This is a genomic window from Amphritea sp. (assembly GCF_050300915.1).
Lineage (GTDB): Bacteria > Pseudomonadota > Gammaproteobacteria > Pseudomonadales > Balneatricaceae > Amphritea.
In genome coordinates this window covers 1-45,870 of the sequence record NZ_JBNKYN010000030.1, presented here as the reverse complement: position 1 = coordinate 45,870, position 45,870 = coordinate 1, and the positions used below count along the sequence as shown (strand labels likewise).

Below are 45,870 nucleotides of genomic sequence, written 5' to 3'. Positions count from 1 at the left end.
GAGGGAAACAACCGATGTTTATAATAAAAAAAGTAAAGTCTCTGACACTGATCGCTGTGCTGATGGGCCTCACCAATATCGCTGCCGCTGAAACCATTATGCGCGTTGCCAGCTGGCTGCCCCCCACTCATGTGCAGAATGCGGTGGTATGGCCAACCTGGGGTAAATGGATTGAGGAAGCCACTGAAGGCCGGGTTAAAATTGAGATTGAGTATGGTTTAGGCCACCCTAAAACCCTGTTTGAACTGGTGGAAGACGGTGTTGCCGATGCCAGCTTCAGTTACCATGGTTATGTTCCGGGTCGTTTTAAACTGGCACTGGGGGTTGAAGAGCCATTAATGGGAGCCTCCGCCGAAGCAGCTTCTGTTGCCTACTGGCGCGTGCATCAGAAATACTTTGCTGCCGCCAATGAACATGATGGCCTGACCGTGGCTGGGGTGTTTGTACATGGACCCGGCCAGATTCAGACGATAGAGCCTATCAGCTCACTGGCTGACCTTAACGGTAAGAAGATCCGTATCGGCGGTGGTGTGCCTGCTGAAATTGGCAGCCGTCTTGGGGTAACCCCGGTGGGTGCTCCGGCCCCAAAAGTTTATGAATTGCTGCAACAGGGTATCGTTGACGGTGTTTTCCTGCCGATCGCAGAACAGAAAACCCTGCGTCTGAGCGAAGTGGCCCGCAATGTGGTCGCTCTGCCTGGCGGTATGTATCTGGGTAGTTTCTCCATCTTTATCAACCCTGACTTTCTCGACAGCCTGAGTGACAAAGACCGTGAGGCGATCATGAGTGTTTCCGGTGAAAAACTGTCGGCAATGGCGGGTAAAGCCTGGGATAGCGCTGATAAAGAAGGTCTTAAAGCCGCTGAAGAAGCCGGTGTTAACATCGTCAACGTAACGGCAGACGATGCCTTTGCCAAAGACTTCAACAAGCTGGTTGAAGGTATGGACCAGATCTGGCTGGAGTCCGTAGCTGACCGAGGTGTCGACGCTGAATCTGCGCTGGCAGAGCTTCGTTCTATCGCCCACAGCTACCACGAGTAAAGGCTAACCATGTCATTTTCCGCCTGGATATCAGCGCATTATGAGGAGCAGGGGCCAGTAAAATGGCTGGCCTTTGCCCTTGAAATGATCGCTGCAACCACACTGTTTTTGCTGATGCTGCTAACCTGCTCTGATGTGGTTGGTCGCTACTTTCTATCGAACTCGATCGATGGCACAACCGAGCTGACCGAAATCGCGCTGGCGATTCTGATTTTTGCCGAGATGCCGGTGATTACCTGGCGGGGCGGACATGTTGTCGTCGATATCCTTGACCGGATGATGGGCCCCACAGTGATTAAACTGCTGGGACTATTTTCGGTATTCCTGATCGCTTCATCGCTCTATTTTATCGCCACACAGATTTACTTTCTGGCTGAGCGTTCATTTCGACGCAATGAGGTTACTGAATTTTTGCAATTGCCGGTCGGCTTAATCGTTGAATATATCGCCTTTATGAGCTGGATAACCGCAGCCACCCTGCTGAGCTACGGTGTTTACCGGCTGCTGTGGCTCTCCCGTGATTAACCGACACCACCTTAAACAGGTATATTTAGCATGACTGTTGCCCTGATTGGCTTTGCCATCCTTCTTATTCTGATTGTTATCCTCCGTATCCCTATCGCCTTTTCCATGGCGATCGTGGGATTCTTTGGCTTTGCCTATGTGCAGGGCCTGAATTTCGACACCTATGCAGATTTCAACTGGAACAGCGCCCTGTCAATGGCCGCCAAGCGGGTTATAAATACCGCTCAGGAATACAGTTTATCGGTTATTCCCCTGTTTATTCTGATGGGTAATCTGGTCACCAAATCAGGCTTATCCCATCAGTTATACCGGGCTTCGAACGCCTTTTTCGGCCATATGCAGGGAGGTTTGTCGATGGCCACGGTGGTTGCTTGTGGCGGTTTCTCTGCCATCTGTGGGTCCAGCCTGGCCACCTCGGCAACCATGGCTAAAGTCGCCATGCCACCGATGCGTAAATACGGTTATGCCGACTCACTTGCAACCGCCTCGATTGCGGCAGGCGGTACACTGGGTATTCTGATCCCCCCCAGCGTTATCCTGGTAATTTATGGTCTGCTCACTGAAACCAGCATCCGCGAGCTGTTTGCAGCAGGCTTTATCCCCGGATTTATCGGCATTCTGCTCTACCTTTGCGCAGTGCGGTTCGCCGTTTGGCGCAACCCGGAGGACGGCCCCTGTGGCGAGCGTCTCAGCTGGCCGGAACGTATTCAGGCACTGCAGGGTGTCTGGGGAGTGCTGATTCTGTTCAGTGTAGTAATGGGAGGCATCTACCTCGGGGTGTTTACCCCGACTGAAGCGGCAGGCATCGGTGCTGGCGGCGCGTTTATCATTGCGTTGTACCGACGCTCGCTAACACTGGCCAGTCTGTTTGATATTCTCACAGATACTGCCCGCACTTCAGCCATGCTGTTCGGTGTTTTGATTGGTGCGCTGATCTTTTCAAATTTCATCAATCGTGCAGGTCTGCCGGGTGACCTGCTGACACTGGTACAAAGTGTCGATGTATCGCCGATGGCGATCATTTTTATCATCCTGGGCATCTACATTGTGCTGGGCATGGTGTTTGAAAGCCTCTCTATGATGTTGCTGACCGTACCAATCTTTTTCCCACTGGTACAAAGCCTTGGATTTGATCTTGTCTGGTTCGGCATTGTCGTGGTAGTTGTCACCGAGATCAGTCTGATTACCCCACCCGTCGGGATGAATGTGTTTGTCCTCAGCGCGGTACTCAGAGATGTCAAAGCCAGCACCATCTTCAAAGGCGTAACGCCGTTCTGGTGCGCGGATATTGTCCGGCTTATATTGATCACACTTATTGCACCGATATCACTGTTTCTTCCTGAACTGCTTTATCGCTGAGCCGGAAATCAGCAAGAGAGTTATATTACCGCTGATTCAAACAAGTCCGGCATGTTGCAGATGAGATCGACGCAGATGCCATGGTGATATGATTGCAGTACTCACAGCAGTGTTGTTCAGTTTTTACTGGATTCAATAACGCATAACGTGATCCACAATTCAAAGCTTCCCGTGCCTATCCTGCCGGGATAAACCAACCTGATCTCTACAGCACTATTCCGCGACGATATAACCGGAATAGTGCTGCTTTCTTATCCAACCAGAGAATCTGTATCTCCTTGTTTCCATGTTCATTTAATCATCAGATTAGCGCCAGAAAAAATAGAAATAAAACCCCTGCCAATAACGCCGGAATGTGTTGACCACACATACCACAGTTGCTACTTTACCACTGTCTTTGACCTTCCATGCGAGCTGCAATAAATAGATGACTACACAGAAATTATCCCGCGAAGAATGGATAAATGCCGCCACTCAGGTACTCGCCACCAGCGGTATTGATCAGGTTCGTGTTGATAAACTTGCCAAGCAACTGAAAATAACCCGTGGGAGTTTTTATCATCACTTTAGCAGCCGCAATGATCTGTTAACCTCCATACTGGACAAATGGCGTTTACGGGCCACCGAATCGGTTATTGCGCGAATTCAAAGTGCCAGCAACGACCCGGTTGAACAGATCACCACTCTGATGAATCTGCCAATTACAGGCAAACGCTCTTTTGATGGTGCGTCGGTAGAGATCTCTATCAGAGCCTGGGCCCGGCGGGACAAACTGGCACGCTCAGCCGTGGAAGAGGTGGACAAATATCGTCTGTCTTTTATTAACAGTATTTTTAAGAATCTTGGCCACACCTCAGACCGGGCCGATGATCTGGCAAACCTGGTTTATTCCTATATTGTGGCGATGTCGCTGATACACTTTGATAATAAATTTGAGGAGCGCCGGGAGATGTCCCGGCGTCTGGCAGAGTTTTTATCTGATAATTGTCCCGTAAGCAAATGCCCTAAACGGAAAAACCAACCGGCTTAACTCAGACTACAGGCAGAATAAACCATTCTGCCGGTCATCTCCTGCTCGTTTGCGAAGGCGACTCACCAAAGTAATCACGATATACCTTTGCGAACCGGCCAAGATTATTAAAGCCGTATTCCAATGCTACCTGTGTAATATTTTTCATACTCTTCAGGTCAACCAACTCTCTATAAATACATTCAAGTTTTATATGACAGATGTATACCCGGGGACTCAAACCAAATTCATTTTTGAAAAGATGATACAGCGATCTCTCACTGACATTAATATAGGCAGCCAGATCCAAAGGCTTATACTCTTTACGCGGATCAGAGATTACCCAGCGACGAATCTTCTCAATCTTCGGGTTTTCGCAGTAGCTGACTTTATAAAATGGGTCAGCGTTATTCTCGAACCGCTGCAACAACAAGCATGAAAAGAAATGACGATACTGAACCTTCAGCTGTTCAGGCGTCTGACCCGGCTCAGCATCCAGCAGCGACAGGATCTGATGCTTCAGTACACCTAGCTGTTCCAGTTTAAATACATTCGGTTTAAACGCCAGACCGGATGCCCTCAGATGGTATCCCAGGTGAACCGCATCCTCTGTCAGGGTTTCAACAGGTATTCTGATTGTCACAATCTGACTGCCCGCATCCACTGCCGTATTCAGATTTTCTGAGGTGTTAACCAGGCAAAGATCACCACAGCCCAGAGATAATTCATCGCTCTTGAGCCAAAGGCGAGCTCCTCCTTGCTGAACAATTATCAACTGAAACCATCCGGGACTATCAGGTTCAGAAATATCGACAAACTGATCATAACTGCCCACACAAACCTGAATCATCCCCAGGGATTTCTTCATTATATAGTGTGGGGCCTGAGGAGGGTTACGGCGCTCTTTTTGAAGGACTGTTCCTAACGCGAACAGAGCATCCTGCTTCAAAAAGGTATCGTAAGAAAAGGCATTCACTACAGCCATGCTTACCTCCACAATTTATTATTGTTGTAAGAGTCATATTGAGCGTATGGATTAAGTTAACGAACAGATCTATCAATACTGAAAGCCTCTTGATCTGATTTAATCAAGGGCTTTCAATGACTATCTACTGAACCAGAATTAAAGAGATAGATGGCACTAATACAATCAGAGCTAAGCGAAACAGATCTGCAATAACAAAGGGGAAAACCCCTTTAAAAATGGTTTTCAGTTCGACTTGCGGTAATACCGATTTGAGTACAAAACAGTTCAAACCCACCGGTGGACTGATCAGACTGATCTCGGTGGCGACGACCACCACAATGCCAAACCAGATCAGATCCATTCCCATACTGGACACAATCGGATAAAACACCGGCACCGTCAGCAACAGCATCGAGATCGATTCGAGCACGGCCCCCAGCAACAGGTATATTGCAATAATGACGAACAGCACGCCTAACAAGCCGAACCCCAGACTATCGATCCAGTCGACCACGTCATAAGGGAAGTTAGACACATTCACCAGATTGGCAAAAATCAGCGAACCGATCAGAATCGCAATCAGTGATACGGATGTCACCGCACTATCTTCCAGTGCATCACGCATCCGCTGCCAGTCAAACTTGCCACGCAGGAACGTCAGAAAAATTGCGCCAACAACACCGACGGCTGCCGACTCCGTTGGGGAGAAAAATCCGAAGTAAATGCCGCCTAATACAATCGAAACCAGCATGGTAAACGCCCACAGCTGACGGATCGCAGCAAAGCGTTCTTTGAATGTCGCTTTTTCCCCTGAAGGACAGCTACCTGGTTTCAGATAAGAGATAACAATGATGGCGAGACAGTACATCACAATACCGATCAGGCCTGGAATAACACCGGCGACAAACAGCTGACCGATATCGGTCTCCGTTATAATGCCGTAAAACACCAGCGCGATAGAGGGGGGTATCAATATCCCCAGGGTTCCACCGGCGGCGATAACCCCTGTCGCAACCTCCTGACTATAGCCATAGCGAATCATCGAAGGGTAAGCAATTTTTGACATGGTTGCCGCGGTTGCAAAACTGGAGCCGCAGAAGGTGCTGAAACCACCGCAGGCGCCAATGGTGGTAATCGCAAGACCTCCACGCATATGCCCTATCAGTGCATAGGTCGCAGCATAAAGCTCTTCGGCCAATCCGGATTTTGCAACGATATTACCCATCAGAATAAACAGCGGGATAACGGCAAATTCGTAGGAGATAACCGTTTCAGACGCGATACTGCCCAGTTGACTCAGTGCAGCTCCCCAGCCCTGATAATAAGCCAGCCCCAAAACACCAACAGAGCCGGTAGCGACCGCGATAGGCACGCGTAAAAACAGCAGTGCAAACAGCACTACAAATGTGATCAGAATAATCATGACAGAATCCTAGAAACCAGAATTTCGTTTAGGCGCAGAAACAAACAGGCTGACCCAGGCAATAAGGGCAAAGACACTTACCACCAGTAACACCTTCCACTTCATCACACCCAGAAAAAGGAAAACATCACCAAATTTGTAGGACTCCTCCACCTGCATAAACAGTGTGATCACCAGCGTGGTGTAAAAGACGCATTCAATCAGATAGACAAACCAGAAAATAATTTTGCCAAAGGTACCTACATAAAACTTATCCAGCAGATCTATCGTGATATGACCTTTGGTTTTGTGCACATGGTAGAGGCCCGAATAAAACATGATAGCCAGCGAGATCGAGACCACCTCGTATGAAAACCCGAGAGGAGTATCAAAAACGGTGCGGCCAACCACGTCGACAAAAATAACTAACGCCATCAGCAACGCAGCCACAATCGCTATTTTCGAGCAAAGAACTTCCAACACTTTGAGAACGGATAAAGGCATAACAGCATACTCTTATGAAACCGCCTCCCGGACTGCCCGTTATCAGAGCCGATAAAGCACAGTCAGGAGGCGGTGAAACATCATTTCATCGCTTCAAGTTCAGACTTGTAGTAGTCCATTGCTTGCTGACCATCGACACCCTCTTTCTCCGCCTCTTTCAGCCAGTTTTCACGGGCTGGGGCAAATACCGTTGTCAGAGATGAGATCAGTTCAGGAGAGGCAACCCGGTATTCAGCCCCCAGACGAGCTTTCAGAGCAGCTCTTGCCTTGACGTCATTTTCATCCCAGAGTTTACCCATCAGAGCAGACAGCTTTTCACCCGCCAGATCCATAATCGCCGCCTGATCCGCCGGGCTGATCATCTCCCATTTATCTTTATTCATGATGATGAACGCGGAGTTTGAATACAGTCCACCGGGGATCTGCGTCACATGGTTGATATATTTGTCGACTTTAAAGCCGGTCAGCAGCTCATCCGACAATGCTGTGCCATCAATAACACCACGGGAGAGGAATTCACGCAGTTCCACCAGAGAACCGGAGATAGGGATAACATTCAGCTCTTTAAGCGCATTCGATACCACCGGGGTCTGAACCCGGATCTTCAGCCCATCCAGATCTTTAGCGGACACAATCGCGCTATCTTTGGTATGCAGGTTGCCGCCGGAAGTGACATGCACCGCCAGGGTAACGACATCATCATGCATCCCGCTTGGTTTGAAATATTTGTTGAAGGTACGCCAATACGCTTTAGAACTTTTCTCGGCATCGAGGTTATCAAATGGAAACTCAACCATCTCACTCAGCGGAAAGGCACCCGGTGTATATCCGTGAGGCCCCCAGGCAACATCCGCAACACCATTAACCACCGCCTGGTAGTTTCGGGTAGGCGGCGCAAGCGGTTTTGCAGAAGGACGAATTTTTACCCGACCTTCCGTGGCATCTTCAACCTGCTTAAAAAACTTTAACAGACCGTCAACCTGCGACCAGTGAGTGGGTGGAAACCACTGGTTGTAACGAAGCGTAAGGGTTTCACTTGCCTGAGCAATAGTAGCGGAACTCAGTGATGCACAGATCAGTGCTGCTCCGATAAAAGTTTTCTTAAGTAGCATAGCCGTTCCTCGGTTTTATTATGATTAAATGGAACACGAAAAAATTATTTCACAATACAGTAGTGTATGTCTATATTATTAAAAAATATTTATTATCTATAAATATATTATTTTTCAATAACTTGAATTAGTGCTATAGAATTAAAAATAAGTTCATAACCGTATGTTATGGATTATAACTCAGACAAAAGCATCGCTATAGAAGCGATCCGGATCCAGCCCACAGAGTTCAACGAAATCACGCCGGGCTGAGGAAACAACAATAGGCGCACCACAGGCATACACCTCATAAGCCGACATATCCGCAATATCATCGACAACCGCCTGATGAACAAAGCCCGTGCGGCCGTTCCAGCCTTCATCAACACTATCGGAGAGCACCGGAATATATGAAAACCAGCGATTCTGTTCTGCCCATTGCTGACAAAGCTGATCCATATAAAGGTCCTGCTGGCAGCGCCCCCCCCAATAAAGAGCAACCGGACGGGTATTACCACGGGCAACCAGATCCATCATCATCGACTTAACGGGCGCAAAACCGGTACCACTGGCAACCATAATGATCGGGCTCTCCGAATCCCTGACATAGAACGTGCCATAAGGCCCCTCGATGGTGACCATCGCTTTGGGTTTCAGCTCATCAACGATAAACGGGCTGACTGCGCCATCCGGCATCTTCCGCACGTGCAGCTCTATCAGCCCTTCGGCATCCGTACTGGCCATGGAATAGCTGCGGGTGTCATAACCTTTGACGGTCAGGTCGAGATACTGACCGGGTTTAAAGGCAAAATTGATCCCCGGTGCGGGCGCTATTTTAAGCACCGCAACATCATCAGATAACGCCTCTTTAGCCATGGTTCTGCCAGCACACTTTTGCACACTGATCCCTTCCAGCTCGGTGACCTCAGGCGCTTCAATCACCAGATCAGCGGTTGCATGTCCGACACACATCAACCCGGTTTTACCCTCAAGATCACTCTGCTCCAGCTTGATGTTGTCAGGATCAGCGTAGCTGACAGCGCCTGACAGAATCGGGGCCCGGCACTCGCCACACTGGCCATCGCGGCAGCTGTGTTTTAGCGTGATACCCGCTTCCAATGCCGCTTCCAGGATGGTTTGAGACGCCTCAACCGTGAAGGACTTATCCGCCGGTTCAATCTGTACTGTCATAGCCATCAGATTAACCCCTTCTCTTTTGCCATGGTCAGTGCCAGGTCTTCAATCATATCTTCCTGCCCGCCAACAGTGCCGCGACGGCCCAGCTCGACCAGAATGTCCCGGGCCTGAATGCCATACTTCGCTTCCGCCCGTTTCGCAAACAGCAGGAACGAGGAGTAAACACCGGCAAAGCCCAGTGTCAGCGCGTCACGATCCACCCGGATCGGCTGATCCATCATCGGTACGATCAGGTCTTCCGCGACATCCATAATCTTGTACAGATCGATGCCGTGCACCGCTTCCATCCGTACCAGTGTAGCGACCAGCACCTCCAGCGGGGTGTTACCGGCACCGGCACCTAACCCAGCCACCGAGCCATCGATACGCCCGGCACCGGCATCAATGGCCGCCAGGGAGTTGGCGACCGCCATCCCCATGTTGTGGTGGCCGTGGAAACCCACCTCAATAGAGGAATCCAGTTCAGCCCGTAACAGACCGATCTTCTCGGTCACTTCATCCGGCAGCATGTAACCGGCGGAGTCGGTGCAGTAGATGCAGTTAGCGCCGTAGGAAACCATCAGCCGCGCCTGTTCGAGAATCTTCTCCGGGCTGGCCATGTGCGCCATCATCAGGAAGCCCACCGTATCCATCTCCAGTTTGGCGGCCAGACCGATGTGCTGTTCGGTGACATCGGCTTCAGTGCAGTGACTGGCCACCCGGATAGTATTCACACCCAGATCTTTCGCCATGCGCAGGTGATCGACCGTGCCGATCCCGGGCAACAGCAGGGCGGAGACTTTGGCATTTTTCAGTTTCGGAATAACAGCACCGAGATACTCTTCATCGCTGTGCGCCGGGAAACCGTAGTTCACCGAGGTGCCGCCCAGGCCATCACCGTGGGTGACCTCGATCAGCGGCATACCCGCGTCATCCAGTGCCGTGGCCACATTCACCATCTGTTCCAGCGAGATCTGGTGACGTTTGGCGTGCATCCCATCCCGCAGACTCATGTCGTGGAGGACTACTTTTTTACCTTTCAGATTCATTGTTTTCTCCTCCACTTAGCCGCGTGCTGGCAGGGTAATGTTGCCGTTAGCGGCTTCTTCCGCAAACATCTCAGCGGTGCGCAGTCCTGCTGCGGTCATGATGTCCAGGTTGCCGGCATACTTCGGCAGATAATCACCCAGACCTTCCACTTCCATAAACATAGAGACGCGGTTGCCATCAAACACCGGGCCGTTAACCAGGTGATAACCGGGTACATATTTCTGCACCTCTTTCACCATGGCGTGAACGGAGGCGGTAATCGCCGCCTGATCCGGCTCGCCTTCGGTGAGACAGTGCACGGTGTCGCGCATCATCAACGGGGGCTCAGCGGGGTTGATAATGATGATCGCTTTACCTTTCTTCGCGCCGCCGACCTTCTCGACAGCACCGGCGGTGGTGCGGGTAAATTCATCGATATTTTTGCGGGTACCAGGGCCCGCAGACTTAGAAGAGACGGTGGCGATAATTTCACCGTACTCAACTGGCTGTACGCTGGATACAGCGGCGACCATCGGGATCGTTGCCTGGCCACCGCAGGTGACCATATTGACATTCATCTCCAGGTTTTGTGCGTGTGCCCGCAGGTTGACGGGTGGCACACAGAAGGGGCCAATCGCCGCCGGTGTCAGGTCGATCATGATGACGCCCAGTTCGTTCAGCTTACGGCTGTTCTCGGCATGAACATAGGCCGAGGTAGCATCAAAAGCGACGCGGATATCATCTTCGATGACGTGCGGCAGTACCCCATCAACGCCTTCAGCGGTGGTTTTAATACCCATCTCACGGGCGCGTTTCAGGCCATCGGATTCCGGGTCGATACCCACCATCCAGACCGGTTCGATCCACTCAGACCGTTTCATCTTCATCAGCAAATCAGTACCGATATTGCCCGGCCCGATAATCACTGCTTTCAGTTTCTTACTCATCGCTCACACCACCCACTAAATAATGCTAAGAACTAATTCAGACGAACTTTTTTTATAGATTTCATCAACCGAGTCACTTCGGTTCTCCAGCATTTTTCGCTGATTCAGACTGCCCTTATCGGTTATTTCACCCAGCTCCAGATGAGGCAACTCATCCAACACCAGTAACTTACACACCTTCTGAGAAGAGCCTTTAGCGGAGGATGACATCTGTTCAAGCGATGTTTGCAACGCCGCTCTGACGTCCGCGACGGCAAACAGCTCATGACCACTCATCCGTCCTTCGGTATCACCCGCCAGCTGACGCATTTTCGGTCCGGGAATCACCATCAGACTGATATAATCCTGGTTATGCCCGACCACGACACCATCTGAAACCAGATCGCCGAAGTTCTGATACATCCGTGAGCGGATAGACGCAACACACACCCAGGTGCCCGTACTGAGTTTGAAGTCTTCGGACACACGTCCATCAAACAGAATACCTTCGGATGGGTTGTCTCTGTTTTTCAATTTGCCGGCATCACCGATGCAGTAGAAACCCAGCTCATCAAAAGCAGCAGTGGTGGCTTCAGGGTCATTGAGGTACTGTTCAAACACAATCGGACCTTTAATGCGCATCTCCAGCTTGGAGCCATTCGGTACAAAACGAATCTGTACACCGGGGAAAGGCACACCGATGTTGCCCGGCTTATCCAGTCGCCAATGCACATTAGTAATCGCAGGAGCCGTTTCAGTCGCGCCCCACTCCGTGGTGAAGAACACATCGTGCCCCACCTCTTCCGCCATCCGCTTAAGATCATCCCAAACCGACGGCGCCAGCGCTGCCGCCGCGTAAAACAGCATGTTGATATTGGAAAAGAATGTCTTTTTCAGCTCTTCATCCTGCTGCAGATGCTCCACCAACACTTCATAGCCTTTAGGCACATTGAAGTAGAGATTCGGCTTAATCTCTTTGATATTTTTAAGCGTTTCACCAATCAGATTTGGCACCGGTTTGCCATTATCGATATACAGCGAACCACCGTTGCGCAGCACCAGGTTGAAGTTGTGGTTTGAACCAAAGGTATGACTCCAGGGAAGCCAGTCCAGAATCCGGGGAGCTTCCTGCTCAATAAACGGGTAATACTGCGCAATCATCTGCTGGTTGGAACACATCATTCGCTGGGTGACGACCGCAATTTTTGGCTTTCCGGTCGAACCCGATGTCAGCATATACTTGGCGTGGGTATCACCATCCAGTGTCTGAAACAGCGCTGACACCGCTTCCGTTGCCGGAGTCTCAATCAGTGACTGAAACGTAATGGCATCAGAGTCCACGTCTGACTTTTGCGAGGTAATGAAAAGACTGATCTGCTCACACCCCTGGATAGCCGCTGCAAACGCCGCCTCATTGTCGGCATACACCGCACAGGGTCTGAGTCGCTCAATCGTGCCGTGAAGCTGCTCATAGGTTTTCGCCACCAGCGAGTAGGCAACGGATATCGATGTCACAGGGATACCGATATGCATCGCAGCCATCATCATCAGCGCATGATCAACTGAGTTTCCAGACAGGATAACCAGCGGCCCTTTGCCAACCAGTCCCAGGTTAATCATCCCCTGTGCAATATTATGAACCTGATCGCGACACTGACGGTAGGTCAGTGTACGCCAGCCTTCGCCCTGCCGTTCTGCCAGGACAACCTGATCGGGCCGTTTCTCTGCCCAGGTTTCCAGCCAGTCGCCTGCGCAGCGCTCATAACTGTCTAACGGTGTTTTTGACTGAATGATAAATGAACCATCATCACTCAACAGCATATCAACAGATGTTTTCGGCATCTGCGAAAAAATATCGGCACCCATAACAAACCTTCTTTCATATTTTTTATAGTTATTCAGCTATTCTGCTTTCAGACTAATCTCATCCAGACCTTCAAAACGGAAAGAGTACTGCTGACCAGGTATCAGACTGACCATCGGCGCCAGAGCGCCCGACAGAACAATCTGACCTTTACGTATTGGTGTGCTGAGTTCTATCAGCTTTTTTGCCAGCCAATAAGCCGATAGCAGCGGACTCCCCAGGCAAGCAGATCCCCGCCCGCTGGCAACACATTCATTATTGGAATGAATCGCCACGGCCAGTGCTTCAAAATCCACACCCTGCGGTGAAAAGATCCGTTTGCCCGGCATATACAGGGCAGAAGAGGCATTGTCAGCAATGGTATCGACGATGCCGATCTTCCAGTCCGCAACCACCGAATCAACGATTTCGATGACCGGGAAGAAGTAGTCGATCGCGGATAACAGCTCCATAAAGGTCAGATTGTCTTTATCCAGATCCTCTTTAAAGCAGAAGCCAATTTCACCCTCGGCTTTGGGCGCAATCAGCCCACTACAATCAACCGATTCACCACTCAACACTTCCATATCAGCGAACAGCACACCGTAATCGGGTTGATCAACGCCCAGCTGTTGTTGCACCGCTTCAGAGGTGAGACCGATCTTATAACCGACCACTCTGCCACCTTCATCGAGTCTGCGCTGATTAACTATCGACTGAATCTGATAGGCATCATCGATGCTTAGCTGCGGAAAATCAGCGGATACTGGCGCGATAGCCGTTGCAGTTTTTCGCCCCTGAAGGATCGATTCCGCAATCTCTCTGTAGTGACTACTGCTCATGCCAGATACCCGGCGGCAATCGCCTGAGACCGTTTCAGCGCATCGGTAAACTCATTGTAAAAACGCTCGGTAATCCCGGTGGCGCTTTCAATAGCGGTGGTACTACCAACGCCCTGTCCCGCCGACCAGACATCCTTCCAGGCTTTATTGGCTGTCGAAATATTGCCGGAGAAATCGATTCTGGCATCGTTGCTGGCGTCAGGATCAATGCCCGCTTTATCCAGGCTGGCCTGCATCCAGTTTGCCAGCACACCGCTCACTGCTTTGGTTTCCACAACACCTTCAATATCGGTATCCACCAGCATCTGCTTGTATTCATCACTGGCAAAACTTTCAGTTGCGGCGATATAACGGGTACCACTGGCAACAAAGTCTGCGCCCGCCACCAGCATGGCCGCCACATCAGAGCCGTGAGAGATACAGCCGGCAATCCCCAGCGGACCATCCCAGAACTGACGTACTTCAGCGATAAAAGCGAGTGGGTTGTAACGCCCGGTGTGTCCCCCCGCCCCCTGAGTGACCAGAATCAGGCCATCCACTCCGGCATCGGCTGATTTCTTTGCCATACCCGGCGTAATAACATCGGCATAGACTTTACCGCCGTAGGATTTGACCACCTCCATCACCCGCTTCGGCGACCCCAGCGCCGTTGACACAATGGCGGGCTGATATTTGCGCACCAGCTCAATCTCAGCATCAAAACGATCGTAGGAGGAGTGCACAATCATATTGAACAACCAGGGCAGTGACTGGCTATTCAGCTCACCATGGACCTGAGCCATCCACTCATTCAGGGTTTCAACCGTCCGGGCATTGGCTGCAGGTAAGCTGCCAATCACACCACTCTTTGAGCTGGCAATCACCAGTTCCGGCGAAGAAACCAGAAACATCGGCGCCACAATCAGCGGTAGTTTAAGGCGACTAAACAGCGCTTTTTCTTGTTGTATACTCATCGGGCTATCCAACCTCCATCACTGTGGATAACAGTTCCTGTGGTCATCGGGGACTGTTCATTTGCAGCCAGAAGGACATAAAGGGCAGTATGGTCCTCAGGGCTTGCAATCTTTTTTAATGGCACGGCATTCGCCGCATTTTCATTAAAATCAGGGATATGATTCAGCGGCCGGGCCTTACTGGAGATACCCTCAACCGACTTCATCTCAGTATCGGTTGCCCCGGGAGAGACACCGTTTACACGGATCTCCGGCGCAAGTTCATAGGCAAGTTGTTTAATCAGGCCGACTACCGCGTGCTTGGATGTCACGTACAACACCCCACCGCCACCGGGGTAAAAGCCAGAATTAGAAACCGTCAGGACGATGCTGCCATGGTTCTGCTTAAGCTGATCCAGCGCCGCTTTCACCCCGTTCATATACCCCAGCACATTGACCTGAAACAGCTTGTTGAAACTGGCCTCAAGCTTCTCTGGCGCAATACGGGAAAGCGGCGCAAAAAAATCAAACAACGCCGCATTGCCAACAAAGATATCGAGTTTGCCAAAACGTTCAACCGCCAACTCCACCACTTTGTGGTTATCGCTGTAGTTGGTGACATCACCGCAGACAGAACAGATCTCATCCGGATAGCGCGCCTGCAGCTGAGCAAGCTTTTCCTGATTCAGGTCCAGCACCGCTACTTTAGCGCCCTCCTTTATGAACCGCTCAACCACGGCCCGGCCGATGCCCTCAGCACCACCGGAGATAAACGCGACTTTGTCTTTCAGAATCGTCATAAATCCCTCACAGGAAAGTATTGATATTCTTGCAACTCAGCGTCGCATTCGGCATCAGAATCAGACGCTTACGGATCTTGAAACTGTCTCCGCTTTTCACCAGCAGGTCACGGCGACGTCCAAAGATGACGTATTCCTCATCCTGTCCACGACTACGCACACTCTGGAATACTGAATAGACCAGCAGCTCTGATTCAGACTCGCCCTCAAACACTTCAACATTTGACAGGGTATGAACATTGCGGGTAGCCGGATTTTCAGCCCAGGCAGACGGTTGGGCAAAGCGGGCCACACGGCGACTCAGATCGGTCATGTTGTCATCAAAAAACGCCATATGATTGGGGTCATAAAAACCTTCGCTCAACAGGTTTTCTCGGCGACGGTTTTCAATTCCCGGCATCCAGTAATGAATATCATCGGCCATTAGTGTTAACCATTCGCTAAAGCGTTCTTCATCCAGTAAACGGTATTCCATATTCAGGAAACCGGTGACTTTGTAATGCATCTCCATTGAAACCGGAGTCAGCTGTTGATCTTTGCTGTTCATTTCTCCACCTCCGCTTTACCTTTATTACGATTCGGGACTTCGGCCCAACTCTTTGCTTGCAGCAGATCCTGCCAACGCTGATAAAACGCCCTTGAATTAGCTTCATTCAACTGGCCTTTATAGACATTGGCGGGAAGGTCTGTATCTTCCAGATAGGTATCCATCCCCAGACCGATAAAGAGATCCTGTTTCGCGGTCACTTTACCTTTCGCCGTCTTAGTGCAGTATTCCCAGTTTTCACCGTCATCCATCTCAAACACACCGGTAGGCGAGAAGGTCATCATTGCACCTTTACGCCATCTGTCTTTAATGTCCTGAGGTGCACTTTTATTCACCACCACCCAGGTAAAGAGTTCGATTTTGTTAGGCCCACGGGGCTGCCATATACGCACCGTGTTCTGTCCCGCGAGGAATGAGAAGTTAGGGAAGATGGTGCAGGAGGAAACCGAACCGATCATATTTGAACGGAATTCACCCAGTCGCTCAGCCACGGATGGCTTAATGGTATGCAGATACTTATTTAACTGAGAGTCCCCCAGTACGGCGACATTGCCGACGGTATCCAGCGCAAATTCATAACCGTGGCCGTTCCAGTTAACGGAGTAGGATTCGTCAAAATCACTCACTTTAGCAACCGAACCACCCAGCATAGCCCGCGCTGCAGAGTCATGTGTCCAGCCTGCGTGGAGGATATCGCCGACAAAGTTTTCCGCCGCGATTTTCCAGTTACACTCATAGGTAGAGCGGATACAACCACCGACAAACTCAGTGCCCCCCTCCTGATTATCAAACAGTGAATCGAGGTACCAGGTCATTGGCCCCAGATACTCTTCAAGGGTTGGGCTGTCCGGATCAAAGGTTGCAAAAATCAGCCCTTTGTATGAATCAACCTTAGCAACCTCTTTCAGACCCCACTTCGACTTATCAAAATTACTGTCTTCATAGATGCCTGATTCATGCTGACCAATCAGATTACCCTCAACATTGAAAGACCAGCCATGATAGTTACAGATAAAGCCACGGGTGGACCCTGACTCAGAGAAGCAGACTTTGTTACCTCGGTGTGGACAGGCATTCAACAGCACCTTAACGCCGCCACTTTTCTGCCGAATAACGATAACCTCATCTTCACCCATCGTGGTGGTGATATAGTCACCGGTTTTTTTAATCTGAGACTCGTGTCCGACAAACAGCCAGCAGCGGGCAAAGACTTTTTCCAGTTCCTGTTCATAGATCTTCTGATCGTAGAAAATTTCACCGGAAATACGGCCACCTTCAATATCACATACAGACTCTATGCCTTCCAAACAATCTGTCGTATCTATCGTTTTTATCAAGTTGCTCATATCAGGTACCTTTACGCTTTAGCAATAATGTTTTCATCGACTTCAATGACTGCAAAAACCTCATCACCCACAACTTCGACAGGATATGTTTGCAAATCAGTTTCACAGGGAAACCCCTGCGCCTCGCCGCTTGGAATATGGAACATTCCCCAGTGCACAGGACAGACAATCATGTCATCCTCAATATCGCCTTCCGCCAGGGAAGCGGTTGCATGGGTGCACAGATCAGCGGTCGCATAGAACTGGCCACCCAGGTTATACACAGCGATATCGCCAAACGTATTATTCTCAATTTTCTTAACCTGGTTTGCTTCCAGGTCAGTGGCTTTACACAGATAGACTTTTTCCATGGGACTCAACTCGCTCTCAGTTCCATAAATCCAAGTCCGGTTACCCATTCAGGCACCGGCTGGTACTCAATCAGTGATACTGTGCCAGCGCCAACGGCTGCCATGGCACACACGAAGTTACGCAACTCCATCGCGCCATTCCCCCCCTGCTCCAGAATCTGCTCATCAGAGAGCGCGATCATCTGATCCAGATCCTGGTTGCAACAGAGGTCGATAATCCGCTGATCAAACTCAGGGTTTACCTTGCCCGACTCTTTAACGCCGACCCAGTGACTGATACCGCCACTGCCTATCACCGCGACATTTTCATCACTGTCAAAACGACTAACAGACGCAGCAATCTGCTCGCCCAGTTCGCGGCAACGTTTCATCGAGATAAAGGGGTCAACCGCACTGCCCAGATAGACTGGAATCGCTTTGATTTCACGACCACTGATCGCTTCAGCGCGCTGAACAATCAACTGATAAGGAATAGAGAACGCATGATCGGTCGTAAATGAACGGGCCACGGCCCAGTCGAATCCCTGCTCTGCACCATCGCTGGCAATAAAGCTGGCCAGCGCTTCGTTGTTATTGACCAGTGCCTTGTTAAGTCCTGGCAGACGGTCAATCGGACCCTCAACATGGCCAGTACCAATACAGTATTTTGGCAAACAGGTTGTACCAAACAGCATGTAGTGATCGTTGCCCACAATAATCACCGTGGTGACATCCGTCGCTGCAAGATTCTGAGCGCAGGTTTCATATGCTTCCCAGGCCTTATCCGCGACAGTTTTGTCAGGGGCGTTGGGTGCAACAAACATGATAGGATCGTGCGGTACTAAAAAACCGCCTACAATTTTTGCCATCTTTATTACCCCTTTATCGATGCCGAGTAGCTGCTCTCAGACCCGAGCTTTTTGTTATAAGTCACCATGCTTTTATCGGGCGACATCTCAATCCAGTACCCCATGGTCAGCAGCGAGCTGACACCGACCTGCTGCAGTTTTTTCACATCAAAACTGAGAATCATCTCGACATCATCAGCATCCAGAGGAAAACGGCTGAGGTACTTTTCGGGATTTTCTTTAAATTTCTCTTTTGAAAATCTGTCCACTGACAGACTCCAGAGAACGCGTTCCAGCACATCTCTTTTCATTGTTATTCTGAGCCCCGCTGTTGCTTCTTAATATTCATTTGCTGACAAAGTTACGGATGCAGGCGAGGAATTTTTCCCGCTGCTCGGTCTGAACCCAGTGGCCGCATTGCCCAAAGACAAACAGATCGGCACCAGGAATGTTCTCCACCAGGGTATAGCCACACTGCAGAGGGACAACATGGTCTTCTCTGCCATGCAGAACCAGTGTCGGCGCAGTGATATGCTGAATAGCTTTAACCGGGAACGCTTTCACCATAGTGACGCCCTCCTCTGCCGGTTTTGGCAGAAGCTTACGCAACGCCCCCTGCGCACCAGGCCGGGCACTGGCTTCATAGCGGCTCTGGACAAGCTCGTCTGTAATCAGGGATTTGTTATAGGGAAACAGCTCCATCAGAGAGCGCATATTCTCGATAGATGGCTCATACAACCAGGCGCCAGCTAACCCTTTAGTCTGTTCAAAGGTTCCCGCTGGGGTTCCTAACAGAACCAGCTTATCCAGGCGTTCAGGATTAAACAGCGCCAGGCCGATACCCACAGCACCACCAAAAGAGTTGCCTACCAGCGAGACCTTATCGACACCGATAGCATCAAGGAATTTAACCAGATGGTTGGTCCAGAACTTAATATCGTACTGAGTTCCCTCTTTAAACTCGGTAAAACCAAAACCGGCAATATCAGGAACGATGACATCGTAATCAGCAGACAGCTCATCAATCAGCCCTCCCCAGTTAGTCCAGCCAGACACGCCCGGCCCGGAACCATGTAACAGAACCAATGGATTGCCCGATCCTGCCCGGTAGTAACCCGTCTTATGATCCGCCGCCTGGATAAACTTACGTTCGCTCTCTTTCACAATGCCGCACCTCTAAACATACATAACTGTATGCGTAATACTAACAACAGAATCCGGCTTGTCAACAAAAAAATACACAACTGTATCTTTTCTTGAGAAACGCATCACCTTCTAGAAATATAGCCATAACTTACTGTTAATAAAGGAATTAACTGCATATCGGCCAATAAAGGCAGCGTAAAGAAACCATAGAAAGACGGGTAAAAACTGCTTAAAAAACAAACATAAATACATATATGTATCTTTTTAATTAAGACACAGTCCTATCGCTAACCTGATGGATGAATCGACACCCAACAACCAGGAGCGACTGACAGACGCTCAAAAAAAGCCTGCCAGCCACATGCCCCGGATTTCATATTTTCATAGATAAAATCCGGCCGCTCTATCCCCCACAGGGCTCTTTGCGGCGGCCAGTTCAAACCAGCAATGAAGCAAGATAGGAAGGATTCATCGTCTTATATTCACTAAGAAACGATAAATATGAGATAAAACTAATTTGAACTTATAGATATGAAGTTGTCTGAGAATTAACCGAGTAGTGTCATTGATCTGACATAAGCCCCCAGCGGTCATTTAATAGATAAAAGCAGGCAGTCAAACTTAATATAACTAAAAAAAATACGACTCGTATTCTACCTACTAACACATTATTAGTAGGACATTCTTAATAACACAGTCATAAACGCTGAGCGATCTCTCTGCAGCAATTTTTGCAGTATCTGTACATAGATTTGCAGTATTCAAGTATTAGATTTCTATCGATATGCGATCATAAGACCTCACCTATATAATAATAATGAGGCTTCACTTAGATGAAAAAACTTAATAAGCTAAGTATTGCAATACTTGCCGCAACCGCATCCACTTTTGTTAGCGCAGTTGAGCTGGGCGAGTTTAAAGGCACTACTTTCAGCGTTGGCGGATACCTGAAAGCAGAGGCGATCTGGGGTATGCCCGATAGCGGCGAGAACACTCTGGAAACCACAACCCGTCAATCACGTTTTAACCTGAAGGCAAGCAAAAATATCAATGACCATAAAGTCACCGGCTTTATTGAGTCCGATTTCTGGGAATACCAAACCAGCTATAACACCAGTGCCGCACTGCGTCTGCGTCACGCTTACATCAGCATTGATAACCTGACCATTGGCCAGACCTGGAACGGCCAGTTCTTTGCCACTGCGCCATTCGATGCGCGGATGATCAACTTCTTCGGACCTGGATTTGGTACTATTGGCGGCAACGGCGGCACAGTTCGCCCTTCTACCGTTATTCACTATACCACTAACGGCTTCCGTTTTACTGCGCAGGATCCGCTGTACGATAATGCCTCCATGCCTGACCTGGTTGCATCCTATTCCAATCGCTTTCAATCCGGCAGCGCATATAATGTTGCCGTGACTGCCCGTGAAGTTCAGACAACCTCTGTTGACGATTCTGAAATTGGTGCAACGATTTCTCTACTGGGTAAACTGGCGGTAGGTAATGGAGCTCTGTTTGCCGGTGCATTCACCGGTAAAGGAACTGGCCCCTATACGGGCGTCTGTGTTGGCGGTATGTGGAACCCTACCAAAACCGCGACCTGTGATATCGATGCCTCTGGTAATCTCGTTTCTCAGACCGGTTTCAACCTGGGTGTGACTCAAAATCTGACCGAAAACCTCAACGGCACGCTGCGTTATGGCAAGGTAGAGGTCGATGACACAGCCAACACATCGGCTTACGAGACCACCGCAACCCTGATCTATACTTACCTGCCAGGTCTGGATTTTGGTATTGAATGGCGTGATCAGGATATGCAAAACCACCCTCTGCGTCCAGCCGGACAGCAGGTTGAAGTGATGGCGATGTATAAGTTCTAAGCTCATCAACTCTTAGAGCCGATACATCTGGATAGAGATACTGGCCCCCTTCACCGGTATCTCTATCCTCCTTTCATTGTCGTTAGTAAGCGTTAGTCTATCAATTAGACAGCCTCAGTCCGGATCGCAGACCTGCGATTAAGCTTAAAAACGCAGATTATGCCCTGAGCACCTGATCAGTCGCTCTGGATCGGGTCACCGATGGCAACTCTCCCACCTGCTCACGATAAAGCTGCGAAAAACGCCCCAGATTACTAAAGCCATAATCCATCGCAATTTGTGTGATGCTCCGCCGCGATTTTCTGTCGCATATTTCACTATGAACATGGGCAATTTTACGTTGCTGAATATAGGACAGCGGTGTTGTGGCTTCACTCTCGCGAAACAGATAGTAGAGGGATCGCTCACTCATATGGCACACATCTGTCAGGCTCTTCACCGAAAGATTACTCTTAACATTCCGGTCAATATGTGCCCGCAACCGCTCCATTAATACCTGTTTACTATTACCGGACTCTGAAAACGGCTGATCGAAGCCCACTTCTGACTCAATATAATGGAAGATAATATCGACGTAGTGACGCTGTAATTCAGGGGTGATTTTATCTTTGAGTTCAAGCAGATGAAGTATCAGCGCTTTCAATGGACTGGACTCAAGACAGACCATCGTGTGATCAGTTTTCAGAGGGATGACCGCCTGATCATCCTGATAATTATCAAATATAAAGTAACTTACATAAATTCGCAGGTGAACATTAATCCGGATAGTTCTATCCAGACTGTCTGGCTGCATATAAATAATAAGCTCATCATTATTGCCTGCCAGTGAATGAATAATCTCTGTCGATTTATTCAGAACAATATCCCTATCAACGCCCGTCATCCTTAGCTCGTAATTATTTTTCATAATTCTCTCATGCCAGGTATTTATTTTTATAATTATCGGCGGCTTATAATCCTGTTTAACCAAGCAGAATTACCGACCATCAGGAATATTAACATGACCACTAACTCATCAAGCCATAAGAAATCCGTACAGGCTATCTAAAAAAAAGATACCCGTTTGACAGATAAAAAAAGCCCCTTAAAAAAGGGGCACTGAGGAGAGTTAAAAAAACAACTCAAAATCGTTAGAATTTTTAAAGACTGAGGGCTATATCCGTCTTATAGAGATATAACCTGTGATGAAGGCGCGGCGCTGTATATGTCATCAATAATGTCAATACGATTACTGATCACAGCATTGGAGTTTAGTGAACCTTTATCGGTCATCTCATGGGCATCAATATCGGCTGGGCGACTTTGCAGCACCAAGCTCTTAATACGGGTAGAACTTCCGGTACTCTTCTCCGCCATACTGGAAAGGTGATCGCTGAAGACCTGACGCACAGCGTCATGATTAACAATCTGTTCCTGAGTCAACACGCCCTCTTCACTATCGATCAGATTACGGCAGTGCTCCACATCCGGGAATACCAGAGCGCTGATAAAACCACGGTCACGGCCGGCCAGAACGACATCCTGAATATAGGGGGCAAACTCATGAATCATATGAGCTTTAAGCGTACCTACGCTCACCCAGGTGCCGGTATCCAGTTTAAAATCTTCAGAAACCCGACCATCGAAGTAAAATCCACGGGATGGTTTGTTTTCATCAATAAATTTCAACGCATCGCCCAGGCAGTAATAACCCTCTTCATCAAAAGCCTTAGCGGTTTGTGCCTCATCGCGCCAGTATCCCGGCATGATGCTGACGCCTTTCACCCGCACCTCCAGCTTACCCTGGTTCGGCACCAGTTTAAGCTCGACACCGGGAACCGGTACCCCAACGACGCCGGAAGCCGCCTCTTCAATCGATGTAAACAATGCAGATGGCGCGGTTTCTGTCGCCCCCAGGCCGGTCAGAATCGGCACTTTACGACCGGTATACTGTACTGAAAGATCGAGCAGGTCATTCCAGACATGCTGGGCCAGGCCTGCACCGGCATAAAACAGCACCTGCAGATTGGAGAAAAACACCTTAGCCATATCCGGGTGCTGCTTCAACTCTTTAACCAGCAGTTCATACCCTTTAGGCACGTTAAAATAAACGGTTGGCGCAATCTCTCGCAGGTTGGCAACGGTTTCAGCTATCCCCTTGGGTACTGGTTTACCGCCATCAATATAGAGTGAACCACCATTATAGATCACCATGCCGGTATTCTTATTACCACCGAAGGTATGGTTCCATGGCAGCCAGTCGCACAATACCGGTGGTTGCTGGTGCACAAAATTCAGATAGGTCGCGATCATTTCCTGATTAGCGCAGATCATTCGCTGGGTGTTAATAACCCCCTTTGGCATCCCTGTTGAACCGGAAGTGAATAGCAACTTGCCGATAGTATCGCCGTTAACCGCGGCATTCGCCTGTGCAACTTGATCAGTCACAACCGTATTCACCGCATCAGCAAACAGTGCAAGATCAAAGCCTAAATCGTCAACACCGTGATCCGCTTCAACCGCCAGCACGCTGCAATCCGGTGACATTACCGCATCGATAGCGTCGCGGAATGGCCCCAAATTCTCGACAAACACCAACCCCGGTGTCAGCTTTTCAGTAATGTAGCGCAGCTTACCAAAGTCAGTTGAGATCAAGGAATAAGCCGTCGAAATCGGCGCATAAGGAATACCCACATACATCGCAGCCAGCCCCACCAGCAGATGAGAGATACTGTTACCCGAAAGGATAACAACAGGGCGCTCAGCCGATAGATTCTGATTTAACAGATACTGGGAGAGATGTTTTACTTTAACCAACGCCTCAGCATAGGTCACAGTTTCCCAATGATGCTTATCTTCTGTACGCTGGGCTACCAGCACGGCATCAGGTGTTTTAGCCGCCCAGTATTCAAGCTTATCGGTCAGTTTAGTGGCGTATGTGGGTAGTTCACCCGTGGAGCGAATCAGCATAGAAGCATCCTCGCGTGTCTCAACACTGACGTCATAGGTCACTACATTTACAGGAAGAAACTCTGCGTTCATTATTATTCTCGCTTTCAAATTTATTATTCTGTTTCAGTCAGCCAACGGAACTGACCTATCTTTCTATCTGGTAGTCCTGGATACCGGTTTCAGCACTGGTCAGCGTTGTATACAGCGCCAGTACTTTTGGTGTGAAATGCACAAAATAGAACCGACTAAGCGATATCAGATTGTTCAGATAGAGCGTATCGGTGCTCTGCTGTTTCTGCTCATGCGCTGCCACGGCGGTGCGCATCATCATCCAGCTGCAACACGCAATGCCCATCAGTTCGAGGAAGTTCACCGCCCCGCAGAGCAACGTTTCACGCCCCGCCTTACCCTGTTGCTGAATAAACTCTGCGCTCGCATGCAGCGCTGCAAGCATCTGCCTTAGTATCTCTTTTTCAGCGCCAGCTATATCCGCTGCGATATAGTTCGCAAAATCAGCCTCGATATCGACCAGCAGTTCTTTGAGCGCTTCACCCTGATCGCCCTGAACTTTGCGGAATACCAGGTCATTCGCCTGTATCCCTGTAGTCCCCTCATAGATAGTGGTTACCCGGATATCCCGCATCAATTGGGCAACACCGGTCTCTTCAACAAACCCCATGCCGCCAAATATCTGAATCGTTGTCCCCGCCATCAGGTTGCCACTCTCAGTCGAGAAGGCTTTAAAAATGGGGGTCATTAAGGCAACAAAACGCAGATGGGCGGCCCTGTCTTCTGACTCAACCTCTGCCAGATCCAGTCGGGAAGCGATCTGATAACTCAGCGCACGAAGTGCTGTCACCTGTGCCCGCAAGCCCATCAGCATCCGTTTAACATCAGGGTGACGCGCAATCAGCACATTAGTTTCACCCGTCAGGGCATCGCGCCCCTGAGTTCGCTCAAGACTATATTCCAGCGCCCGCTGATAACCCATTTCGCCGATTGCAACACCCTGCTGACCGGTGCTCAGGCGGGCCTCGTTCATCAGAATGAACATATACTCAAGACCACGATTTTCTTCACCAACCAGTTCGCCGATAGCGCCGCCATCATCGCCGTAACTAATGCTACAGGTAGGGCTGCCATGCAATCCGGTCTTATGCTCGATGGAGACACAACGGACATCGTTCAGTTCACCACACTGGCCTGACTCATCCACCTTATACTTCGGCACGATAAACAGCGAAACGCCCTTACCGCCCGGAGGTGCATCCGGCGTTTTAGCCAACACCAGGTGGACAATATTTTCAGTCAGATCATGCTCACCATAGGTGATATAGATCTTCTGGCCAGTGATCAGATAGGTGCCATCGTCCTGACGCACAGCGCGGGTGCGGGTATTACCCAGATCCGAACCTGCACCAGGCTCGGTCAGAGACATACAGGTCGCCCACTCTCCGGTGACCAGCTTTTCCAGATAACGCTGCTTCAGGCGATCATCTTCAGCCGCCAGCAGAATCTCTGCAGCCCCCTGAGTCAGCGCCTGAAACATGACAAAACTCAGATTGGAGCTTAGCCACATCTCATGTACAGCCGCGGCAATAAAGCGCGGCAGGGACTGTCCACCGAACGCTTCAGGCAGAGCCAGACCCAACCAGCCATTGTCACAGAACTGCTGATAGGCATCGCTCCAGCCTGCCGGTGTGGTCACCTTGCCATCATTAAAATGACAACCTTCAATATCTCCAGACTGATTCAGAGGAGAGAGCACCTGCCCTGCAAATTTTGATGCTTCGTCAAGCACTGCAGAGACCAGATCCGGGTCGTAATCAGCAAAATGCTCTATCTGACCAAACTGCCGACTATCTGCGACATGGTTTAGCAGAAAATCCATATCTTTAAGCGGCGCGACATAGTTAGCCATGATCGTTACCTACTTCGCCGCCATCCGGATAGCACCATCCAGACGGATGACTTCACCGTTCAGCATGCAGTTTTCAATAATCTGTTGCACCAGCTGAGCGTATTCAGACGGTTCACCCAGACGGGATGGGAATGGCACCGCCGCCCCAAGAGATTCCTGAACCTCTGCAGGAAGAACATCCATCATCGGGGTTTTGAAAATGCCGGGAGCGATGGTCATCACCCGAATACCAAAGCGCGCCAGCTCACGCGCCAGTGGCAGCGTCATCGCACACATGCCACCTTTGGATGCGGCATAGGCGGCCTGACCGATCTGTCCATCAAATGCAGCGACAGAGGCGGTATTGATAATTACGCCACGCTCTCCGGTGTCGAGTGCATCCTGTTCACTCATGACACTGGCAGCCAGGCGTACCATATTAAAGGTGCCCAGCAGATTAACCTGCAACGCACGGTTAAACGTTTCGAGACGGTGTACGCCACTCTTGCCTAACACCCGCTCTGCGCCAGGAATACCGGCACAGTTAACTAAGCCATTCAGGCAGCCAAACTGTTGTACTGCGGTATCAATACAGTTTTGAGCTGATTGCTCATCGGTAATATCGGTTTTGCAAAATACCGCATTCTCCAGCGAATCGGCGACCGCAACACCGCGCTCTTCGTTGATATCAGCCAGTACAACCGAGGCACCCTGATTAACCAGACGACGCGCAACCGCTTCGCCAAGGCCAGAACTTGCACCGGTAACGATAAAAACCCTTTGATTGATATCCATCTGACTGTCCTCAATTTTTCTTTTATTCTAAATCGACTGATTGTGCTGCTGTTGCAAGCGTCCGGCCTTATCTCATCAAAGATAAAAAGTGCAGTTAACTTTAAGCCGGGATAGCGCTGACTTACTTCTTTTTCCTGTTCAGAAACTGACCAATACGCTCCTGCACTTCAGGGCTGGTCTGCGTCATACCGGCCAGCAGAGACTCGGTAAATAAACCATCATCCATCGACATACTCTCAATACGGGCCAGACCAGTAACCATGGCAAAATTGGACAGTCTTGAGTTTTGTGCAATTGATTTAGCCAGTTCAGTCGCCTTTGCTAACGCAGTGCCCGGCTCGACACAGTAGTGAGCAAGCCCCAGACGTTCGCCATCAACCGCATTATAAGTACGCCCGGTGAGCATCATATCCATCATCCGACTGGCCCCCAGAATACGACCGACACGCACGGATGCTCCGCCACCGACGAAGATGCCGTGTCGTCCTTCCGGCAGACGAAAGTAAGTTGTTTCATCGGCAACACGTACATGAGCACTGGACGCCAGCTCCAGGCCCCCACCAATAACCGCACCATGCAGTGCCGCAACCACCGGGATAGTCGAGTTAGCAATACGACCAAATACCCGATGCCACATCCGAGAATGCTGTACAACACCATAAGGATCACGGGCTACATGCTCAGACAGATCAAGGCCTGAACAGAATTCAGGGCCGTTGCCCGACAAAATAACGACGGCAACCTCCTCTGGCATGTGCGTAAACACATCTTCTATCTCAAGCAGAAGCGCATCGTTAATTGCATTCTTTTTTTCAGGACGATTCAGTTGCAGATGGCCAATATCAGCTTCTACAGAAAATTTAATAAAATGGTATTCAGCCATTACACACCTCTGTTGCATACAGCGATTACTGCTGGTTTTCTTACCAGCTTCAAACATCATGTTTATGTTTATACGAAATATTGTTGTATTAATCAACAATATTATTATCAAATAATCAACATACCCATCAAGATTCACTACAGCTCTATCTGAAAAATCTATAAAAACAAACAGTTAAAGTCTCACCCTGCTGATGTAAAACAGATAACTCAGTATAGAAAGCTTTAGCTTCCACATATTCCTATATGCCGCGCACTTATTTTATAGCTGCAATTGTTGCGAAACTAAACAGTTTATGCATAAATACAAATACCAGCGTGCTGGCATCCTACAACAATAAAGAATCCAAAGGATCTGAAAATGGGCATTAAATCCACCCTGAAGCACTCATTCGTTGCGTGTGCGCTTTTACTCGGTTCCGGTAGTGCAATCTCTGCCGAAGCGGAATATACCTTCAAGCTGCACCATTTCCTGCCACCCCCTTCCATGGCACATTCCAAGTTCCTGCAGCCCTGGGCAGACAAGGTGATGGCTGAATCAGACGGCCGCATCAAGATCGATCTCTATCCGGCGATGCAGCTGGGCGGAAAACCACCCGCCCTGTTTGATCAGGTACGCAAAGGGATCGTTGATATCTCCTGGACCGTTACCGGTTACACACCGGGACGTTTTCCAAAATCAACCGTATTTGAGCTCCCCTTCATCGCCACTGACGCTAAACCCATGAGTATGGCGATGCAGGAGTATGCGGAAAAAGAGATGGCGGATGAGTTAAAAGATGTTCATCTGTTAGCTATGCATGTCCATGCACCGGGTTCACTGCACTCCCGTGAGAAACCGATTCATACCGCAGCAGACCTTGAGGGGATGAAACTGCGCGCCCCCAACAAAACCATGGCGGATGCATTCGCTAAACTGGGGGCGAACCCGGTATTCATGCCAGTACCACAGATGCCCAGCGCCCTGTCAAAAGGTGTACTGGACGTAGCCGTACTACCTTACGAAGTGGTTAAACCGTTGAAAATCCATCAACTGGTTAAACACCACACTGAAGTTCCGGGCCTCTACGCCAATACCTTCATTTTCAGCATGAATAAAAAAGCCTACGACTCACTGCCGGCTGACCTGAAACAGGTCATCGACAACAACTCCGGTATTGAGCTGGCGGGTCATATCGGCGCACTGTTCGATGAGTATGAGGCGGTTGGCAGACAAGCGGCCGTTGAGCAGGGTAACGAGATCTATCAGCTGCCGCCATCTGAAGTGGATATCTGGAAATCCAAACTGTCCTTTGTCACTGAAGACTGGCTGAAAGATATGCAAGCTGACGGCTATGATTCTCAGAAGCTGCTGGACGAAGCCCACGCGCTTATCGCTAAATATCAAACGGCCAACAAGTAAAAGGCCCCGCTATGTATACTCTTCTTACTCAGACTAAGAGAGGAATCGAGTTTATCTCCCGTCAGCTGGCGCTGATGGGAGGTTTTATTATGATTCTGCTCGCCCTGATGACCGTCATCAGTATTATCGGAAGAAGCCTGTTTGGCATCACCGTTGAGGGTGATTATGAACTGGTGGAGATGGGCCTGGCCATCTCAATCTTCCTGTTTCTCACAGAGTGTCAGATTAAAAAAGGACATGTCATTGTCGACTTCTTTACCATTAATCTGGCCAAGCGAAAGATCTACTTTCTCGATTCGCTGGGAAATCTGATTTTCACCATCATTGCTGCAACGCTAACCTGGCAGATGTATCTTGGCGGACTGGATTATCATGAGTATATGGAGCAATCGATGATTCTTGAGCTCCAGGTATGGATTGCTTATATACCCGCCGTTTTTTGTCTGGCACTTCTGACACTCTGCTGTTTCATTGATACCCTACTGGGCTTCAGGGAGTACCTAAGATCATGAGCAATATCGAACTGGCCCTGTCTATGCTGGCACTGCTACTGGTGCTGATGTCTATCAGAATACCGATTGCCATTGCTATGCTGGGATGCGGTGCTCTGGGTTATACCCTTCTGGCGGGTTTTCCCACCACCCTTAATTATTTAAGTACCGTACCCTACTCCAAATTTTCCACCTATGACCTCTCAGTGGTACCGCTGTTTCTGCTAATGGGTGAACTGGCGACCCGGGCAGGCATCACCACCGAACTGTTCCGCACCTGTAACACCTGGGTCGGTCAGTTTAAAGGCGGACTGGCGATGGCCGCGGTATCCGGTTGTGCGGCATTCGGCGCGATCTGCGGATCATCTCTGGCAACAGCGTCCACCATGGGCCAGGTTGCCCTGCCGGAGATGAAGAAAAATAATTATGCGGGCGGACTCGCCGCGGGTTGTCTTGCCGCAGGCGGAACGCTGGGGATTCTGATTCCACCGTCCATGGTGCTGATCATTTTTGCCGTACTGACGGAGCAAAATATCTCCAAGATGTTCATCGCCGCATTTGTACCGGGTATTCTCGCTGCCGGCGGTTATATTCTGGCTATTGCGATCTATGTGCGGATCTTTCCTAAAGCCGGTCCTAAAGGCGAAAAAACCACCTGGGGACAAAAGTTCAGATCCACCCGGGATGTCTGGCATATCACCATGATCTTTCTGATCGTACTGGGTGGTATCTACCTAGGCTTCTTCACCCCAACAGAAGCGGCAGCAGTTGGTGTTATTCTCACCGGTATACTGGCACTGACCCACGGCAAATTAACCTTTGGGCAGTTTAAAGACAGCATTATCAGAACAGCCGTTTCCAGTGCGATGATCTTTATGATCATTCTGGGTGCCGATCTTTTCAGTGTCTTTATCGCCCTGACAAACCTGCCAAACCTGGGTGCAGAGCTTTTATTGAATGCGGAGATGTCTCCCTATCTGATTCTTGCACTGATGCTGCTAAGCTACTTTATACTCGGTTGTTTTATGGACAGTCTGGCGATGATTCTGCTGACAATTCCAATCTACTTCCCGATTATTGTGGCAATGGATTTCGGTATGTCGGTAGAGGATACTGGCATCTGGTTTGGCATTCTCGCATTGGTCGTTGTCGAGGTTGGGCTGATCACGCCACCGGTCGGGATGAATGTATTTATCATTAACTCCTTTGATAAATCACTCTCCCTGAAAGAGAGTTTCAGAGGCGTTGTGCCATTTATTATGTCAGATTTTGCCCGGGTGATTCTGTTGGTTCTATTCCCCCCGATTACGCTGACAATGGTACATCTGCTGAGCTAAACGAACTATAGGTAAAACCGGGATGCCGCCTGACGATATACAGTTAAGCTAACCGCATCCCGGTTTAATTTTCACAAGAGATAGGGTGACACTATGAACATCGATGAGATCATCGCAATTGATTTCCACACACATGCCGAAGAACCCTGCACCTGTGCCCGGGATGATGGTTATTATGAGTTTCAGCAGGATTTTGCCAAATACTTTAAAAACCCTGCCGGGCATAACATGTTGCCGACAATTGAAGAAACTGCCGCCTACTATCGTGACCGGAAAATCGCCTGTGTACTGTTTCCGGTCGATGCCGAGCGTGAAACCGGCTTCCGCCGTTATGAGAATGAAGAGGTAGCACAGCTGGCGGCGGATAACAGCGACATTATTATTCCCTTTGCATCGATTGACCCGGCAAAAGGACGCATGGGCGCCCGCGAAGCGCGTCGTCTGGTGCGGGAATTCGGCGTTCGTGGCTTCAAGTTTCACCCCACCATGCAGGGCTTTTATCCCAATGATCGCTCGGCCTATGTACTCTATGAAGCGATCGCTGAAGAGGGCGCTATCGCCCTGTTTCACACGGGCCAGACCGGTGTTGGTGCAGGCAGCCACGGGGGGATGAATATGCGGCTGAAATACTCTAATCCGATGTACATTGACGATGTTGCAGCGGATTTCCCGGATATGCCAATTGTCATGGCCCACCCCTCCTTCCCCTGGCAGGAGGAAGCGCTCTCCGTGGCAACCCATAAACCCAACGTCTATATCGATATGTCAGGCTGGTCGCCGAAGTATTTCCCACAAATTCTGATTCAATATGCAAACTCCATCCTCAAGGATAAGATGCTGTTTGGTTCAGACTGGCCGGTGATTACACCAGACCGGTGGATGAAAGACTTTGAAACTATTGGCATTAAAGATGAAGTCAGACCCAAGATTCTGAAAGACAATGCGGTAAAACTATTGGGTCTTTAAACGAAGAAACGCACTGCTCATAAGCCCGGATAACGCTGTTACATGGTACTGTGTTATCCGGGCTTTTTTACGCCCTACACGACAGAGAACCAGCAAACCTGAGGGCCAGACACAATGAGGCCCCTGGCTGTTGCAGGGGTCTCCTGAAGCGCTCTGGAAACGACTTAAGATTCAGCTTTAGCAGGCTTATGTGATGCGAATCGTTCCAGTATATCGATAATGAGCTCTCTCTCGCCCTCTTTAAGCAGACTTAAGAAACTCGTCTCATGACGCAGCACCTCTTCAACCAGCTCTTTATAAAAAGTTTCTCCATGCTTGGTCAGAAACAGCGCATGTGAACGACGGTCAGAAGCTGAAGGCTTACGTTCAACAATCTTCATACCTTCCAGACGATCAACAACGCTTACCATTGCAGAGCGGTCATTCCCCAACGCATTGGCAATCGCCGTCTGCGTCAGGCCGGGATTACGTTCAACGATGGATAGCACGCCAAATAAGCCGGGGGTGATACCAAAGCGGGAGCAGTGTTCAGAGAAATCACTGAATAGATTGACCTGTGCCCGCCTCAGCTTGTACCCAACGAGGGTGTCCAGAATTCCGTAATCGATATCTTCCGATGAATTTAGATTGGCCATTAAATTATTTATATTCTTAACAATTTTGTTACACCGATTATATAGGATTATGTTATGTAAACAAACCTGTAGACTCATGCTTCAGGCAAAAGGCAAATTACAGAAAAACGCTATTGCTCCAGATTGAACGAATAATAAAAAAGGCATGGTCAGCCATGCCCTTCCTGCTTCACCGCTGTCACACACGCAGCAGTGCTTTCGCCAGTCTCTCTGATAACTGATCTTCTGTAAACTGCGGCTCATTTGGTGGATACAGTGAGTCTTCATCAAACTCAAAGCCATTTTCCCGCGCCAGAGAAAACATCTCTTTCATCTTGATACAGGCTTTCAGTTGTTCCGCCAGTTGGGCGTCGGCTTTAGCTTTGGCTGAGAAGCCAGCGATTTGTTCAACAGACATAGTACTTATCTCTCCGATCAGTTTGTATGATATTCAACACTCCTACAGCAAGAATCACGCCTGCATTTTAAGCGTTAGTTTTAATGTAACTATATGAAATGCAAAGAGGTTAAACCGCAAGAGTTTGTTACAAAGATAACAAGCCAGAATATTTTAGCGGACAACTGACATAACCTTGCAAGGCGCGATTGCCCCCCTGAGGTTGACAGATTTTAAATAGCTCATCGACAAAGCGACCGTTTCACAGCGGCCACCGGCCCCCGTTACACTCTACTGACCAGACATCTGGGGCCTGGTCATAGTCTCGATTCCTGTTATCCTGCATCCTGGATATTCATAGAGTTTGCTGATCAGTTCCATTACGCCACAAGTGAATGATCGTGAAAAACTTGACGGTTCTCAACGCAGTGTACTCGTAGCCGTGAACACAGGTCCGATACAGCTATCTTCGTGATGATGGTGATCGCTAACAGAGAGCGGGCACCGTACCGTAAACCGACAAAAGCGCTCCTTTGAGGTTCATCCGCCACCTTTCTTGCAGGCACCAGAACTGCTGCCAGAATAATTAAACGTTTCATTTTATAGCGCCCGGGCAGACGAAGCGTTATGAGTATAAAAAGTCTGTTCGGCCATCCAGCTCATTATTATCTCTTAAATAATCATCAGCTATTTACTCAAACATAAAGTGAACCCCAAAACTTGTGCCCCTTAATAAAAAAGCCCGTCATCTCTGACGGGCTTTTAATATGTATAGAGACAGTGTTATTTATAATTTACATCGTCCCATTGCCAAAGTGTTTGCGTGGTCATAGATTTCTCCCCGGCACTCATGGTTAACGGTGCGTGAGATCGTACCCCCTGTTCCGTCGATTCATGGATCAGCTCTCCATTTGCGCTGCGGGAGTAATCATAAATGCCTGCCTGTACCGGAATTGAAAGCGTCAAAGCTGACATTAAAACGGTGCTGGCTATCAGTAATTTTTTCATTGTCCCATCCTCAATCTGTTTCAAATGACTACAGGAACAACTTTATTCTGGCATGCTGAAATTACGCTGAAAAATATAATTAATATTAAAATATATTTTAGCCACAACAGGAAGAAAATAACCGGTAAACAGGCCATGTTGATCAACGCCTGAAGACCATCAATCAGCAGAGATGTCGTCTCATCTTATACTTGCCATTGGTAGCGCATGCTATGAATGAACGGCCGTAACCTTATTTCTTAACCAGAAACAGACCAGCAAGCCGAAACTAATCAATACAAGAAAACCAACGACTAATGGATAAACCGTATGGTTATAAAAGTGGCCGATAGCGAGACTGGAAAACACACCTAACAGCATCGCCAGAGAGCTGACCATACCGGCACCTATACCGGCTAAATGCCCCAATGGCTCCATCGCCAGTGCACTGAGATTACCAAAAAGCACGCCCACGGCAAAAAACACCAGAAAAAGATAACCGATGAAAGACCAGAGCACAGGCTGACCAGTATAGAAGAACACGACAGGCAGATAGACCAGTGACAGGATGAAAATACCCAATAGTGCGGCGACAACAAGTTTCCAGGTTCCCAACATACCGACTAACCGGACATTCAGCAGCGACGCCAGACCAATGCTGCCCGCCAGCGCCCCATAATAGATAGGAAACAGCTCTCCCAGGCCATAAAGATTCTGTAACATCGGCTGTGACAGGTTGAGGTAAACCAAGAATGCTCCCTGAACCAACCCGGTTACGACCGTGAACCCCATCGCTATCGGGTGGGATATAACCTCTTTAAACCCCTGCCACAACTTACCTAGTCTTAATGAGCGTTTATTTTCCTCAATCAGGGTTTCCTCTAGTCGTAATACAACCCAGCCGCTGAGAATAAGCCCGGCTGTCAACAGTGTGGTAAAGATCATCTGCCAGCCCGAAAAGCTTAACACCATCTGCCCCATGACTGGAGCCAGCATCGGCACCAGGATAAAAACCGTCATCACAAAGGACATTACCCGTGCCATCGCTTTGCCGGAATAGAGATCTCTTACCAGTGCAACGGCAACGACTCTGGGGCCCGCAAGTCCCAGTCCCTGGAGCAAGCGGCCCAGCAACATCTGCTCAAAACTTTCAGCAACAATGGAGAGTATCGCGCCAATAGCAAAGATAAGCAGTCCGAACAGGATAGCCGGCTTTCGCCCAATCGAGTCTGACAAGGGACCATAAAACAGTTGCCCTGTTGCCATGCCAATAAAGAAAACAGAAATAATCAACGGGTTATCATTGGGATTGAGAACCTGAAGATCACGACCGATCAACCCCAGAGCAGGCAACATCATATCGATCGACATCGCCGTTAGTGAGATCATCATCGCCACTAAAGCAACAAACTCCACAAACGAAATGGCTTTGCCCGAAGAGGCCTTAAGCTTTAGCAAACGGTTTTTCCTTTTTAATAAATGGCTAGAAATAGGCTGTTATTGCTCAAACGTGCATCATAACAGGTTAACGCGTTTCACAGTGGAGGCTGTGCACAACCAACAGGATTTACAGTCCGTAAAGATGAAGGATCAAACTCTAATCGCTGATAGTAAACCTATCTGCATCCATCCAGGCGGGAAACTTCTCTTTAAAGTCGTTCAGCATCTCGACAGAGAGCGTGTGGCTTTCACAGAAAGCGACTCCGGGTTCCCGATCAATCAGCAGATCACCCTTGAAATCCACCAGCATGCTGTCTCCACTATAATCATGCCCATTGGCATCGCTGCCCACCCGGTTAACTCCGGCGACATAGCACAGATTCTCTATCGCCCGGGCCTGTAACAGCTTGCGCCAGGGTTGGCGTCTGGGCGAAGGCCAGTTGGCCACATACAGCACCAGATCATAATCATTACGGTTGCGGGAGAACACCGGGAAACGCAGGTCATAACAGACCTGCAACAGAATCCGCCAGCCCTTATAGTCAACAATAACCCGCTTCTCTCCCGGCTGGTAACGCTCATGTTCACCGGCCATTCGGAACAGATGACGCTTGTCATAAAATGTCTGGCTGCCATCCGGGAAGGTAAAGATCATCCGGTTAACATAACCATTGCCCGCTTCGATCGCCAGGCTGCCGGCAATCGCAATGTCGCGCTCCACCGCCTGTTGTTGCAGCCACTGACAGGTTTCTCCCCCCATCGGCTCGGCAGCAGTGCGGCTATCCATAGTAAAACCGGTGGAAAACATCTCCGGTAGCAGCACCAGATCACTGCCTGCGGAATGCTCTTCCATCAGCCGTTCATACATCGCCCGGTTCTCAGCCGGGCTCTGCCACTGCATATCCGGCTGAATCAGCGTTATTGTCAGATCCTGCATAATTTCTCCGCCGCCTCTCTCAGCGTGTCATCACTTTTAGCAAAACAGAAACGCACTAAGCGTTGCTCCGGCGGTGACTGATAAAAAACCGATACCGGAATCGCGGCAACCCCCACCTCAGTGGTGAGCCAGCGGGCAAAGGTCAGGTCATCCATATCCGGCTGAATGGCAGAATAATCCATCAGCTGGAAATAGGTGCCATTTGCCGGGGTAAAACGAAATCGGCTGGGTGTCATCAACTGACAGAAAAGATCCCGTTTCTGCTGGTAAAAATCTGGCAGCCCAAGATAGTGCTCGGGAAAGTCATTGATAAAATCAGCCAACGCCAGTTGGATCGGATGCACCGTACAAAATGTCAGATACTGATGCAGTTTACGAAACTCGGTGGTGAGGGCCGCCGGTGCAACACAATACCCCACCTTCCAGCCTGTGGTGTGATAGGTTTTACCAAAAGATGACACAACAAAGGCCCGTTCAGCCAGAGCGGGTCTGCACAACAGACTCTGGTGTGGACCACTAAAGCAGATGTGCTCGTAAACCTCATCGCTGAGCAGCAAAATATCGCTACCTTTTACCAGTACTTCAAGCTGATCCAGATCCGCAGCCGATAGCACCGATCCGGTTGGGTTATGTGGGCTGTTCAGGATAATCATACGGGTCTTAGAATTGATCGCGGCCTTAACCTGAGACCAGTCAATGGCAAAATCAGGGGCATGCAATGCCAGATGCACGGCCCGTCCACCATTGAGCTCAATGGCGGGTTCGTAGCTGTCATAGGCAGGATCAAAGACGATCACCTCATCACCCGGACACACCACCGCACCGATAGCCGCAAACAGTGCCTCAGTGGCACCGGAAGTAACGGTCACCTCAGTGTCAGGGTTTACCTGGCAGCCGTAGAGCTTTTCTACTTTTACCGAGATAGCCGTGCGCAACGACAGCACCCCGGCCATCGGGGCATACTGATTAAGACCGTTTTCCAGGTAATAGGTTACCCGATCTAACAATGCCAGCGGCCCGTCAAAATCGGGAAAGCCCTGAGACAGGTTAATCGCCCCGTGCTCTGCTGCCAGCTGCGACATCTCAGTAAAAATAGTAGTGCCAACTTTAGGTAATTTAGTCGGTGGGTATTGCATGAATATGATTGTCCTTTCCCGGATTGCTGCCAATTACAGCGTAATGGGTCAACTCTATGTCTGCTCAGGCAAAGGGTCAAGCTGAACCCGTAGCCTCTTCAGAATATAATCAGGTGTAGTACACCGCGAACCAGCGTACCCACCAGGGCTCCCAGCACAGCAGCCCTGGCAACTGCAGAAACACGCCTGCCGGCAGCCATTAAGATAGCCACACCAGCAACATCAAACGGATTAATGATAAACCCGGCAATCCTGTTCAGATCGGTTGCGGTGATCGCCCCCTGATTTAACAGATCAATGGTCACCCCCATCATCGCCGTGCCACCCGCGATAAACTTGGTCACGATCGGCAAAACCGTTGACTCAGGCAGATCAACCAGTGCCAGCACCGGTGCCAGCAGAGCGGTTAACAAATCAATTGATCCGGTCACTTTCAGCAGATTAACAAAGCACAGCGCCAATATCAGCAACGGTATCGAGGCGATTACAATTTTAACCCCCTCCTGACCACCATCTGACAGAATCTGAATCACATTTTTCTTTTCATGCAGCTCAGGAGCCAGGTGTTGTGCATGGTTGTAATCATCATCCAGCAGCGGATCACGGGCAAACAGGTAGTAAGTCGCGGCCGCCGCAATCAGGCCACTGATCAACGAAGTGATCATAATCACCGGCACATTGAGACCAAACACCGCCATAGGAAAGACCACGTTGGCCTGTGACAAGGTCAGCACCATCGCCAGGGTAGCAGCAATTGAGCGCCGCGCGGTGCCGTCCCGATCCATAATCGCCAGTGTAGCAACCGGCGCATTGAAGCTGACAAACAGAATCTGCAGCATCGCAAAGATCCCCAGCCCCGGAACCCCAAACGGCTTCACCAGCGGCGACAGTCTGTTTGAGATCCAGCCAAGTACGCCTTTACTTTCCAGCAGTTTCATCAGTGCCAACATCACTACCATCACTGGCAGCAATACATACAACACCATATCCATAGCCGTTCGGCCAGAATCGAGAATCAGTGTAATAATCTGTTCCATTTAAATTTTGCTCGCTCCAGAAATAGCGCTGTTCATTTTACTCTGACGGAACTGTATTCTAACTCATCGTGCTTCAGCGCATATTTCTTCTTACTGGCCTGACCCGATCTGCCGCCATAAAAACATAAAATGAGTAACGAAACCAACGATAAAGAGATCCTGCTATGGTAAAGTCTGCAACTATACGGCTATGTATACAGGGATCTCAGGCCAATAACTGTTGAAATAACAATCTGATATTACGGCTCTGTTTTGAAAACAATCTCAGCAACACGCCTGTCCAACAACCGTAACGCTGAAGCCCAAAAGGCGAAGCGGTTAGCTAATCGACTGATACAACGGTTGTGTGTACTGATATGTACTATTTTTCTGTCGCTCCTAGCGCTATCCGTTGCGGCCCAACCAGCAGTAATAACCAAAGCCAGCACTGTTTCCAGTGCAACCCACCGGTTACTTAATCTCGACCCGGAAAAAATAGAACTGGCCTCGGTCAGTGCCGCTGTTGTCGATAATAAAACCGGCGCACCTCTGTATAAAAAACATGCAGAACTGGTGCTACCGATCGCTTCCATCACCAAACTGATGACCGCAATGGTGACACTGGACGCAGAACTCTCCCTGTCGGAGAAGATCAGGTTCACCGAGACCCAAAAACAAGCCAATCATAACTACTATAGCCGGATCCGCATTGGCTCTGAGCTGCCCCGCAAAGATGTTATACGCATCGCCCTGATGTCCTCTGAAAATCTGGCCGCCTCGGCGCTTGGAAGCTCCTATCCCGGCGGGATCAAAGCATTTGTTAACGCGATGAATCGGAAAGCCCGGCAGCTGGGCATGACCCATAGCCACTTTGTTGATTCAACCGGACTGTCGGCAGCGAATGTCTCAACCGCTTCGGACCTTGCTATTATGGTGCGGGCCGCCGCCAGCTACCCGAAGATATCCGAATATAGCAAAACCAGAAGCTACACGGCCCAGTTTAGCAAGCCGCAATATAGTCTGCGCTACGGTAATACCAATGTACTGGTTCACCGTAAAAGCTGGGATATTGACGTAACCAAAACCGGCTATCTGAATGAAGCGGGTCGCTGTCTGGTCATGATGACCCGTGTTAATGGCAGAGAAACCGTCATGGTCATGCTAAACTCATATGGTAAACGCACACCGGTTGGAGATGCCGGCCGGATTAAACGCTGGCTCACAACGGGCAAAAGCGGAAAAATCAGTAGTTCTGCAAAACATTATCAGCATCAGGTACTGCAGCAGCTTATACCTGAACAACTGGCGCTGCATTAGGATTCGCCCAAATGAGTAAAGCAGATGATCAGGCCCCCGCTAGTACTAGCCACCGGCACGCCAACACGAGCAGATCAGGGACTGATAACGTGATCAATAACCTACTTGAAAGTTTGCACCATGATGATTTCGAACAGCTTGCTGCCGATATTAAACAATCGCTAGAAGCGCACCGCTACTGGATGCAGAGAATTACCACGGCACTGGTGACCCGGCAACCGTTAGAGGAAGACCAGTTTATTGCGGAGGATGCGCACCTTCACTGCCATTTTGGTCGCTGGCTGACAAAAATCTTCCAGGATGAGCTGTTTCAACAGGGCTCTTTTCTCAGAATTGAGCACTATCACAGGCAGTTACACGCCGCGGCCCGTACCCTGATTTATCAGCTGAACCAGCACGCAGAGGTTGATATTGCTGCGTTTGAAAACTTTATGCAGTTGCAAAAGGAGTTCTTCGATATGGTGATGATGCTGTTTGAATTTTCGGTGCTGAATAAGCAGCAATTTGATCCCACTACCCGACTGATGAACCGGCGATCTGTAGACTCGGTTCTGGCCAATGAATATAGCCGGATGCAACGGGCCGAAGATTACTACTGCTGTGTCGCCATGGCCGACATCGATCACTTTAAGCAGGTGAATGATCTCTGGGGGCATGATGTGGGAGACCTGCTGCTAAGTCACACTGCACAGTTATTCAACGATGCGATACGCCGTCATGACACCGTATCACGCTATGGCGGTGAAGAGTTTCTGTTTATCTTTCCGGATATGCGCCTGGAGCAGGCGGGGTTTGTGGTCGATCGTATCCGCAAGCAGCTGGCAAACAGCAGTATCAGCCATCACAGCAACCTACACTCTGTCACCGCCTCTTTCGGTGTCACTCAACTGTGCCGCCATTGCGATATCAAAGGTTCGGTCAAACGCGCGGATATCGCCATGTACGCAGCCAAGGAGAGTGGCAGAAACTGTACAGTGACCGTTGATAGCCAGGCAGTGGTCGGGCAGACATCCTATGAACATCTCAATAAAGAGATCACCGAACTGATTCGCCAGCACTGTAAACGGGTGGCGCCCGGAACCGATTAAGCTAATTAACCACCTCAGGACAGGGCTAGCTCTACCGCTGCGGCTGCATGAATAGCCGTGGTATCGTACACTGGCACCGGGGTGTCTGACTGGCGTATCAGCAGCGCGATCTCCGTACATCCGAGAATCACCGCCTGCGCCCCCTGCTCCGCCAGCGAAGCGATTATCTTCAAATACGCCTGGCGCGAGTCGTCATTGATCTGCCCCTGACACAGCTCATCATAAATGATGCGATGCACGCTTGCCTGATCAGCCGCATCGGGCACGAACACCCGGATACCATGTTGCGCGCTCAGGCGGCCTTTATAAAAATCCTGTTCCATAGTGAAGCGGGTACCCAAAAGACCAACCGTTTCTATACCGTCTGCTTTTAACTGCTCTGCCGTGGCATCGGCGATGTGCAACAATGGAATCGACACCGCCGCTTCCACCTGTTGCGCGACTTTATGCATGGTATTGGTGCCAATCATAAAGAAATCTGCTCCGGCGGCCTCTACCGCCCGCGCCGCCTGTTCGAGTATCGCCCCGGCCTGATGCCAGTCACCCTGCTGCTGCAGCGTTTCAACCTCCGCAAAATCAACGCTGAACAATGCCATTTTAGCGGAGTGTAATCCACCTAACTGCTCCTTGATACCACAGTTGATTGCCTTGTAATAACTGGTGGTGGACTCCCAGCTCATTCCGCCTAACAGACCGATTGTTTTCATGCTTACTCTCCATACTCATGCCGTTTACAGAGAATAAAAATTATAAGAGTACTGCACCAGATACAGTTTTTACTCAGGTACAGCAGTACAGATTGACGATATTGATCTACCCTTTATTCAGACACGTAATAATCTGGCACCACCCACAACATAGCAGGTGATTCTCATGACCATAAAATCGATGTCTGAAATCTTCTATCATCCCCACCTGGCAATGCAGCATCTACGGGATGAAAAACTCAGGGGCACGGGCGAGGTGCTTGTGATTCTGGCGTTGCTGGCATTGATACCCGCCGTTTCACTGTTTATCGGTACCACTCAGCTCGGCTGGAGTCTGACCCCGGGGGGAGATGCGATAAAGCTGAGCCTGATCAGCGCGCTGAACTCAGCCATCGCGTTCTATCTGGCAACCTGCTTCGCCCTCTGCTTAATGGGCTTTGCCATGCACTGGATGGAAAAAACCTACGGCGGCCATGCATCACTGGAGCGCTGTATGAATCTGACGCTCTATACGGCCACCCCCCTGTTACTGGCTGGATTTGCCGCACTCTATCCCATGTTATGGTTTTGCGTCGCGGTGGGGTTAGTGGCTCTGGGCTACAGCACCTGGCTGCTGTTTACCGGTGTTCCGATCATTATGAAGATTCCTGAAGAGCGGGGCTTTCTGTTCTGCATCTCTATTCTGACGGTGGGATTGGTGTTACTGGTGGGTTTACGGTCGGCCACCGTATTTCTCTGGAGCACAACCACACCGCTGGTCTACGTGCAGTGATTGTGCACACCGGCCAGAACCTGAAAAGCCTGCACTGACTGACATCAGAGCAGGCTTTTCAACGTTATCAGGCGGCGCTTAACGGCAGTACAGCTCAGCCTGTACTCTATCGATAACCTCAGCAATACTACTCAATGTCGTACGCTGTTTAATCAGTATCTGCCCCAGAGTCAACGCCAGACGTTCAGAGTCGGCACGACGTTCAGCATCCTCAATCGACTCAATATCCATAACATGCGCCAGACCGATGGTTCTGCGAATCATCTCGGTTCCCGCATATCCCAGAGTGTCAGCCAACAGCTCGCTGATATACCAGTCTGCATACTCGTTCAGCTGCAGACTCGGGTCACGGATTTCCGCTGACATATGTGCACGGAAACGCTGTTCAAAGGTCTGCCACAGGGTCTGCATACCGTCCAGCAACCATTGCTGATAATCGCTGCGTTCAGCTTTATCCCCGGACTGATTTGCCTGTCCGGCAACGTTCAACAGATAGTTACCGATGACGGTGCCAATATCGAAGCCTGCCGGACCAACATAGGCAAATTCAGGGTCAATAATTTTCGTGCCATGCTCATTCGCGAAGACCGAACCGGCATGCAGATCGCCATGCAGCAGCGCTTCAGCCTGATTAAGAAACTTGATCTTCAGCCGGGCCACTTCCAGTTTTAATGCACTATCCTGCCAGAGTTTTTCCGCATCTGTACGGAGAGAGGTATTGATGCTGTTGCGCTCGTGATCACAATACGGGTCCCAGAAGAACAGCTCTTCAGAAATTTTGCACAGATCCGGGTTGATAAACCGCTGCACCAGCGATTTTTTCTCATAGGTGTCCAGATAAAGATCCGAGGTATAAAACAGGGTATCCGCCAGAAAACGCCCCAGATGCTCCGCCAGCGAAGGCAGCTGTTTTCGTTGCACCATGGCGATTCGCAGGTTTTCAAACGCGCTGATATCTTCCATCACAATGGCGCATTGCTCAGCATCGTAACTATATACCTGCGGCACTAAGTCAGGACAGTAGTTCGCCTCCAGCTGCAACGCTTCCGCCTCGATCCGTACGCGGTCCTGAGACAGCGGCCAGCCTTCACCAATAATCCGGACATAGGGCAACGCCTGTTTGATAATCAGACTGTTGGCTGCACCAGACACCCGGTAGACAAAATTGATATTGCCATCACCAATCTCCTCCACCTGTAAAGACTCTTCGGCGGTAAACAGATCGCTGTGCTGACGGGCAAAAGCGATGACATCGGTATCCGAGGAAAATTTTCTGAAGCTCATTGTTATTATCAATTCCAAAGCAGGTAAAAAAAGCAAGAATCAGGGAGCCATGAGAGAGCTGAAGACCCGCCTCTGACTCGATTGCCTGCATTGTGGCAAATCCGTCCCGCTCTGCCTACCCCTTTTCTGAACCCTTCGTTCCTGATAACTTAGGCGGCCTGAAAAACCTTCCAGATGGAGCCCTCATGAAAGACCTGCTCGCAACCAGTATTAAATATCAACACGGGGCTCTTTACGTGCTGGATCAGCACCAGTTACCTCACCAAGAGCAGTGGCTTACCTGCGATAGCAGCGATGACATGATTGCGATGATTAAAAAGTTGCAGATTCGGGGAGCGCCATTAATCGGCATCGGAGCCAGCCTGCTGCTAGCGCATCTGGCAGAGCAGGGTCTGACCGCTGAAGAGCTGCATACTCAGGCTGAGCGGCTGCGGGCAGCACGACCGACTGCGGTTAACCTGATGAACTGCATCGACCGGATGCTGGCGACACTTGAAAACGAAGGCCCGGCTGGCTTAAGCCGTTGCGCCGAGCAGCTGTTCGAAGAGGATGTTGATCTGTGCAACCGCATGGCAGGCTTTGGCGCAGAGCTGATTGCAGACGGCGCTAATATTCTCACCCATTGCAACACCGGAAGCCTGGCCACCGCCGGTGTGGGCACCGCTATCGGCGTTATCGGTGCGGTGAAACAACAGGGTAAGCAGCTGCATGTCTGGGTGGATGAAACCCGGCCCCTGCTTCAGGGAGGTCGCCTGACCGCCTGGGAGATGGACCGTCTGAACATTCCCCACACGCTGATTTGCGATAATATGGCCGCCACGCTGATGGCCCAGGGTAAAGTCGATGTGGTGCTGGTCGGATCTGACCGGATCGCTGCTAAAGGTGATTTTGCCAATAAAGTCGGCACCTACTCACTGGCAGTGATCGCCCACTACCATAAGGTGCCGTTCTATGTGGTCGCCCCCTACACCACGGTTGATCCGGAATGCCCCGATGGTAAAGCGATTCCCATAGAACAGCGCAGTCCGGCTGAAGTACAGGGTGTCAGTGGCAGTTTTGGCGAGGTAAACTGGGCGCCGGATAATACCCCGGTCTATAACCCAGCCTTCGATGTTACCCCGGCAGCGCTGGTCACCGGCTGGATTCTCGATACCGGGGTTTACAGCCCGGAACAGATCGCCACCGGGGTATTGAAGACGCTCTGAAAAGGCAGATAACAGTCAGGCACATCATCGATAGATGAAGTGCCTGCGCCGGGAGCCCGCTCAGCTGACGCCTCAGGCTTCAAACTTAGGAAACTGATCGGCAATGGTACTGCCAGTATAGTTAGCTACCCAGCCTTCCGGATTATTGAACAGGCGGATCGCGGTAAAGTCCGGCTCCGGCCCCATATCAAACCAGTGGGTGGTGTTTGCAGGCACAGAGATCAGGTCATCTTTGCAACAGAGAACCTTATACACTTTATCGGCGACATGCAGATAAAACATCCCTGCGCCACGAACAAAGAAGCGGACTTCATCTTCGCTATGGGTATGTTCGCTGAGAAATTTCTGCCGCAGCTCATCCTTGGCCGGGTTGTCGCTGGCCAGACTGATGGTATCAACTGTCACATAGCCCTGCTCATCTTTCAGCCGCTGAATTTCAGCGGCGTAAGCGGCGAGTATCTCCTCGGCGCTGCTGTTAGCGTCAACCGCCTGCCCCGCTTCCCAGCGTTCAAACTGAACACCAATTTCAGCCAGCTTAGCACCAATTTCAGCACCATCCGTGCTGCAGTAAACCGGCTGGGCATTGTTATCAGGGTATATTGTTAATTCACTCACTGCTCAGTCCTCTGTTAAATATTCGTCAGCATGATCTGCTGAAAACTCTCAACCACCGTATGATCACTGTGGTCCGGGAGCTGATCCCGGGCTAACAACACGGTCGC

Annotated in this window: 45 protein-coding genes; 13 read left to right on the top strand and 32 right to left on the bottom strand. The window is 49.9% G+C overall.

The window, feature by feature from the left end; all coding sequences use genetic code 11:
- The first annotated feature begins 14 nt into the window (after window positions 1–14).
- From ACQY8X_RS10040 to ACQY8X_RS10025, 4 genes are all read left to right on the top strand, one after another.
- Window positions 15–1,040 carry a TRAP transporter substrate-binding protein gene (locus ACQY8X_RS10040; protein WP_428035004.1) on the top strand — a complete coding sequence of 342 codons (1,026 nt, stop codon included), beginning with the start codon at window positions 15–17 and terminating at the stop codon, window positions 1,038–1,040.
- Between the two features lie 9 nt (window positions 1,041–1,049).
- Window positions 1,050–1,565, top strand: coding sequence for a TRAP transporter small permease (locus ACQY8X_RS10035; RefSeq protein WP_428035003.1), 516 nt, complete (start codon window positions 1,050–1,052; stop codon window positions 1,563–1,565).
- Between the two features lie 30 nt (window positions 1,566–1,595).
- Window positions 1,596–2,924 carry a TRAP transporter large permease gene (locus ACQY8X_RS10030; protein ID WP_428035002.1) on the top strand — a complete coding sequence of 443 codons (1,329 nt, stop codon included), beginning with the start codon at window positions 1,596–1,598 and terminating at the stop codon, window positions 2,922–2,924.
- Window positions 2,925–3,351: 427 nt separating this feature from the next.
- Window positions 3,352–3,954, top strand: coding sequence for a TetR/AcrR family transcriptional regulator (locus ACQY8X_RS10025; RefSeq protein ID WP_428035001.1), 603 nt, complete (start codon window positions 3,352–3,354; stop codon window positions 3,952–3,954).
- Window positions 3,955–3,988: 34 nt separating this feature from the next.
- On the opposite strand, the gene ACQY8X_RS10020 is transcribed toward ACQY8X_RS10025, so the two are convergent.
- The 17 genes from ACQY8X_RS10020 to ACQY8X_RS09940 all read right to left on the bottom strand — a co-directional run bounded on the left by ACQY8X_RS10020 (window position 3,989) and on the right by ACQY8X_RS09940 (window position 19,679).
- Window positions 3,989–4,918, bottom strand: a complete 930-nt coding sequence (locus ACQY8X_RS10020) for an AraC family transcriptional regulator (protein WP_428035000.1) — start codon at window positions 4,916–4,918, stop codon at window positions 3,989–3,991.
- Between the two features lie 124 nt (window positions 4,919–5,042).
- Entirely contained in the window at window positions 5,043–6,323 is a 1,281-nt protein-coding gene (locus ACQY8X_RS10015) for a TRAP transporter large permease (RefSeq protein WP_428034999.1), read from the bottom strand.
- 9 nt (window positions 6,324–6,332) lie between these two features.
- On the bottom strand, window positions 6,333–6,806 hold the full coding sequence (locus ACQY8X_RS10010) for a TRAP transporter small permease (RefSeq protein ID WP_428034998.1): 474 nt from the start codon (window positions 6,804–6,806) through the stop codon (window positions 6,333–6,335).
- An 80-nt stretch (window positions 6,807–6,886) separates the two neighbouring features.
- The gene (locus ACQY8X_RS10005; protein WP_091362279.1) at window positions 6,887–7,918 is read right to left on the bottom strand and encodes a TRAP transporter substrate-binding protein; all 1,032 of its coding nucleotides are present in this window, start codon (window positions 7,916–7,918) and stop codon (window positions 6,887–6,889) included.
- A gap of 180 nt (window positions 7,919–8,098) precedes the next feature.
- Window positions 8,099–9,094, bottom strand: coding sequence for an FAD-binding oxidoreductase (locus ACQY8X_RS10000; protein ID WP_428034997.1), 996 nt, complete (start codon window positions 9,092–9,094; stop codon window positions 8,099–8,101).
- Window positions 9,094–10,122, bottom strand: coding sequence for a 4-hydroxy-2-oxovalerate aldolase (gene dmpG, locus ACQY8X_RS09995; protein ID WP_428034996.1), 1,029 nt, complete (start codon window positions 10,120–10,122; stop codon window positions 9,094–9,096). The genes ACQY8X_RS10000 and dmpG overlap by 1 nt, the downstream gene beginning before the upstream one ends.
- Before the next feature lie 15 nt (window positions 10,123–10,137).
- The gene (locus ACQY8X_RS09990) at window positions 10,138–11,049 is read right to left on the bottom strand and encodes an acetaldehyde dehydrogenase (acetylating) (RefSeq protein ID WP_091360845.1); all 912 of its coding nucleotides are present in this window, start codon (window positions 11,047–11,049) and stop codon (window positions 10,138–10,140) included.
- 15 nt (window positions 11,050–11,064) lie between these two features.
- Entirely contained in the window at window positions 11,065–12,894 is a 1,830-nt protein-coding gene (locus tag ACQY8X_RS09985; protein ID WP_428034995.1) for a feruloyl-CoA synthase, read from the bottom strand.
- Between the two features lie 36 nt (window positions 12,895–12,930).
- Window positions 12,931–13,713 (bottom strand): 2-keto-4-pentenoate hydratase, encoded by a 783-nt coding sequence (locus tag ACQY8X_RS09980; protein WP_428034994.1) that lies wholly within the window; start codon window positions 13,711–13,713, stop codon window positions 12,931–12,933.
- A complete protein-coding gene (locus ACQY8X_RS09975; protein ID WP_428034993.1) occupies window positions 13,710–14,666 on the bottom strand; it encodes an NAD(P)H-dependent flavin oxidoreductase in 957 nt (318 codons plus the stop codon). The genes ACQY8X_RS09980 and ACQY8X_RS09975 overlap by 4 nt, the downstream gene beginning before the upstream one ends.
- The gene (gene hcaB / locus ACQY8X_RS09970; RefSeq protein WP_428034992.1) at window positions 14,663–15,445 is read right to left on the bottom strand and encodes a 3-(cis-5,6-dihydroxycyclohexa-1,3-dien-1-yl)propanoate dehydrogenase; all 783 of its coding nucleotides are present in this window, start codon (window positions 15,443–15,445) and stop codon (window positions 14,663–14,665) included. The genes ACQY8X_RS09975 and hcaB overlap by 4 nt, the downstream gene beginning before the upstream one ends.
- Window positions 15,446–15,452: 7 nt before the next feature.
- Window positions 15,453–15,992: a 3-phenylpropionate/cinnamic acid dioxygenase subunit beta gene (locus ACQY8X_RS09965; protein WP_205214225.1), complete on the bottom strand. Its 540-nt coding sequence runs from the start codon at window positions 15,990–15,992 to the stop codon at window positions 15,453–15,455.
- Window positions 15,989–17,338, bottom strand: coding sequence for an aromatic ring-hydroxylating oxygenase subunit alpha (locus ACQY8X_RS09960; RefSeq protein ID WP_091360681.1), 1,350 nt, complete (start codon window positions 17,336–17,338; stop codon window positions 15,989–15,991). The genes ACQY8X_RS09965 and ACQY8X_RS09960 overlap by 4 nt, the downstream gene beginning before the upstream one ends.
- A gap of 11 nt (window positions 17,339–17,349) precedes the next feature.
- The gene (locus ACQY8X_RS09955; RefSeq protein ID WP_091360683.1) at window positions 17,350–17,688 is read right to left on the bottom strand and encodes a non-heme iron oxygenase ferredoxin subunit; all 339 of its coding nucleotides are present in this window, start codon (window positions 17,686–17,688) and stop codon (window positions 17,350–17,352) included.
- 5 nt (window positions 17,689–17,693) lie between these two features.
- Entirely contained in the window at window positions 17,694–18,536 is an 843-nt protein-coding gene (locus ACQY8X_RS09950) for a hypothetical protein (RefSeq protein WP_428034991.1), read from the bottom strand.
- Between the two features lie 5 nt (window positions 18,537–18,541).
- The gene (locus tag ACQY8X_RS09945; RefSeq protein ID WP_428034990.1) at window positions 18,542–18,826 is read right to left on the bottom strand and encodes a hypothetical protein; all 285 of its coding nucleotides are present in this window, start codon (window positions 18,824–18,826) and stop codon (window positions 18,542–18,544) included.
- A gap of 34 nt (window positions 18,827–18,860) precedes the next feature.
- Window positions 18,861–19,679 carry an alpha/beta fold hydrolase gene (locus ACQY8X_RS09940; protein WP_428034989.1) on the bottom strand — a complete coding sequence of 273 codons (819 nt, stop codon included), beginning with the start codon at window positions 19,677–19,679 and terminating at the stop codon, window positions 18,861–18,863.
- Between the two features lie 815 nt (window positions 19,680–20,494).
- Here ACQY8X_RS09940 and ACQY8X_RS09935 point away from each other — a divergent pair.
- Entirely contained in the window at window positions 20,495–21,544 is a 1,050-nt protein-coding gene (locus ACQY8X_RS09935; RefSeq protein WP_428034988.1) for a hypothetical protein, read from the top strand.
- A 157-nt stretch (window positions 21,545–21,701) separates the two neighbouring features.
- Here ACQY8X_RS09935 and ACQY8X_RS09930 read toward each other — a convergent pair whose 3' ends face one another.
- The 5 genes from ACQY8X_RS09930 to ACQY8X_RS09910 all read right to left on the bottom strand — a co-directional run bounded on the left by ACQY8X_RS09930 (window position 21,702) and on the right by ACQY8X_RS09910 (window position 28,053).
- Window positions 21,702–22,451 (bottom strand): helix-turn-helix transcriptional regulator, encoded by a 750-nt coding sequence (locus tag ACQY8X_RS09930; protein ID WP_428034987.1) that lies wholly within the window; start codon window positions 22,449–22,451, stop codon window positions 21,702–21,704.
- A 257-nt stretch (window positions 22,452–22,708) separates the two neighbouring features.
- Window positions 22,709–24,493, bottom strand: coding sequence for a feruloyl-CoA synthase (locus ACQY8X_RS09925; protein ID WP_428034986.1), 1,785 nt, complete (start codon window positions 24,491–24,493; stop codon window positions 22,709–22,711).
- A gap of 127 nt (window positions 24,494–24,620) precedes the next feature.
- The gene (locus tag ACQY8X_RS09920) at window positions 24,621–26,396 is read right to left on the bottom strand and encodes an acyl-CoA dehydrogenase (RefSeq protein ID WP_428034985.1); all 1,776 of its coding nucleotides are present in this window, start codon (window positions 26,394–26,396) and stop codon (window positions 24,621–24,623) included.
- A gap of 9 nt (window positions 26,397–26,405) precedes the next feature.
- Window positions 26,406–27,170, bottom strand: coding sequence for a 3-hydroxyacyl-CoA dehydrogenase (locus ACQY8X_RS09915; RefSeq protein ID WP_428034984.1), 765 nt, complete (start codon window positions 27,168–27,170; stop codon window positions 26,406–26,408).
- A gap of 121 nt (window positions 27,171–27,291) precedes the next feature.
- Window positions 27,292–28,053 carry a crotonase/enoyl-CoA hydratase family protein gene (locus ACQY8X_RS09910; protein WP_428034983.1) on the bottom strand — a complete coding sequence of 254 codons (762 nt, stop codon included), beginning with the start codon at window positions 28,051–28,053 and terminating at the stop codon, window positions 27,292–27,294.
- 360 nt (window positions 28,054–28,413) lie between these two features.
- Here ACQY8X_RS09910 and ACQY8X_RS09905 point away from each other — a divergent pair, with 360 nt between their 5' ends.
- The 4 genes from ACQY8X_RS09905 (at window position 28,414) to ACQY8X_RS09890 (ending at window position 32,248) form a co-directional block, all read left to right on the top strand.
- Window positions 28,414–29,454, top strand: a complete 1,041-nt coding sequence (locus ACQY8X_RS09905) for a TRAP transporter substrate-binding protein (RefSeq protein ID WP_428034982.1) — start codon at window positions 28,414–28,416, stop codon at window positions 29,452–29,454.
- A gap of 11 nt (window positions 29,455–29,465) precedes the next feature.
- Window positions 29,466–29,966 carry a TRAP transporter small permease gene (locus ACQY8X_RS09900; RefSeq protein WP_428034981.1) on the top strand — a complete coding sequence of 167 codons (501 nt, stop codon included), beginning with the start codon at window positions 29,466–29,468 and terminating at the stop codon, window positions 29,964–29,966.
- Entirely contained in the window at window positions 29,963–31,282 is a 1,320-nt protein-coding gene (locus tag ACQY8X_RS09895; protein WP_428034980.1) for a TRAP transporter large permease, read from the top strand. The genes ACQY8X_RS09900 and ACQY8X_RS09895 overlap by 4 nt, the downstream gene beginning before the upstream one ends.
- Before the next feature lie 93 nt (window positions 31,283–31,375).
- Window positions 31,376–32,248, top strand: a complete 873-nt coding sequence (locus ACQY8X_RS09890; RefSeq protein ID WP_428034979.1) for an amidohydrolase family protein — start codon at window positions 31,376–31,378, stop codon at window positions 32,246–32,248.
- A gap of 164 nt (window positions 32,249–32,412) precedes the next feature.
- Here the strand turns inward: ACQY8X_RS09890 and ACQY8X_RS09885 are convergent, their stop codons facing one another.
- From ACQY8X_RS09885 to ACQY8X_RS09855, 7 genes are all read right to left on the bottom strand, one after another.
- Window positions 32,413–32,883: a MarR family winged helix-turn-helix transcriptional regulator gene (locus tag ACQY8X_RS09885; protein WP_428034978.1), complete on the bottom strand. Its 471-nt coding sequence runs from the start codon at window positions 32,881–32,883 to the stop codon at window positions 32,413–32,415.
- A gap of 178 nt (window positions 32,884–33,061) precedes the next feature.
- Window positions 33,062–33,280, bottom strand: a complete 219-nt coding sequence (locus tag ACQY8X_RS09880) for a Nif11-like leader peptide family natural product precursor (RefSeq protein ID WP_428034977.1) — start codon at window positions 33,278–33,280, stop codon at window positions 33,062–33,064.
- Between the two features lie 762 nt (window positions 33,281–34,042).
- Window positions 34,043–34,267 (bottom strand): hypothetical protein, encoded by a 225-nt coding sequence (locus tag ACQY8X_RS09875; protein WP_428034976.1) that lies wholly within the window; start codon window positions 34,265–34,267, stop codon window positions 34,043–34,045.
- A 210-nt stretch (window positions 34,268–34,477) separates the two neighbouring features.
- On the bottom strand, window positions 34,478–35,704 hold the full coding sequence (locus ACQY8X_RS09870) for a multidrug effflux MFS transporter (RefSeq protein WP_428034975.1): 1,227 nt from the start codon (window positions 35,702–35,704) through the stop codon (window positions 34,478–34,480).
- 139 nt (window positions 35,705–35,843) lie between these two features.
- Window positions 35,844–36,623: an amidohydrolase gene (locus ACQY8X_RS09865; RefSeq protein ID WP_428034974.1), complete on the bottom strand. Its 780-nt coding sequence runs from the start codon at window positions 36,621–36,623 to the stop codon at window positions 35,844–35,846.
- Window positions 36,611–37,759 (bottom strand): pyridoxal phosphate-dependent aminotransferase, encoded by a 1,149-nt coding sequence (locus ACQY8X_RS09860; protein WP_428034973.1) that lies wholly within the window; start codon window positions 37,757–37,759, stop codon window positions 36,611–36,613. Before ACQY8X_RS09860 ends, ACQY8X_RS09865 begins: the two co-directional genes overlap by 13 nt.
- Before the next feature lie 98 nt (window positions 37,760–37,857).
- Window positions 37,858–38,796, bottom strand: a complete 939-nt coding sequence (locus ACQY8X_RS09855; protein ID WP_428034972.1) for a nucleoside recognition domain-containing protein — start codon at window positions 38,794–38,796, stop codon at window positions 37,858–37,860.
- A gap of 252 nt (window positions 38,797–39,048) precedes the next feature.
- On the opposite strand from ACQY8X_RS09855, the gene pbpG reads away from it, so the two are divergent.
- Window positions 39,049–40,092, top strand: coding sequence for a D-alanyl-D-alanine endopeptidase (gene pbpG, locus ACQY8X_RS09850; protein ID WP_428034971.1), 1,044 nt, complete (start codon window positions 39,049–39,051; stop codon window positions 40,090–40,092).
- Between the two features lie 89 nt (window positions 40,093–40,181).
- Entirely contained in the window at window positions 40,182–41,180 is a 999-nt protein-coding gene (locus tag ACQY8X_RS09845) for a diguanylate cyclase (RefSeq protein ID WP_428034970.1), read from the top strand.
- Between the two features lie 14 nt (window positions 41,181–41,194).
- Here ACQY8X_RS09845 and ACQY8X_RS09840 read toward each other — a convergent pair whose 3' ends face one another.
- Window positions 41,195–41,887 carry an aspartate/glutamate racemase family protein gene (locus ACQY8X_RS09840; RefSeq protein WP_428034969.1) on the bottom strand — a complete coding sequence of 231 codons (693 nt, stop codon included), beginning with the start codon at window positions 41,885–41,887 and terminating at the stop codon, window positions 41,195–41,197.
- A gap of 166 nt (window positions 41,888–42,053) precedes the next feature.
- On the opposite strand from ACQY8X_RS09840, the gene ACQY8X_RS09835 reads away from it, so the two are divergent.
- Window positions 42,054–42,659 (top strand): Yip1 family protein, encoded by a 606-nt coding sequence (locus ACQY8X_RS09835; RefSeq protein ID WP_428034968.1) that lies wholly within the window; start codon window positions 42,054–42,056, stop codon window positions 42,657–42,659.
- A gap of 78 nt (window positions 42,660–42,737) precedes the next feature.
- Here the strand turns inward: ACQY8X_RS09835 and mtnK are convergent, their stop codons facing one another.
- Window positions 42,738–43,943 carry an S-methyl-5-thioribose kinase gene (gene mtnK / locus ACQY8X_RS09830; protein WP_428034967.1) on the bottom strand — a complete coding sequence of 402 codons (1,206 nt, stop codon included), beginning with the start codon at window positions 43,941–43,943 and terminating at the stop codon, window positions 42,738–42,740.
- A 185-nt stretch (window positions 43,944–44,128) separates the two neighbouring features.
- Here mtnK and mtnA point away from each other — a divergent pair, with 185 nt between their 5' ends.
- A complete protein-coding gene (gene mtnA / locus ACQY8X_RS09825; RefSeq protein ID WP_428034966.1) occupies window positions 44,129–45,148 on the top strand; it encodes an S-methyl-5-thioribose-1-phosphate isomerase in 1,020 nt (339 codons plus the stop codon).
- Between the two features lie 72 nt (window positions 45,149–45,220).
- Here the strand turns inward: mtnA and ACQY8X_RS09820 are convergent, their stop codons facing one another.
- Complete coding sequence (locus ACQY8X_RS09820) at window positions 45,221–45,763, bottom strand: 1,2-dihydroxy-3-keto-5-methylthiopentene dioxygenase (RefSeq protein WP_428034965.1); 543 nt, start codon at window positions 45,761–45,763, stop codon at window positions 45,221–45,223.
- Window positions 45,764–45,870: the final 107 nt, after the last annotated feature.

Excerpts from the sequence above, each read along its gene's own strand:
- ACQY8X_RS10040 (WP_428035004.1), top strand. The coding sequence starts at position 15 with ATGTTTATAATAAAAAAAGTAAAGTCTCTGACACTGATCGCTGTGCTG.
- ACQY8X_RS10035 (WP_428035003.1), top strand. The coding sequence starts at position 1,050 with ATGTCATTTTCCGCCTGGATATCAGCGCATTATGAGGAGCAGGGGCCA.
- ACQY8X_RS10030 (WP_428035002.1), top strand. The coding sequence starts at position 1,596 with ATGACTGTTGCCCTGATTGGCTTTGCCATCCTTCTTATTCTGATTGTT.
- ACQY8X_RS10025 (WP_428035001.1), top strand. The coding sequence starts at position 3,352 with ATGACTACACAGAAATTATCCCGCGAAGAATGGATAAATGCCGCCACT.
- ACQY8X_RS10020 (WP_428035000.1), bottom strand. The coding sequence starts at position 4,918 with ATGGCTGTAGTGAATGCCTTTTCTTACGATACCTTTTTGAAGCAGGAT.
- ACQY8X_RS10015 (WP_428034999.1), bottom strand. The coding sequence starts at position 6,323 with ATGATTATTCTGATCACATTTGTAGTGCTGTTTGCACTGCTGTTTTTA.
- ACQY8X_RS10010 (WP_428034998.1), bottom strand. The coding sequence starts at position 6,806 with ATGCCTTTATCCGTTCTCAAAGTGTTGGAAGTTCTTTGCTCGAAAATA.
- ACQY8X_RS10005 (WP_091362279.1), bottom strand. The coding sequence starts at position 7,918 with ATGCTACTTAAGAAAACTTTTATCGGAGCAGCACTGATCTGTGCATCA.
- ACQY8X_RS10000 (WP_428034997.1), bottom strand. The coding sequence starts at position 9,094 with ATGGCTATGACAGTACAGATTGAACCGGCGGATAAGTCCTTCACGGTT.
- dmpG (WP_428034996.1), bottom strand. The coding sequence starts at position 10,122 with ATGAATCTGAAAGGTAAAAAAGTAGTCCTCCACGACATGAGTCTGCGG.
- ACQY8X_RS09990 (WP_091360845.1), bottom strand. The coding sequence starts at position 11,049 with ATGAGTAAGAAACTGAAAGCAGTGATTATCGGGCCGGGCAATATCGGT.
- ACQY8X_RS09985 (WP_428034995.1), bottom strand. The coding sequence starts at position 12,894 with ATGGGTGCCGATATTTTTTCGCAGATGCCGAAAACATCTGTTGATATG.
- ACQY8X_RS09980 (WP_428034994.1), bottom strand. The coding sequence starts at position 13,713 with ATGAGCAGTAGTCACTACAGAGAGATTGCGGAATCGATCCTTCAGGGG.
- ACQY8X_RS09975 (WP_428034993.1), bottom strand. The coding sequence starts at position 14,666 with ATGAGTATACAACAAGAAAAAGCGCTGTTTAGTCGCCTTAAACTACCG.
- hcaB (WP_428034992.1), bottom strand. The coding sequence starts at position 15,445 with ATGACGATTCTGAAAGACAAAGTCGCGTTTATCTCCGGTGGTGCTGAG.
- ACQY8X_RS09965 (WP_205214225.1), bottom strand. The coding sequence starts at position 15,992 with ATGAACAGCAAAGATCAACAGCTGACTCCGGTTTCAATGGAGATGCAT.
- ACQY8X_RS09960 (WP_091360681.1), bottom strand. The coding sequence starts at position 17,338 with ATGAGCAACTTGATAAAAACGATAGATACGACAGATTGTTTGGAAGGC.
- ACQY8X_RS09955 (WP_091360683.1), bottom strand. The coding sequence starts at position 17,688 with ATGGAAAAAGTCTATCTGTGTAAAGCCACTGACCTGGAAGCAAACCAG.
- ACQY8X_RS09950 (WP_428034991.1), bottom strand. The coding sequence starts at position 18,536 with ATGGCAAAAATTGTAGGCGGTTTTTTAGTACCGCACGATCCTATCATG.
- ACQY8X_RS09945 (WP_428034990.1), bottom strand. The coding sequence starts at position 18,826 with ATGAAAAGAGATGTGCTGGAACGCGTTCTCTGGAGTCTGTCAGTGGAC.
- ACQY8X_RS09935 (WP_428034988.1), top strand. The coding sequence starts at position 20,495 with ATGAAAAAACTTAATAAGCTAAGTATTGCAATACTTGCCGCAACCGCA.
- ACQY8X_RS09930 (WP_428034987.1), bottom strand. The coding sequence starts at position 22,451 with ATGAAAAATAATTACGAGCTAAGGATGACGGGCGTTGATAGGGATATT.
- ACQY8X_RS09925 (WP_428034986.1), bottom strand. The coding sequence starts at position 24,493 with ATGCTGATTCGCTCCACGGGTGAACTACCCACATACGCCACTAAACTG.
- ACQY8X_RS09920 (WP_428034985.1), bottom strand. The coding sequence starts at position 26,396 with ATGGCTAACTATGTCGCGCCGCTTAAAGATATGGATTTTCTGCTAAAC.
- ACQY8X_RS09915 (WP_428034984.1), bottom strand. The coding sequence starts at position 27,170 with ATGGATATCAATCAAAGGGTTTTTATCGTTACCGGTGCAAGTTCTGGC.
- ACQY8X_RS09910 (WP_428034983.1), bottom strand. The coding sequence starts at position 28,053 with ATGGCTGAATACCATTTTATTAAATTTTCTGTAGAAGCTGATATTGGC.
- ACQY8X_RS09905 (WP_428034982.1), top strand. The coding sequence starts at position 28,414 with ATGGGCATTAAATCCACCCTGAAGCACTCATTCGTTGCGTGTGCGCTT.
- ACQY8X_RS09900 (WP_428034981.1), top strand. The coding sequence starts at position 29,466 with ATGTATACTCTTCTTACTCAGACTAAGAGAGGAATCGAGTTTATCTCC.
- ACQY8X_RS09895 (WP_428034980.1), top strand. The coding sequence starts at position 29,963 with ATGAGCAATATCGAACTGGCCCTGTCTATGCTGGCACTGCTACTGGTG.
- ACQY8X_RS09890 (WP_428034979.1), top strand. The coding sequence starts at position 31,376 with ATGAACATCGATGAGATCATCGCAATTGATTTCCACACACATGCCGAA.
- ACQY8X_RS09885 (WP_428034978.1), bottom strand. The coding sequence starts at position 32,883 with ATGGCCAATCTAAATTCATCGGAAGATATCGATTACGGAATTCTGGAC.
- ACQY8X_RS09880 (WP_428034977.1), bottom strand. The coding sequence starts at position 33,280 with ATGTCTGTTGAACAAATCGCTGGCTTCTCAGCCAAAGCTAAAGCCGAC.
- ACQY8X_RS09875 (WP_428034976.1), bottom strand. The coding sequence starts at position 34,267 with ATGAAAAAATTACTGATAGCCAGCACCGTTTTAATGTCAGCTTTGACG.
- ACQY8X_RS09865 (WP_428034974.1), bottom strand. The coding sequence starts at position 36,623 with ATGCAGGATCTGACAATAACGCTGATTCAGCCGGATATGCAGTGGCAG.
- ACQY8X_RS09860 (WP_428034973.1), bottom strand. The coding sequence starts at position 37,759 with ATGCAATACCCACCGACTAAATTACCTAAAGTTGGCACTACTATTTTT.
- ACQY8X_RS09855 (WP_428034972.1), bottom strand. The coding sequence starts at position 38,796 with ATGGAACAGATTATTACACTGATTCTCGATTCTGGCCGAACGGCTATG.
- ACQY8X_RS09840 (WP_428034969.1), bottom strand. The coding sequence starts at position 41,887 with ATGAAAACAATCGGTCTGTTAGGCGGAATGAGCTGGGAGTCCACCACC.
- ACQY8X_RS09835 (WP_428034968.1), top strand. The coding sequence starts at position 42,054 with ATGACCATAAAATCGATGTCTGAAATCTTCTATCATCCCCACCTGGCA.
- mtnK (WP_428034967.1), bottom strand. The coding sequence starts at position 43,943 with ATGAGCTTCAGAAAATTTTCCTCGGATACCGATGTCATCGCTTTTGCC.
- mtnA (WP_428034966.1), top strand. The coding sequence starts at position 44,129 with ATGAAAGACCTGCTCGCAACCAGTATTAAATATCAACACGGGGCTCTT.